The sequence below is a fragment of the Sediminibacterium sp. GW821-FHT12F12 genome, from assembly GCF_058806635.1.
Map to the genome: position 1 here is coordinate 248,443 of NZ_JBXAPW010000004.1, position 57,671 is coordinate 306,113.

Below are 57,671 nucleotides of genomic sequence, written 5' to 3' on the forward strand. Positions count from 1 at the left end.
GTAGTACTGCCTACTGACCACTCACTACTCACTTTGTTATTTTGCGAACACTTTCTTCAAAATCTCCGAAGATCTCGCCAAAGGATCTTTTCTGATATTCTTTTCCTCCTCGGCTACCTGGTGAAAAATACCTCCCAGGGCTTTTTCGGTAACATAGGCGCTCAGGTCGGGGTTGATCTTTTTGCCGAGGATATTGATCTTGTTATAAGAACTGATCAGGGTATTCCAGTATTTGGTGGCATTCACTTTTTCCAGCGATTGGGTTATCACGGGGCGGAAGGCATTGGTTAGTTCGGTGCTGGTTTTACCGCGCAGGTAACCGGTGGCAGCCGTATCGCCGCCTTTCAGAATACCCAGCGCATCCTGAAAACTCATCTGTTTGATGGCATTGCCGAAAATAGGGGCGGCACTTTTACAGGCATCTTCTGCGGCGCGGTTCATACTCAGGATAGCATCATCTACCTGTTTACCCAAACCTACTTTGCGTAAGGTACTTTCTACTTTCTCGGCTTCCGGCGGAAGCAGGATCTTAAGGGCGGCATTGGCAAAAAAGCCATCTACCTGCGAGAGGCTGTTGGCCCCTTTCTGCGATCCCACGGCCAGGGCCTCTTTTAAGCCGGCCACTATATCATCATTACTTAAAGAAACGGATTTGCCGCTGATGGCATCTTTGGCTTTATTGAGCAGACCCTTTAACTGGGCATCTGCATCGGTTTGCACAACTGATAAAAGAATAAAGAGGGTAAGGATCTGTTTCATGATTTTAACTGATAGGTACTTGAATCTGTTCTGCCCGCAGGCCCACCAATCAAAGATAAACCGTATGCGGCAGTAGAGTTGTGAAGGATTTGCTATATTCCCTTTCTTTACACCAGCGGTTCACGCCTGCGGGCGTAACACAGTAACTTCATGCATAAAACCATTATATGAAAAAATATGCTGCCTTATTGGTCATCGGTCTCGGCCTTGGCTTTGGCGCTTTTGCACAAACCAGTACCTATATCCTTCTCCGCCATGCGGAAAAAGATACCAGTACCGCCGGATCTGCCATGATGAAAGCCGACCCACCACTTACACAACAGGGAAGGGAACGGGCAGAGAAACTGCTCACAGTACTGGCGGCCTATAGTCCGGATGCGATCTATTCAACCAACTATACCAGAACAAAATCTACCGTAACGCCATTGGCAAAAAAGTTCAATAAAGAGATACAAGTATATGAACCTAAAGATCTTGTAAGTTTTTCGGAGAAACTGTTACAGGAGAAAGGCAAAACCATCATTGTTGCCGGACATTCCAATACCACCCCGCAATTGGTAAACCTGCTGATCAAAGAAAAGAAATATGCCAACCTGGACGAGAGCGTGTATAACCAGTTTTGGATTGTGACGGTGAGGGAGGGGAAGGGGGAAGTGAGGGTGGTGGAGTATTAGTAATGAGTGAATGAGTGAATGAATGAGTGAATGAATGATAGAATGATAGAATGATAGGATGATAGTATGATAGAATAATTGGATGGACGTAGTTTTTCGGGGTAATCGTATTGACAATTGCCCATTCACCACTCCCTATCCTTACCTTTGCCGCCGTTATGAAGTTTGAGAAAGAAATCAACAGGCGGAAGACCTTCGCCATTATCTCCCACCCGGATGCGGGTAAGACCACTTTAACCGAGAAATTACTGCTTTTCGGAGGTGCGATTCAGGTGGCGGGGGCCGTTAAGAGTAATAAGATCAAGAAACACGCTACCAGCGATTTCATGGAAATTGAGCGCCAGAGAGGAATCTCGGTGGCTACTTCCGTGATGACCTTCGAATACCAGAACACCCTGATCAACCTGCTGGATACCCCCGGTCACAAGGATTTTGCAGAAGATACCTACCGTACCCTTACGGCAGTAGACAGCGTAATACTGGTGATCGACAGTGTAAACGGGGTAGAGGCCCAGACGCGGCGCCTGATGGAAGTGTGCCGGATGCGGGATACCCCGGTGATCGTTTTCGTGAATAAGATGGACCGCGACGGTAAAAACCGCTTTGACCTGCTGGAGGAAATCGAGAACGAACTCCATATTTCACTGCATCCTATGACCTGGCCCATTAATAGCGGAAAGGAGTTTAAGGGAGTGTATAATATTGATAATAAGAGTCTTAGACTGTTTACTGCAAGTACAAAAGCAGATGACGATGACGTAATTGCCATCAGCGATCTGTCTGATAAGCTGCTGGATTCAAAGGTAGGCGACCGTGATGCCGCCCAACTGCGGGAAGATGTAGAACTGCTGGATGGGGTATATGGCGAACTGAATGTGAACGACTACCTCTCCGGCAAAATTGCCCCGGTATTCTTTGGTAGTGCGGTGAATAACTTTGGGGTAAAAGAGATGCTGGATACTTTTATCCGGATAGCGCCGGTGCCCCGTAGCCGCGAAACGTCTGTTCGTACGGTAGAAGTGGGAGAGGATAAGTTTAGTGGCTTCATCTTTAAGATCCATGCCAACCTCGACCCCAAACACCGCGACCGCATCGCCTTCATGCGGGTATGCAGTGGTAAGTTTGAACGTAACAAGTACTACCACCATGTGCGCCTGGATAAAGACGTCCGCTTCAGCAATCCCTATAGTTTTATGGCCCGGAGTAAAGACATTATTGAAGATGCCTATGCCGGAGATGTGGTGGGGTTGTTTGATACGGGTAACTTCAAGATCGGCGATACGCTGACCGAGGGGGAGAACTTCTATTTTGTAGGAATTCCTACTTTTTCACCTGAAATTTTTAAAGAATTAGTGAATAAAGATCCTATGAAAACCAAACAGTTAGAAAAAGGAATTAGCCAGTTAACGGATGAGGGTGTGGCCCAGCTCTTTACCCAGTTTGGTGGTAATAAAAAGATCATCGGTTGTGTGGGAGAGCTGCAGTTTGAAGTGATCCAGTACCGTTTGCTACAGGAATACGGGGCGGCTTGCGAGTTCCGCTCTCTGCCTTTTTACAAAGCCTGCTGGTTAACCAGCAAAGATGAAAACAAGCTGGCCGACTTTCTCCGGTTCAAACAGCAGAACTCGGCGGCGGATAAAGACGGTCATCCGGTTTACCTGGCCCAGAGCGAATGGTTCCTGAACACGGAGATCACCAATAATCCTGATATTAGTTTCCACTTTTCGAGTGAGATTCACAAGTAATAGCGGCGGGTTGTTTAATTTTGTTAGTGTATTATGAAGATCAGTATTCTTGGTTTCCTGTTTCTGTTTACCGGCCTTGCTGTCTGGAAGTTATTACCCGCTGTAAAAGGCGGTTATGCTACCAGCAAACCTCATTCCTATATCGCTTTTGATTTCAAATAACAAACTCTCTACCATGTTCTCAACTGCTTACGACGTTATTATTATCGGTTCCGGTCCTATCGGACTCGCCTGTGGTTTACATGCCAAAGCCAATGGCCTGCGCTACCTGATCATCGAAAGGGGCTGTCTCGTAAACTCCCTGTTCAACTATCCTGCCAATATGACTTTTTTCTCCACGGCCGACAGGCTGGAGATCGGCGGAATCCCCTTTATGAGCCGCCACGCCAAACCCACCCGCGATGAGGCGTTGGAATATTACCGCAAAGTAGCCGTATCCTCCGGTCTGAATATTCACCTGTTCGAAGGAGTGGAAACGATAGACAGGGCAGAGGAACTGTTTACCGTAAATACCTCTAAAAGACATTATAAGACAAAGAATATTATCGTTTCCACTGGTTTCTATGGCAAGCCTTACATGATGAATGTAAAAGGGGAAGAACTGTCCAAAGTGACCCATTACTACGACGATCCGCATTTTTATGCTTTCCAGAAAGTGGTGGTGGTAGGAGCCAATAACTCGGCGGTAGATGCGGCCCTCGAAACCTGGCACAAAGGAGCCCAGGTTACCATGGTGATCCGCGGCAGCGAATTGGGAGAACATGTGAAATACTGGATCAAACCCGATATCGAAAACCGGATCAAAGAAGGATCGATTAAGGTCTATTTCAACTCCACAGTAGCCGAGATCCGCGAGCATGAAGTGGATATTAAAACACCGGATGGTATGGTAACGATAGAGAACGACAAGGTAATTGCCATGACCGGTTATAAGCCGGATCTGACTTTCCTCGAAAACATGGGTATCGAATTGGCCGATGATGAGGTTTGTAAGCCCAATTACGACGAGAGTACCCATGAAACCAATATCAAGGGAATTTACCTGGCCGGCGTGATCTGTGGTGGGTTTAATACACATAGCCTCTTTATTGAGAACTCAAGAGATCATGCAGAAAAGATTGTCAAGCATATCAGCTCGCAGGTGCATGCCACACAGCAGGCTTAATAGTAAGTAGGATAAACGATTACAAGAAACCCCGGCTCAAGTCGGGGTTTTCTATTTTATTTATTATTTAATTAAATGTAATTTTCGCACTGATAATCAATGTTTTTTGCCTTTTAAGTAACTTAAAATTTGATGTAACGCCAGAAGGTTTTTGACTGAGATTTCTTTGATAGTACGACCATGATCATGCAGTTTTTCCAGGTCTGTTTCCTGAATGATCTGGGTAGAGAGTTGGCTGAACTGTTCAAAAGGCAACTGTACATTGTGAGAAAGTAGCTGGATGGTATCCTTTTTCTCATCCAGTAACTGGTTCTGTTGTTCCAGTGTTCGCTGTAATTGTTTCAGCAGGATGCCTGCTTCATCTTCAAACCGGGTGGGTAGGTTGGGAAGTTCCTGGTGGGTCAGGTATCTTTCCAGTGCTGTTTTGGCTTTGTGCAGGGGCCATAATAGCTGGTTCAGGAAGTACAAAGTAAGGGCCGATGCGGCCAATGTGGCCACCAGGCAGGCAATAAGCATGGTTTCTTTGGTAAAAGAAAAAATTTCGGTAACTGTTATTAAAACTATTATAATCAGTGGAATATGAATTCCGATAAATGCTACAAATAAAAATTTTCCGGAATAATGCATCCGCAGAAATGGTAGCTTTGACAGCTTGCCGTAGAGATGTGACATAATAAAATTTTTCAAGGTTGATCAATAACTTACGGCAAGAAACAGCCAGCGGATTGCCGATAAACGATTTTCATGGATTTATTTACCACTAACAGAACCCGGGTAAGAAGGTTTACCCACCTCGACAAGGAATCCTTTTACCGCATCAACGGAGATCCCAGAGTGATGGAGTTTATCAGGCCCGCCAAATCCCGGGAAGACTGTGACATCTTTTTTTTAGAGAACCTGTTTTTTTACCGCGAGGGTTCCCTGCTGGGCCGGTATGCGGTGGAGGAGAAAGCGGGTGGCCGGTTCCTCGGCACTTTTTCCTTTTTATACCTGTCGGGCGAAGCTGACTATCATATCGGCTATGCCCTGTTGCCGGAATGCTGGGGACAGGGTTATGCCACCGAACTGGTACAGGAAGGGATCAGGTATTTCTTTGACCATACCCAGCACCCCCGATTATTTGCCATCACCCGGACCAATCACCTGCTTTCGCAGAAAGTACTGGAAAGGTCGGGTTTCGGGTACCAGGGGGGCAAAGAAGAGAACGGGGAACAGTTGGCCCTGTTTTACATAGATCGTCCGGCAGCCGCTTCTGCCAAATAGTGGCCGATTATTGGTAGTTTTGCCACCGCATGAAAGCAAGAACATTACGAAAAGACAAGGTAAATATCATCACCCTCGGTTGCAGCAAGAACCTGGTAGATAGTGAAGTATTGAGCGGCCAGCTGGCAGCCAACGATATAACCGTGGTACATGAGAATACCAAACTGGACCATAATATATCCGTGGTAAACACCTGCGGCTTCATAGATAAAGCCAAAGAAGAAAGTATCAACACCATCCTGGACCAGCTGGAGCTGAAGCGGCGGGGCAAACTGGACAAGGTATATGTAACCGGTTGCCTGAGCGAACGCTACCGGGAAGACCTGGAAAAGGAAATGCCCGAAGTGGATGCCTGGTTCGGCACCATGGAGCTGCCCCTGATGCTGAAACAGTTTGATGCCGACTACAAAAGCGAATTACTGGGCGAACGTTTGCTGAGTACCCCCCGCCACTACGCCTATCTGAAGATCAGCGAAGGCTGTAACCGTACCTGTTCTTTCTGCGCTATTCCGCTGATGCGGGGGCAGCATATCAGCAGACCGATTGAAGAGCTGGTGGCTGAGGCGGAAAGCCTGGTGAAGAAAGGAGTGAAAGAGATTATGCTGATTGCCCAGGAGCTGACTTATTATGGGCTGGATATCTATAAAAAACGCGACCTGCCCCGTTTATTGAATGCGTTGGCAGATGTGAAAGGACTGGAATGGATCCGATTGCATTATGCCTATCCCAGCAAATTCCCGTTGGAGATCCTGGATGTGATGCGCGAGCGCGATAATATCTGCAAATACCTCGATATGCCGCTGCAGCATGCCAGCAATAACATGCTAAAAGCCATGCGCCGCAATATTACCCGCGAAGAAATGGGTGAGCTGATCAGTGCCATCCGCGAAAAAGTACCCGGCATCTGTTTACGCACCACCCTGATTGCTGGTTTTCCGGGCGAAACGGAAGAAGACGTGGAAGAGCTGAAAGACTTCCTCCGCGAACACCGTTTTGACCGTGTGGGCATTTTCCAGTACAGCCATGAAGAAAATACTTCTGCCTACGACCTGGCAGATGATGTGCCGGCAGACCTCAAAGCAGAACGCGCCCAGGAGATCATGGAAGTGCAGCAGGAGATCAGTTACGAAAAGAACCAGGAGAAGATAGGCCAGGTATTCAAAGTACTCATCGACAAAAAAGAAGCCGGCCGCTACCTCGGCCGTACCGAATTTGATAGCGTGGAAGTAGACAATGAAGTGGTCATCCACTCCACCAAAAAACTCCCCATCGGGGAATTTGTGCAGGTAAAGATCACCAAAGCGTATGATTATGATCTGGAGGGGGAGGTGGTTGATTAATGATAGAATGATAGGATGATAGGATGATAGAATGATAGGATGGTAGCATGATTTTCTTGTGATTCCGGAAGATCTATTCATACAATAAGAAATACGTATTCTAAATATTCTATCATTCTATCATACTATCATTCCATCATTGCCCTATCTTAGCCCTACCTAAACAAAACCTATGGCTATCGACTGGAAGGGCGTGTTTCCCGCTGTTACCACTAAGTTTACCAGTACTGATCAACTGGATCTTCCTTTGTTTGAAAAGAACCTGAATGCCCAGCTGGATGCGGGTGTGAATGGGATCATCCTCGGCGGAACATTGGGGGAAGCCAGTGTGTTAAGCACGGACGAAAAAGAAACCCTCGTAAAATTTACCATTGAAAAAGTAGCGGGTAGGGTACCCGTAGTGTTGAATATTGCCGAAGGCAGCACCCGCGAAGCCTTACAGCAGGCGACCTATGCCAAAGCCTGGGGGGCGCAGGGACTGATGTTATTGCCACCGATGCGTTACAAGTCTGACCACCGCGAAACGGTGACCTATTTCACCACCGTAGCCAATGCCACGGATCTGCCTATCATGATCTATAATAACCCGGTAGATTATAAAATAGATGTAACGCCGGATATGTTTGAAGACCTGACTGCCTGCAGTAATATCCAGGCCATCAAAGAATCTACGCGGGATGTAACCAATGTAACCCGGCTGATCAATCGTTTTGGCGGGCGTTACCGGATCCTTTGCGGGGTAGATACACTGGCCATGGAAGAAATGGTGCTGGGGGCAGATGGTTGGGTAGCCGGGCTGGTATGTGCTTTTCCAAGAGAGACCGTGGCCATTTACCGCCTGGTAAAAGCGGGTCATATTGCTGAAGCCACTGCCATTTACCGTTGGTTCATGCCTTTGCTGGAGCTCGATATTCATCCCAAACTGGTTCAATACATCAAACTGGCCGAAACACAGGCTGGTATTGGTTCTGAATATGTGCGTGCACCCCGTTTAACCCTGGTGGGTGAGGAACGCAAACAGGTACTGGCCACCATTGACAAAGGAATCGCCGGCAGACCTGTATTACCTGAATATTTACAACTGAGCGTATAATGATGACAAATACCCCACACTCGCCGGCGCAGATCGATAGTGTGATGCAGCAGGCCGCTGCCGCTTTTGTGGCCTATCAAAAAACATCGCCTGTACAAAAAGCGGTGTTTCTCGAAACCATTGCCGCCAACATAGAAGCGCTGGGTGATGCCTTGATCAGCAAAGCTTCCGAAGAAACCCATTTACCCACCGCCCGTTTAAGTGGTGAGCGGGGAAGAACCACGATGCAGTTACGCATGTTTGCCCAGATGCTGCGCGAAGGCAGTTGGGTGGAAGCTACGGTGGATACCGCCATCCCGGATAAAACACCTCCCAGGCCGGATATCCGTAAAATGCTGGTACCGATGGGTACCGTGGTGGTATTTGGAGCCAGTAATTTTCCTTTTGCCTATTCTACTGCGGGTGGCGATACGGCCAGTGCCTTGGCTGCCGGTTGTCCGGTAGTGGTCAAAGCCCATCCGGCGCATTTACAAACCTCTATTCTCGTGGCCGATGCCATTGCTGCTGCTATAACAGCCACCGGTATGCCGGAACATTGTTTTCAGCATGTAACTGATGCGTCTTTTGAAGCGGGTAAAGCATTGGTGCAGCACCCGCATACAGCGGCCGTGGGTTTTACCGGGTCGTATACCGGCGGCAGAGCTTTATATGATTATGCCGCAGCGAGAAAAAGCCCGATACCTGTTTTTGCCGAAATGGGAAGTGTCAATCCTGTGATCTTATTGCCGGATACACTCTCTAAAAATGCAGAGAGCCTGGCCAAACAATATGCAGGTTCCATTACACTGGGCATGGGGCAGTTCTGCACTAATCCCGGCATTCTGCTGGGGATTGCCAGTGAAGGCTTGCAAGCGTTTCTGCAGGCATTGGCAAAAGAGATCAGTACCATCGCGCCAGCCAAAATGCTGCATGCAGGGATACACAAAGCTTATTTTGAAAAAATGAAGACTGCCCTGCAGCAGAAGGGAGTAAAACTGCTCTCGCAAACCATCACGGCTCCCGGCGAACTGGAAGCCCAGCCCGTGATTGCAACGGTGGATGGGGCCGCTTTTTTGCTGGATCCGCTGTTGCAGGAAGAAGTGTTTGGTCCCTATTCGCTGGTAGTGATTTGTGATACGGAAGCGGAACTGACAGCCGTTTGGCGCTCATTGACCGGGCAACTAACCACTACTTTAATGGGCACCGATGCAGATTTTGCGGCACATGCTTCCTTACTGGAGATCGCACCTTCTATTGCCGGCCGGATCGTATTCAACGGTGTTCCTACCGGTGTGGAAGTATGTGCAGGCATGGTGCATGGTGGTCCTTTTCCGGCATCTACCGATAGCCGTTTTACAGCAGTAGGCGTACATGCTGTTAAACGCTGGGTACGACCTGTCTGTTACCAGAACTGTCCGGATACCTTATTACCCGAAGCCTTACAGGCAGCCAATCCGCTGGGCATCTGGCGTATGGTGAATAATGAATGGGTGAAGGCTTGATAGTTTCATAAATTATCTGTTTAGTAGAAAGGGCTGGTAGAGATAACTACCGGCCCTTTGTTATATAAATAGGTTTACAGGTTGCCGGATCTGTATCAGGCCGGAATGCTGATGTTTCGGGGCTCTGCGAAAGAAAAATAAAAAGCAGCTGCCGCAGAGAGCAGAAAGTAAACAATGAACACAAGATTCAGATCTCCCACATATTGTGAGATACCAAACCAATCTTTGTAATAATAGAGGATACCGATACCAAAAGCAGAACCTGCCAACTGCCATAACCAGGCATAGGCTGCCTTATCCATTAACTCTGTGTACGCATATACATGAAAGAAAACAAATGCGCCATACACAAACATGGCCGGTGAGCCTATCTGTGCAATATGGGCAAAGAAATAACTGATCAGTAACAGCGTAACGGTTAGCTGTACCCAGGCCCAGGCTACAAAGGCTTTGGATCCTTCTGTGTCATATTTTTCAAAATGATACACATTTTCGATCTTGTAAACGGGGTATTTCTCCGCCACATCAGCGGGGCGCCAGCCGGTGGGCATAAACCAGATGCGGAATTTATCTTCCAGTTTTTTAGTCCGCCAGGCATCTTTGATCAACAGCCATACATGCATGAAATTGATCTTGATGGGGTTCCAGGTTCGCACCGGTCTTGTAATTCCATACACCGCTTTTACATCAGGTAATTCTTCCTGGAATGTGCCGAAGAGTTTATCCCAGAAAATAAAGATCTGTCCATAATTTTTATCCAAATATTCCCGATTGATGGCATGGTGAACGCGGTGATGGGAGGGGGTAACAATGATCTTTTCCAGGAAGCCCATCTTATTGATATGCTGCGTATGATACCAGAACTGGGCAAACAAATGCAAAGGCGCCACCACGGCTATCACAGAACCGGGAACACCGAGTAAGGCTGCCGGCAATAAAAAGATAGTAAACACCCGGAAGATGGTTGAAATACTTTGCCGCAAGGCGCAGGCCAGGTTATACTCTTCGCTGCTGTGGTGGATGATATGTGCGTTCCAGAAAAAATTGTATTCATGGTCCAGCCGGTGCACCCAGTAGCCGGCAAGATCAAGCGAAAAGAAAGCAACGATATAGAGAAGAATAGAAGAATCCAGGTGTACTATCGCCAGGTGTTTCTCCATCCAGCCGTAACTGATGATGGCGATGCTCAGTCCGAGTACATCTTTTACCGTATTGGTGATGCCCGAACTCAGACTGGAGATCATATCAAGGTGGCGAACCGTATCATTCCCTTTTCGCCAGCCCCACCATTTTTCAAATAAAACCAGTACCAGAAAAGCGGGTGTGGCAATCAATAATATTTTTCCGTAAGTTTCCATATAGCAATCGAATAATGAATATAAAAAAAACTGCTGAACAACAGTTGTTTATGCAATTAAATTCCTTTTAAAAACACATGTTAACTCATCCCATTCCCTATAGCCCTGCCGTGCCGGGCCATCTTGGCGGCGCCGTTTTTTCCTGTATTGATGCGCATACCTGCGGTAACCCGGTAAGGGTAGTGGCCGCGGGCGGTCCTGCACTGGAAGGCAACACCATGAGCGAAAAACGCCAGCATTTTCTGCGCGAGTACGACTGGATCCGTAAAGGGCTCATGTTTGAACCACGGGGCCATGATATGATGAGTGGCAGTATCCTCTATTCACCCCATGATCCGGCCAATGATGTGGCCGTATTGTTCATAGAAACCAGTGGTTGTTTACCCATGTGTGGTCATGGAACCATTGGCACCATTACGATTGCGATAGAGGAAGGATTGATACAACCCAAAACGCCCGGTGTGGTGCTGATGGAAGCGCCGGCCGGACTGGTAAAGATCGCTTACCGGCAGGAGGGTAAAAAAGTGACAGCCGTTAAACTCACCAACGTGCCCGCTTACCTGGCCGCAGAAGGTATCACCGTAGATTGCCCGGAGCTGGGCGAACTGGTGATAGATGTATCGTATGGGGGTAATTTTTATGCCATCGTGGATGTACAGCCCAATTTTGCCGGACTGGAGCATTACCCCGCAGACAAACTGATAGCCTGGGCCCGGGAACTGCGGAAGAGGATCAATGAAAAGTATTCGTTTATACATCCTGATAATCCTACTATTAATGGGTGCTCACATATTTTATGGACAGGTGCCGTGCTGGATCCCACTTCCACGGCACGTAATGCGGTTTTTTATGGCGATAAAGCCATTGACCGTTCTCCCTGCGGTACCGGCACATCGGCCCGGATGGCCCAATGGTATGCCAAGGGTAAACTGAAGGAAGGAGATGTTTTCATCCATGAAAGTATCATCGGCTCTAAATTTACCGGCAGAATAGAACAGCTGACCACTGTAGGCGACAAACCTGCTATTGTTCCGAGTGTAGAAGGCTGGGCAAGGATTTATGGGTATAATACGATTTCCATAGATAGAGATGATGATCCTTATGCGTGCGGGTTTCAGGTGTTGTAGGATAATGATAGAATGATAGCATGATAGAATGATAGAATGAAAAAAAATAATATGGGTACTTATCGGGTGAAGCAAAATCAAAACATTCTATCATTCTATCATTCTATCATTCACTCATTCTATCACACTATCATTTAATTTTGAGAATTAAACAGAACGGATATGAAAGTAGTAGTCATTGGAGGAGGGATCGTAGGTTTGAGCAGTGCTTATTACCTGCAGCAGAGCGGACATGAAGTAACGGTGATTGATAAAACGGATATGTCATCTAATTGCTCTTATGGTAATGCGGGATATGTTTGTCCGAGTCATTTTGTGCCATTGGCTACACCGGGCATTGTAAAACAAGGATTGAAATGGATGTGGAATTCACGCAGTCCTTTTTATGTTCAACCACGTTTAAGCTGGAGCCTGATAGACTGGGGGATGAAGTTCATGAAAGCAGCTACGCCGGAACATGTGGAACGTTCAGCGATACCGCTGCGTGATATCGCGATCATCAGTAAAAAAATGTATGAAGAGTGGACGGCCTTGCCACAATTCCGTTTTGCGTATGAGCGGAAAGGGTTGCTTGAGATTTTTCAGACCGATACGGGTGGCGATCATGCCAAACACATGTTGGAGAAAGCCCATGAACTGGGTTTAACAGATACGGTATTACTTTCAAAAGAACAGCTGGATGCACTGGAACCCCAGACCCGCATACTGGCCAAAGGGGCTGTGCATTTTCAGTGCGATGCACACCTGTATCCGAACAAACTGATGCAGCAATTGTTAGCAGATCTGCGGCAGAAAGGTGTTCGATTGCTGGGCAATGAGGAAGTAACCGGTTTTGAGAACAGTGAGGGCCGGATTACGAAAGTGCAAACAGCCAAAGCAGTGTATGATGCGGATGCCATTGTTTTATCGTCTGGATCATGGAGCCGGGAGATTGCTGCTAAAATGGATATTAAAATACCATTGGTAGGTGGAAGGGGTTATTCTGTTACACTGGAAGATTCTCCTTACAAACTGAATCACCCGGCGGTACTGATCGAGGGACGTGTGGCGCTGACCCCAATGGATGGGAATAAGATCCGCTTTGGAGGAACCATGGAGATCACTTCAACCAATACTCCACCAAGGATGAGCCGTGTAAAAGGGGTATTGGAAGCAGTGGAACGGTTTTTCCCGGATTTTACTATCCCCATGCCAACCATGGACAAAGTATGGTACGGTTTCCGCCCCTGTTCGGCGGATGGATTACCTTACCTGGGCCGCACTGCTAAGTGGAAAAATGTAGTGGTGGCAACGGGTCATGCGATGGTAGGATTGAGCCTAGGCGCCGGAACCGGGAAAATCGTAAGCGAAATCCTGAATGAAGAGAAACTCAGCATGGATATTGCACCTTTCAATCCCGACAGGTTTCGTTAAAACGGCGTAGCCGGAATGTGAAAATGATGAACGGATGCTGCAGTATCCAGTAAATTGTACTTTTATCCCTTATTATGGATCAGACAGTTACCTACTTACCATACGAAAGCACCGGCTATTTTTCCAAGATCGTTTCTGATTACCTGTCGCAATCCGGTACCCTGCAACCTTTTTACCAACATACACCTGATCTGGCGGGTATACAAGATGCCATCGCCGCCAGGCAAGCCTTCAATACTCCCAGGAAACTATTGGCAGATGTGTTATGGGAGCAGTATACTTCTTTACCGGTAACGGATAAAGTAACCAAGAATATCGAATCACTTTCTTTGGATAATACTTTTACCGTAACAACGGCCCATCAGCCGAATATTTTCAGCGGACCACTCTATTTTATCTATAAAATTCTTCACGCAGTTAAACTGGCCGATGAACTGAACCAACAGCAACCCGGTTTACATTTTGTACCTGTTTATTACATGGGAAGCGAAGATGCTGATCTGGATGAACTGGGCTATGTAACTGTTGGCGGACAAAAACTGGTTTGGGAAACCAAACAAACCGGTGCTGTGGGCAGGATGAAAGTGGATAAGGGGCTCAGTAAACTGATTCATGCCATTCATGGCCAGGCAGGTGTATTGCCCTTTGGTAGTGAACTGACTGAACTGTTACAACGATGTTATACCGAAGGCAAAACCATACAGCAGGCTACGCTGGAACTGGTGAATGAGTTGTTTGGCGAATTTGGATTGGTGGTACTGATTCCGGATAGCGCAAAACTAAAAACAGCTTTCCGGTCTGTAGTAGAGAAAGAGTTAACAGAAGGTTTCTCACATACTATTGTAGCTGATACGATTGCAGCGCTGGAGAAAAATTATAAAGTACAGGCAGGAGGCAGAGAGCTGAATCTTTTTTACCTGATCAATGATAAACGCGAACGGATAGAATTGCAGCATGACACCTACGAAGTGAAGAGTTTGGGATTGTCGTTTTCGAAAGAAGCGATTTTGCAGGAACTCGACCAGCATCCGGAACGTTTCAGTGCCAATGTAATTTTGAGAGGTGCTTTTCAGGAAACAGTACTGCCGAATATTGCTTTTATTGGCGGGGGAGGAGAACTGGCTTACTGGCTGGAACTGAAAAATGTATTTGAAGCAGTAAACATTCCCTATCCTGTATTGCTGCTGCGAAATTCATTTCTCCTGATCACCAAAGAACAGCATACAAAATGGCAGAAGCTGGGCTTCGCAGATACCGATCTGTTTAAACAGGAACTGGATCTGCTGAATACACTGGTGAAAAGAGAAACTGATAACCAGGTAAGCCTTACCGCAGAATTGCAACAGGCACAGGCGTTTTACAGTCATCTGCGTACCATTACAGATGGCGTAGATAGTACACTGTCTGAACACCTTCTGGCACTTGAAAAACAGGCACTCAAAAAATTAACGGCGCTCGAGAAAAAAATACTTCGTGCAGAACGTTTAAAATATGCAGTGCAGCAGCAACAGATCGCTGTGATTAAACAACATCTCTTCCCAAATAATAGTCTGCAGGAACGGGTAGATAATTTCTCACTTTACTATGCCACTTACGGCAAAACCTGGTTACAAAATATTTACAAAGCTTCTACCGGACTGAACAAGGGGTTTGGGGTGGTTAGTTATGCAGGAAAATAATGGGGACGATATGCCACAAGCCACAACCCGAACTAACTTATTATTAATCAGTTATAGAATATATTATTGAAATGTTGCTATTCTGCAAATTTGCCATATTTTTAAATTCCCACATTTTAATAATCCCATGTTATTTTTTAACTGATAGATATTTAAACATATGGCTGAGGAGCAAACACGTGATAATCAACAAGCTAATTCACAACCTGATATCACAACGCATAGTGAAACTCCAAAGCCCCAAAATAGCATTAACGATTCGCCAAATATCATACAACCTGCAAACAGCAGCACCAAAAATGCAACCTCCGAAGATGAAAGAATAGCCGTAAAAGATGAACTCCACAATGCAAAGTGGAGTAGGGCAGATAAGATAGCCACTTGGAGTGTAATTGTAAATGTTATAATGGCGGCGGTCACTATAGGGGCTGTTTTGATTGCACTGGACGCAAGCAAATCGGGTGATATTAATTTTGCTAAAGCACTATCAGAAGGTAAGAAATCTGCTGATGCATCAGTAAAAGCTGCGAATGCTGCTGAAAATAGTCTTAGTGTAACTAAAAATGCAATCAAATCTTCTAATGAAAATTTCTTAAAATCTTTGGAAGAGTATAAAAAAATAGGGGAAGCTGCAAAAAGATCGACAGATATCTCGGAAAAACAATTTGATTTGACAAAAGCTTATTCCAAAAAATCTGATAGTAATTTTTTAAAGTCAATAAGCATTGCAAACAATTCGCTTATGACTGCCCAACAGTCACTCATCGCAGCTCAGAATAATTTTGCGATACAAAATAGGGCCTACATTATGCTTAGTACGGTTAATGTTGATTCTATTAAACCATTTGTACATGAATCTGGAACTGTTGGCTTGAAGAATTTCGGAAAAACACCCGCTCTGCTTCTTAATAGTGTAATTGGGTTTTATATAGATACAGCTATTCGAAAAGATAGAATTTATCAAAGTGCTGATATTAAATACATAAATCTTTATTTGCCGGAAAATAATGAATATTTAATGCCTTTTAAGTTTCAACCTATGGATAGTCTTCTTTGTAACCTTGTTTTGACTAATAGAATTTTCTTCGTAATTTATGGCGAAGTACTTTTTCAAGATATAGTTACATCAAAATTGTATACATATATTTTTTCTTTCAGAATTATGCAGAATGGAAGATTTGCACCAACTCCCATTAATAATTCAGGGAATGAAATTCCAAGTATTGATAAATGGTTGAATAAGATTAAATAGTAAGTGTTATTCATTCTATATGCTCATTTTATCTCATTTCCACCCTATATAAGTTTCATCTACTTCAATCTTACTGGCCGAATTTAGGAGAAGCTTACAACTGAACAAAGAATATTCTCTTGTTTTATTTTTTACAGGAGTTGTCCTTCATTAGGCTCATACCTCCCGACATGTTTTTCACTTTACTGAATCCATTTTTCCCCAGCAGATAAGCGGCACGCGGACTTCGGTGACTGTGCGAACAGAAAACAATGATCTCTTTTTCTTTGAGTGACGAAAGGGAGGGTATTCTTTTTTCCAGTTCCTGAACGGGAATATTGATGGAATTGGCCAATCCGCCAAAATCAGGATCGGCTTTACCTTCAAATTCTTCTTTGGTACGCACATCAATCAACACTACTGATGGATGTGTTCGGATATATTGGCAGATAGCTGCTGGTGATATATTTCCAAAACGGATAGTGGATTTATTCACCAATTCCATTCCACAGAAGGAGCATTGGCCGGGTGTAGGATAGTCTTTGTTATCGCATTCCTGTCCGCAGGGCAAACATCGATAGGTAATAGCTTGCTTACTTATTTTTGGAGAAAATTGCGAAATCCCGCTCTGTTGCAGTAACAGATAAAGTGTAAGCAACAGTAATAGTCTGATTCGCATAAAATATTTTGAAGGATATAAAGAGAATAGCAATCCGTTGTTATTCATCAAATCCGTTGGGCCAGTCTTTTTTCAGTTTAGCGATTTTACCGCTTACTTCATGACTCATTTCTTTTTTATAATGGGCCATGGCAGCAGAGATATTGGCATCGGAACAACCCAGGATCTGTGCGGCAAGGATGCCGGCATTTTTAGCGGCATTCAAGGCTACTGTTGCTACCGGAACGCCATTGGGCATTTGCAAAATCGATAAAACAGAATCCCAGCCATCAATAGAATTGGAAGATTTGATCGGGACACCAATCACCGGCAATGTGGTAATAGAAGCCACCATACCCGGTAAGTGCGCTGCGCCACCGGCGCCGGCAATGATCACTTTGATACCCCGTTCTTTAGCGGTAGTGGCATAATCAACCATGCGCAAAGGTGTTCTGTGGGCAGATACGACGGTCAGCTCAAATTCGATCTTGAATTGCTTCAGGATATCGGCTGCTGCCTGCATAATATTCAGGTCGCTATCGCTTCCCATGATAATGCCTACGAGTGGAGTGGGTGTTGACATAATTGGTATTTGCTTACTGCAAGATACTTGATTTTCTGTATGTAGGATTTGAATCCCGTAACGATAAAAAAACTGCGCCTCTGCGCCTTTGCAGGAAAGTTTCCCGCAAAGGCGCAGAGGCGCAGTAAGGAAGCGGGTATTTTTTAGTTTACATCTTTGCCATCTTTTAACTGTTGGATCATTTTGGTCATGCTGTCTGTATTCAGTTGGTTGGGCGAGAGCGGTAAGGCTTTTTCTGCATATTCCAGTGCCTTCCGGTAATCACCAACAGCAGAATAGCCACGCACCAATCCGGCTAAAGTGGTGAACTGGTTAGGGAATTTTTCATAATTGGATTTAAAAACTTCCAGTGCTTCTTTGCTACGTTTCTGGGTAAGTAGTGTTTTACCATACTGGTGTACCTGACTGATGGTTCCCAGTGGTGTAGCTTCTTTCATGATTGCCGTAGATTCTGCAGTCCTGTTTAATTTTTCCAGAATCTGTGCCTTGGTAGCGAGTGTGGTAAAATTTTTCTCGCCCAGTACACCAGGATTGGTGGCAGTATCGGCCCAACGCAGCGCTTCTTCGAGATTCGTGTTCCTGTCCAGGCACCACTGCGCCGCCTGTTGCCAGGGCAACCAATAAAATCCCTTGTCTGTACGCAATTCTGTGCGGAACGATTCCACCTGAGTTTTATTCAGATCCACTTCCACTGTAAAAGGAAAACTCAGTTTCTCCCATTGCAGGCTGATCGTGGCGGCGGTTTCGGTCTGGTTGGTGAATTCGTATTTCAGCCATTCAACGGAACGGTCTGTGGTAACGGGGTTCACGTTTACCCGAAGTACATCATCTTTGGGATCATAATAATAACTGCCCCAGTTGGTAGTGGCTTTAGAAAAGATGAGTGTAGACTGTGCAGGATCATAGGCGATGAAAAAGCCATATTTACCTTTGGCCAGCGGTTGTCCTTGTATCGTTACATCCGTACTGAATTCGATCGTTGTGCTTTCATTGGCACCGGCCCGCCAGGGTGAGGCATTTCTGGTTCCAAACTGCAGGTCGGTATATCCTACAGGCACCAACTGCCCCCAGATCTTACCTTCCCTGCCTTTTACAGCCGGACGGTCATAGCGGATGGTCACATCTGTAATCCCTATGCGTTCTGTAACGGAAGCTTTTTTATTACCTCCGCTGGGCGGAGTGGTTAACAGGCGTTGTGCCTGCAAAGTAGTAACAGCCAGCAACAAAGCCGACAGTAAAATGCGTTTCATGTTGTATGGTTTTAGTGATACAAACTACTCATATCAATAGTTTCAGACATCGGTTAAATGATTAAACCGTGAAGGAAGCTGACCAAAGCATGAAATAGAGGATAAGCGGAGGACTTCAAATTTGCCTTTGTGAGTAAATAGAAAGAGGGGAACTATTGAAACAGGCACCCCGTTTCAATAGTTCCTCACCTGTTGCTTTGAGTGATTATTTAACCTGGTAGGCCGAGATGGATCTCAGTACCGGTGCTGCTTTGGCCTCTTGTATGGTTATTCTGAGTTGATCCGTTTCCTGCGGCGAAAAACTGGCGATCTTTTTTCTGCCGATAGTAGTACCGGTAAAAACGGTCTGGAAAGCCTGTCCATCAAACGCTTCAATGGTGAAAGCACTTACCCTTTGTCCGTACGCGATCATTTCTTCCAGTACCAGGGTATTGAGGATTGTTTTTACCGGCAGTTTCACTAACAGGCTGCTGTTCTGCTGTTGTGGCGATACCCAGTAGGTATGTATATTATGATCGTTCAATACCGGGATCTTTTTGCCGGGAGTTGCTATGCTGCTGATACTGGCATTTTGTAACAAGTCTTTTGAAAAAGCAGTTGTTCTTAGTTTACCAAAACCTACCAGTGCAGCTGAATCTGCGGGATGAATACGTCCCGTTCTGTCGGGCGGTACATTTAACAAGAAGTTACCGCCATTACCCACTGACCGGAGAAAAAGATTAAATAATGTTTCGGGAGATTTTACTTTGCTGTCTTCTTTGGCATGATAGAACCATCCCGGTCTGATAGACACATCTGCCTCAGCTGGAATCCAGTGTTTGCCATTTACATTGCCGCAGTTTAAGGTGTCGGTAGGCGGACCTCCATGACCTCTTTTAAAACCAGCGGTATCCAGCAGGTTCCAGTTGGTATGGTTGATCGTACCATTCTCGTTGCCGCACCAACGGGCACCGGGACCGATATCGCTGAAGATCACCAGTTGTTTTTGCCATTTAAAAGCAGAGTCTTCGAAACGTTTAAAATCGTATACCTGTTTTTTTCCGTTAGGACCTTCACCATTGGCGCCATCCCACCATAGTTCAAAGAATTTGCCGTATTGGGTTAGCAGTTCTTTCATGCTGGCAATATAAACATCATTATAAGCAGGGGTGCCGTATTGCGGGTGGTTTCTGTCCCAGGGAGAAATATAAACGCCCATTTCCAATCCGGTTTTCTTACAGGCATCAGACAGTGCTTTTACCACATCGCCTTTGCCATTCATCCATTTGCTTTCTCGTACGGTATGGGTACTTTGTTTGCTGGGCCATAAACAGAATCCATCGTGGTGTTTGGCGGTTAGTATAATGCCTTTAGCGCCGGCTTGTTTGGCAATTCGTGTCCACTGTTCACAATCCAATGCCGAAGGATTAAATACAGAAGGATCTTCATTTCCCTCGCCCCATTCTTTATCGGTAAAAGTATTCGGGCCAAAATGGATGAACAGGTAAAACTCTTTTTCATGCCAGGCCAGTTGTTCTTTGGTAGGGAGCGGGTATACCGGTTTAACAGGCTGCGCCAACAGAATATTACCCAATAAACAACCCACCAGCAGTAAATAATTTTTCATATCGAGTATTGAAGAATCAATTTACGATAATGATAGATGCGAAAGTAAAATTCAGGATTGTGGAATGGGGAGAAGAACAGACGAACAGACGAACAGACGAACAGACGAATGGCGATAGGGGGAGTGACTATTTTTCCGTTCATCTGTTCCTTGCTCCTCTGTTCGTCTGTTCGTCTGTTCGTCTCACTTCAGCTGCCGCTGATATAGCTGCACCGCATTCTCATACCCCAGGTAAATGGCATCACATACCAGTGCATGGCCTATGCTTACCTCGTCGAGGAAGGGGATCTGTTGCGCAAAGAATTGCAGGTTGTGCAGGTCAAGATCGTGGCCGGCATTGAGACCCATTCTCAGTTCTTTGGCTTTGCTGGCAGCGGCGAGATAGGGGGCAATGGCAGCAGCAGCGTTGCCGGCTGCAAAATCACGGGCATAAGCTTCTGTATATAGTTCGATGCGGTCGGTTCCGGTTTGTGCGGCACCTTCTACCATTTCCAGTACAGGGTCTACAAAAATGGATACTCGGATACCTGCTTTCTGAAAAATACCAATGAGGTTGATAAGGTAGTCTTTATGCCTGATCGTATCCCAGCCATGATCGCTGGTCAGCTGCCCCAGCGCATCGGGTACCAGGGTTACCTGATGTGGGCGGGTTTCGAGTACCAGGTCTACAAATCTCTGTTCGGTGGGGTTTCCTTCAATATTAAATTCTGTGGTGATGATCTTTCTGATCTGTCGCACATCTTCATAACGGATATGCCGTTCATCCGGACGTGGATGCACCGTAACGCCATCGGCTCCAAAACGCTGTGCATCAATGGCTGCCTGCACCACATCCGGGTTATTGCCACCGCGGCTGTTACGCAGGGTGGCGAATTTGTTGATATTCACACTGAGCTTTGTCATGGTACAAAAATACGAACTAAGTCTATAGCCTGTAGACATTGTACCCAAAGCAGGGTTATTTGCACAGGTTGGCGTAGCTTAGAGGTACAAAAAAAAGATATGCCGGTACTATTGGTCAGTATACTCTGGTTGGCCCTGATCATTTACACGATCAAAGGCATTTTTGAGCGGCGGGAACTGGAGCGGAATACACAGTTATTATGGACCATCCTGATTGTAGTGGCCCCTGTTTTCGGCCTGCTGATCTATTATATTTTTGGCACGGAAAGAAAAGATTGATGTCAACTTTTATATCAATAATCTGTTAGTATTACATGAGTTATTTTTCCTTAGAAGATTGTTTAACCGACCTTGAAAAGAACGGCCATCTGGTTCGTATCAAAGAAGAAGTTGACCCTTACCTTGAAATGGCTGCCATACACCTGCGTGTATACGATGCAGGTGGCCCGGCACTATTATTTGAGAACGTAAAAGGCTCCCGCTACCGGGCGGCTTCCAATATTTTCGGTACCATCGAAAGAAGCAAATTCATCTTCCGCGATACGTTTGCACAGGTACAGAAACTCATTGCCCTGAAAGGCGATCCGATCAAGGCGCTGAAACATCCGATCGATAACCTGCAGACAGGTTTGGCAGCCATGAAAGCCTTGCCATTAAAAAATCCTCTTTCCAAACCGGTCATGTATGAAGAAATTCAAATTTCCGATCTGCCCCTGATTCAACACTGGCCCAAAGATGGAGGTGCATTTGTAACACTGCCACAGGTATATAGCGAAGATGTGGACAGTCCGGGTATTATGAAAGCCAATCTGGGCATGTACCGGATCCAGCTTAGCGGTAACCAATATGAACTGAATAAAGAGATCGGGCTGCATTACCAGCTGCATCGTGGTATTGGTGTACACCAGACAAAAGCCAATGCCAGGGGGCAGGCATTGAAAGTGAGTTGTTTTGTAGGAGGTCCGCCATCGCACAGTGTGGCAGCGGTAATGCCTTTGCCCGAGGGAATGAGCGAAATGACTTTTGCCGGATTACTGGGGGGCAGAAGATTCCGTTATACCTACCAGGATGGATTCTGCATAAGCACCGATGCCGATTTTGTGATTACCGGCGAAGTTTACCCCGGGGAGAATAAACCGGAAGGTCCTTTCGGAGATCACCTTGGTTATTATAGTCTGACCCATGACTTTCCGTTAATGCGCGTCCATAAAGTTTACGCAAAGAAAAATGCTATCTGGGCATTTACCGTGGTAGGCAGGCCACCGCAGGAAGATACCAGTTTTGGTGAACTGATTCATGAACTCACGGGTGCTGCCATGCCACAGGAAATCCCTGGTCTGCAGGAAGTACATGCAGTAGATGCCGCCGGTGTTCACCCTTTATTACTCGCTATCGGCAGTGAACGGTACACACCGTATACGCCTGCCAAACAGCCGGCAGAATTATTGACCATCGCCAATCATGTATTGGGCACAGGACAGTTAAGTCTTGCTAAATTCCTATTCATAACAGCCGATGATACCAGACAACTGCGCACGCACCACGTACAGGTCTTTATGGAGTATATGCTGGAGCGGATCGATCTTACCCGCGATATACATTTTTATACGCACACCACTATAGATACGCTGGATTATTCCGGTACCGGATTGAACAGCGGCAGTAAAGTAGTGCTGGCTGCCTACGGAGAAGTAAAACGGACATTGTGTAAAGAAGTGCCGGGGATACTGAAAGAACTCCGCCTATTCCGCAAAGCCAGTCTTGCAATGCCGGGTGTGGTGATACTGGAAGCTGCTAAATTTGAATCCTACGAACTGGCGCAGGTAGAAATGGAAGTACTGAATCAGCAACTGGTGTATCAACTGGAACAGCTAACTGGCGTAGCTATGATTATTGTAGCGGATGATGCACTTTTTACTGCTGAAAATATCCGGAATTATGTTTGGGTTACCTATACCCGTTGCAACCCTTCGCATGACATGTATGGCATCGACTCCTTCACCGAAAACAAACACTGGGGCTGCCGCGGTCCACTGGTGATCGATGCACGTATCAAACCTCACCATGCGCCACCGCTCGAAAAAGATCCTGCTGTTGAAAAAAGAATCGACAGATTATTTGAGAAGGGAGGCAGCCTGCAGGGGTAATTAAAAATTAAAAATTAGCAATTAACAATTGGGGCAGTTACATGCTACAATGCATTTTTAATTGCTAATTTACTTCCACCCATGTGTGGTCTGCCAGTAATCTTACAGAGGAAATGAATTCTTTGAAAGGTCCGGCACCGCCCCATTCCCCGGGGCCTACCAGCGATAACAGGTGGCTTCCGTCTTTTCGTTCGTAGAGATGATAAGTGTGTCCGATCTGGGGTTTAAAACTCAGTTTGGCTTCATAGATCATCAAGCTGAGTTCTTTCCGTTTGCGGATCTCCTGTGCCTGCCTGGCCAGTAATTCGATTTGCTGTTTGATCTGGTCTAGCTGCATATTGGTCTGCTCTTCCATGGCAGAGAGAGCTTTGTGTTTGATCACCCCTTCTTTGGTAGGTCGGATGGCCACACTGCCCACCGAAGAAGCATAGGGCAGTACACTCAGCTGTTTGTGATAAATCTCAGTATTAGTAAAATCTATCTTCTCTTTGGTCTTTCCTTTCTGGGTTACTTTCATATAACCATTGGGAAGGATCTCGTTGGTTACTTCCAGAAGGGGTGTTTCGTTTTTGATGAACCTTGTTTGTATGGTAGAGGCATTCAGAATGGTGGCCTGTATACTGTCGGCCATTTCCTGGTTCTCAAACGGACGTATCTCTCCGTCGGGGATTATTTCGTATTGTGTGTAAAAAGCCTCATTATCCAGGCTTACCCAGTTGATACTGATAGCCAGTGCATGTCCGTTGCGGATGCTCTCCACTTTGTAATTCCCGCTTTTGGGTATAAGACCCTCCTGAAATTCACATTTCTCAGGAAACAACTGCCAGCTGGCTAAAAAATTATAGGCTTGTACCATGATAGATCCTCTTCACTTTTACTGCACTTATTACAAAATACGTCAGCAAAGGTTCTTATTTACCGTAAAATAAAAAGGGCCGAAGCTATCAGCTTCGGCCTTTTGCGGTATGAATGCTACTTATTTAACGGTAAAGTTCAGATCCAGGGTACCCCAAACCAGAGATACTTTACCTGCTTTACTGATGGTATAAGTCAGTCTTTCCTGTGGTGTAGCTGATTTGCCGGGTGATACGTTAACACGCAGTGCATCATTCGACTGCTCATAACCATCTGCACCCCAGAGGTCTGATTTTTTGTTGAAAATGAGGGTCCAGTCTTTATCCCCGGACAATACATAGAAACCGTATTTGCCGGCAGGCAAAGTTTTTCCTTCTACTGTGATGTTCTTGCTGGTAGCAAAAACGGTGGCTTCATTAGCACCGGCACGCCATACTTCTCCTTTTTTGGGCTCCACATCTTTGCCGATGGTACGGCCTTTCAGGGCGGGAGAACTATAATCGATAGTGATGACAGCACCACTGGCAAGCGTTTGGGTGGCTTTGGCCGGAGGACTGGGGCGTTTTGCCTTATCATCCTGCGCAGAGGCAGTAACAGAAGTAAATAAAAGGGCAGACAAACTTGTCAGCAGGAAAAATCTTTTCATAAGGTTTTTATTTTAGAACGGAAAGTAACAGCAAAAGGTTCAGTATAGGGAAAGAATTTTTCAAAAAAATGTTAATTCACCACCGCAAAATCCGGCCGCCGGATCAGCTGGCTGACATACCGGAAGCGCAGGTCCGTGTTAAATGTAATGTTCCATTGGCTCATGGTGCCGGTAATGCGGGGATAATAATAGGCTTTCAGTTCCATGGTGCCGAATACAAGGTTCTCATTCCGGGTTCTTACCCCTCCACCTACGGCAGAATAGATATCCCCACTTTCTACATACTGTCCAATAGCTCTCAGGTAAGAGATATTGGTAAAGGCAAAAGGAGCAAAACTAAAACCCACGAATTTCCAGGTATTGTAAAAAACGGATTCTCCATTAAAAGTAATCCTTGTAGCGGCCCGTAAAGTAGGATCGGTTAGCGGAGGAATCCCATACTCACTGTTCAGTCTCAGCGGATCATTTAATCGGGTTCTTACCAATTGTGTGGCACTGCCACTCAGGAAATGCCTGAGAAACCATTTACTGTTACCCAGTTTTCTGAGTTTGGTGAAGTATTCAAGACTGCTGAGAAAACTAACATCTTCCAGATTCTTTTCACGGTAATAACCTCCCAGCCGCAGGGTAAAATTCAGGTAGTTTTTACGGTTGGAGAAGTAGCTTCTTTTGTATTCAAAACCGAAATAAGGCCGTTCTACCTGGTTACGGTTGGTCCATCCACCAATAAACGAAATGCTGAAACCTTCCGGAACGTCTTCATTTCTTCCGAAGCCATACAGGAATTTGGTATGGTAATAATCCTGCTCAAAAATGGTGTAGGATGCCAATACACTGGATATATCGGAGTACCCGAAATTATAAATGGTCTTGTACAGGTTAGGGATATCCTGGAATTTTCGGTGCACCCCCCTGATAGAGATCATCTTTTTAAACCTGGATTTGAAATTCTGCTGTAATTGTCTCCTCGCCCCCAGGTTATAACCGACCCATCCATCAAAAACACGGTAACGGTATTTGAAATCAGATTGATATACCGAATCTCTGTAATAGCCATTCTGCGTATAATGATCCGCCAGTTCAAAAGCACCGGTCCAAACATGGTATGGACTCACCAGGGGTAATTCTCCCTGCAGAAACAGGGTTTTCTCATCACGTCTTCCGCTGTTAAAAGAAGGGGCTTCTGTTCGGTAGCCTGCTGCCAGGTTAATAAAACTGCCCATGATATTTCTTTTCAGCAATTCAAAACCTATACCGTAACCGGGGTTGCGGTCTTTATCAAACAGGTGTCTGATCTGAATACGGTTGCCCCTGCCAAAAACATTGTCATCATTTACTTCAAAGCTGGCCATTTTTTCAGAACCTGCATCCATGCTGCCGCCTATCGGGAACACGTCTTTACAGATCACAATTACATCTACCGAATCATCGCTGCCGGTATTAGGGTTAATGGTGATCTGTGCATCCTGCAGATAGGTAAGTTCGCGCAGAAACCTTTCATTGTCTGCCATCAGGTAAGGGTAGAGGGAATCTCCACTGGTAAAGAAGAGATTGTTCAGGATCACTTTTCTGCGGGTACTGCTGTGTAACGCATTACCGATATCGTTAAAAATATTCCGCACCACTTTGGTTGTATCACTTACATACCGTTCAAAGCCAATCTTTTTTATTTCGATATGCCGGATGATCTTACCGCGGTAAGGATTAAAAGCGAGTTCATTTTTCACCGCTCCTTCCGAAGGAAGCGCCGGATCGGGATTATTCACTGATAAACTTTTGCCGAGTTTACCCAATAATCCTTTTTTATTAGCGAGAAAAAAAACGGAATCGGTAACAGGTTTATCCTGTGCATACAAAGCCGTATGACAGATACAGAGCAGCAGCAGCCAGCTTGTTTTTTTCCATATCAGAACCGAAGACATTGGCATTTGAGAACAGACGCGATTTGATAGCTATTGGAAGTTACTTAATCCGGTGGTAAATGCAAGAACTGTATCTGTTTTACACCCAAGCATCATCAAAGAAGTTGTTTTTCAAGCACAATAAATTCAAGCGATTGCTTAGGCAACCCAAATTTTGGGTCGGTAGGAAATGGGGCCGTTTCTCCGGTGGCCGCATAGCCATGGCGTTCGTACCAGGCAATAAGTTCTTTTCTGACAGAGATGACAGTCATCTGAATGGTATTACAGGAGAGGTGTTTTGCCATGCTTTCTGCAGCGGCCAGTAATTGTTTCCCGATCCCCTTAGTCTGCAGCTCGGGCGAAACGGTTAACATGCCCAGATATAATTTGCCGGTCTTTTTTTTCAGGTAAACACAACCCTGCAGCAATCCTTCCTCACTGGTATATTTCAGAATTACCGCATCCGGTTCTGCTATCATCTCCCGTATGCCGGCTTCGTTGGTACGTTGTCCGCCCAACAGATCCGCTTCTGTGGTCCATCCTTTTTTGGAGCTGTCGCCCCGGTAAGCACTATTCACCAGCCGTTCCAGTTCGCCTGCATCTGCAGTACCTGCCACGGTAATAAAAGGAGCCGAAAATGTTTTCATTTGATCCCGATTGCTTGTCACCGAATGTATTAAAATAATTGAAAGTGAAAAAGCAGTGCATAAAAAAGCCCGCCGAAAAGCGGGCTTTGGGTAACAATGGGGGACTTAAAAAGCTGGATCTGCAGGCGTATTCGGATTGCTGTCCCTTTCACGGAAAGGATAAGGGAACAGGTTCCGTTTGCGCTCTGTATTCGGACGTCCGAACCGGCGCATATCTTCCAGTTTTAAACCGGAATGATACAATTCGATACAACGGTTTTTATAGATCTCATTCAGCAGATCTGCCGTGGTCACTGGTGCTACCGGCGCCAGGTCGGCGCCAACACCCAATGGATCGGCTGCGGCTTTTTTGGTAACTACTTTATTCAGTTCAATTAAAGCATTCACCAGATCAGGTACTGTCTGACGTGCATAACATTCTGCTTTGATCAATGTGATCTCACCAGATAAATAATGCGGTATAGGGGTTGTGGCTGCAATCCAGAATCCGTTCAGGCGGAACCTTGGCAGGATGGTTGGATTGATCAGCGTGTAAAACGGAATACGCTTGTCACCTGCAGTGGGTGCCAAAGCTACGGGCAGTCCCAGGGTAGAATCTACTGGCTGGTACAAGTTGTTGGTAGAAGTAGCCGTGTTGTAGATCGGGTTAGGATTGGCTGCTTCAAAATTCAGCGTTGATTTTTTGGTAAGATCAACGGCATTGGCTGCTGCCAGTGCTGCTGCGTAATTTCCTGCAAACAGGGAATAACGGGCCTTTAAAGCATTCAATGTATTCACAATATCAACACCTGCAGGAATGTCAGACAGGAAAGAAGCACTGATCGGACTGGCTGTAATGGCTGCCAGGGCTTTATCAATAGCTGCAATGGCGCGTGCAAAACCTACGGTTCTGTCGGAAAAAGTAGTGGTACTGGTTCCAACGGTGTCGGGTACTTTTTCCCAGAAACTGGAAACAGCGCCTAAGGATAATGCTTTATAAATAGTGGCATAACCGATCAGGCCGCTCGCATAGCCTTTGTCGGCCAATGCAGCAGCACCATTGATCACGTTATTGGCATCATAGATCACTTTGTGTGCCGTACTCCACACATTACCCAGCAGGGCATTGGTTCCATCAACGGCATTGCCACCATTGGAGAACTGGAACTCAGAAGTATTACCTGCATTCATCAGGATGGTTTCGCCGGTGATGAGGCCATTGGCATCAGCAACACCATTGGCAACATTGTTGGCATAGGTACGCTGTAAACCCACAGCCACACCCGCCAATCCCTTTGCGGTAGAGAGTACCTGCGCAGAAGTAGCGGCGGTAGGGTTGTTAAAATCTTTCTTACAGCCCGAAGTGGTTAACAGCACCGCAACCAGGCTGGTATAAGCGATTGATTGAAATATTCTTTTCATAAAAATCAGTTTTTTGTTGAATTAAAATTTAGCCTGGATTCCGAAACTGAAAGTTCTTGGAATAGGAACTGCACCAAAATCGATACCACGAAGAATAGTGCTCTGTCCTCCGGCATTTACTTCCGGATCATATCCGTTGTAATTATCCCAGCTGATCAGGTTACGTCCGCTGAAACTTACACTCAGATCGCTGAAGCCTTTCAGTTTTCCAATGTTATAGGTTAATGATAATTCACGCAGTTTGGTAAAAGAACCATCATCTATGCGCCATTGTTCAATGGCATAGATGCCGGAAATATAACCACGGGGTAATTGTCCGCGCTGCTCCTGTTCGGCAACTTTACCGTTACCTACGCCCTGACGGGTACGGAAATCGGCATTGAATACATTACCACCTCTTACCGCATCAATCTGCACACGCAGACTCAGTTTTTTGTAGGTAATCTCATTCACCAGACTGGCGGTATAATCAGGATTGGGATTTCCGATGATCCGGCGTAATGTGCTTCCGCTGGGTAAACCTGTTGTTGTATTTCTTCCGGGAGTATATACCAGGGCACTGTTCTGTACACCCGCTTCCAGTTGTGGAATACCGGCCGCATTTTTCAAAAGGTTACCATTGGCATCCGTAGCAAAGAACGTTCCATAGAACACACCGATGGGCTGTCCTTCAATGATCGCAACCGGCGCACCTGCATTGGTACTTAACAGTGTCAATGCCTGGCCGATACTTACGGCTTTGTTGCGGTTATGGTTATAGATTCCGGTTACTTCCCATTTCAGGTTTTTGGTAGCAACAGGGCTACCGGTTAATACTACTTCATACCCTTTGTTCTCTAAGGAACCATAGTTATCGAGCAGACTGGAGAAACCGCTGGTTGGCGCAATAAAGCGGTTGATCAGCAGGTCTTTTACTTTTTTGTTGTAAACGTTCACCGTTAATCCCAAACGGTTGTTCAGGAAAGCCAGGTCAAAGCCATATTCCAGTTCCTGCTGTCTTTCGGGTTTCACATTCTCGTTGGCCAGTGTTCCGCTGGAGTTCAGGGCAGTTCTGCCGAGGTAAGAAGAAGAACTATACGTGTTGAATCTTGAGTAAGCACCAATACCGGTCAGGTTTCCGCTCTCACCATATGCCACACGTACTTTAAACAGATCCCACCATTTGGATACACCCATTTTACTCCAGAAATCTGCTCCGGAGATCACGTAACTACCGCTGGCTTTGTAATAGGTCTGGTTACGCTGGTTTTTACCAAATACAGAAGAACCATCCACACGCACTGCACCGGTTACAAAGAACTGGTTACGGTATTTGAAGTTCTGCTGTACATAGGTACCTGATACGGAGATCTCACTTCTGTCATCTACACCAGGTAAAATAGTGCTGGCTCCGTTCACGGTTTGTACAAAGGGTGCCAGACCACGACCCTGCAACAAGGCGTAATTGTTTTTCTCATATTGCTGAGAGAAACCCACCTGTGTTACAGAATTGATATTGCTGGTGATGTCGATATTGTAAGTAGCATTTACATCATGGTTGATGGCGAAGAAACTATTGCTTGCGGTACTCGAATAACCATTCTGGGTTGGATCCAGACCTGCACCACCACCAAAGAAAGCTGTACTTACGTTATAAGCGAACGGTGGAATATAGGTAGTACCATTCTGCGAATAGTTATCAATACCCATGGTATAATCAACCGTCAGACGTTTGATAGGACGCAGTTTCAGTCCCATGTTGGCGATCACACGGTTGGTGGTTTGTTTTTGTTTAATGTCCTCGATCACAGATACCGGATTGGCACGGCCTCTTTCACCTATGGCCTGGATATTTCCCAGCGCATCACGCTGCCAGATATTGTGGAAGTTACCAATGATGGTAACACTGTTCATAGGAGAGAAGAAGGAGTTACCATCGGGTTTCTCATTGGCAGTACTGTTTACATAGTTCAGACCCAGGTTAAAACTGGCCCATTTGTTCAGCACCTGGTCAATATTACTGCGGAAGCTGAAACGCTGGAAATCTGTATTGGGAATGATACCCTGGTTATACAGGTAAGAGCCTGAGAGATAATATTTGGTTTTATCGGTACCGCCGCTGATCGACAGGTTATTGTCGGTTCCATTGGCGTTACGGAAAATATAATCCTGGTAATCGTAACGGGTAACGGCAGTAGTGGTGGTTACGGCAGGAGAAAGAATATCCTGTGTAAATGCACCCGGTCCGTCTGTAGGTCCGCCGAATTTGGTTGGCGACTGGTTCACATCCAGTTTCTTGCGCAGTTTACTGGTAGTGTAGTTGGTGGAGAAGCTGATAGAAGGCGCACCGCTTTTACCTTTTTTGGTAAAGATCTGCACCACACCGGCGTTGGCACGGCTACCATAAATGGCAGCGGCAGCAGCACCGTTCAATACTTCCACTCTTTCAATATCGTTGGGGTTGATATCCACCAAACGGCTTTGGCCGATATTACCTACAAAACTTCCGCCATCATAGTTGCCGGATGTATTGGTAACACGGTTGGTACCGTTGTTTACGATCACCCCGTCAATGATATACAGTGGTTCGGAAGAAGAAGAAATAGAACTGATACCACGCAGTCTTACAGAAATGCCACCGGCAGGATCTCCGGAGTTCTGTGAAATCTGTGCACCGGCCGTTTTACCCTGTAAAGCCGCCAGCACGTTCCCGGTAGCACCTTTGTTCAGATCTTCTGCTTTCACGGAGCTGATATAACTACCCAGTTGTCTGCGGGTAGTTCCGGCTGAGGTACCGGTAACCACTACTTCATCCAGTTTGGATACTTTTTCGCTCATCACCGCATCAACGGTATAGCTTTTGTCGGTACCTACAGTCAGCGCTGTTTCCTGTTGCTGAAATCCTACGCCCGCAAATACCAGGGTATATTTTCCGGCAGCAAGCGGGGCCGTAAAGCTGTATAAGCCGTTGTTATCGGCCAATCCACCAAACTTGGTCCCTTTTACGGTTACCGCCACCGATTCAACAGCGGCACCGGTGGTACTGGTGATTTTTCCTGATATGCATACCTGCCCATAGGAGTAGGCGGTAAGCAGGGTGATGGCCAGCAGTAAACAGAGTTGTCTCCATTTACCTGTGGCTTTCTTAACACTTGTGTTCATAGCGCAGTTTTTATTTGTGATAAATCAAAGAATGGTTAAACTGTTTATCCTGAACGGGTCCAGCACTTTATCGGTTGGATTCAGCTCAGTGATGAGAATATCTATATCATCAACCCCGCATACACGGATGCGTTGATGGGAATTTAATTTTTCAGAGATCGACATGACCACGGTTTTTGCCGAAGATTCGATCATCGCATTTTTCAACTGTGCGATATCCCAGTCGTTATCAGTGATGCCATGATCCCTGTCAATTGCATTGATCCCCAGAAAGCAGAGATCCGCTTTAATGTGTTTGATCTTGGTAATGGCTTCGCCCCCGATGGCGATCTGTGATTTCTTGGAGATTTTGTCGCCAATAAAGATCACATCGATATTCGGGTGCTGTGCATATTCATAGGCAGCCGGGATACTCCCCGTTAAAAAAGTGGCTTTCAGATTCTCCGGTAACAAACGCGCCATTTCTATTACCGTGGTTCCACCGCCGGTTAATACAAACATGCCATCCTGTATCAGGGAAACGGCTTTTTCGGCTATCACTTTTTTACTGTCTACATTATAGACATCAGAACGCAGGTAAAAGCTGTTAAAAGATTTAGATAAAGCGCCTCCATGTACTTTGATAACTTTGCCACTTTCGGCCAGTTCATTCAGGTCGCGGCGGATCGTGTCTTCAGACACATTGATGGAGCTGCTCAGGTCGGCAGACAAAACACTGTTGTGCAAACTAACCTGGTGTAAAATATAGGCCTGTCGTTCTTTCTTAAGCATTTTCGTTAGGGTATTGCGTTGCTAAAAATGAACAAATTTTTTTATAATACAAATAAAAAGCTGCAAATTGTTGCATACTTCCCTCTGAGAATCAACAGAAACCTGCAAAAATGAATAAAAACTTAAACAAATTATGCGGTATTGCGGCAAAGCCGACCCGCCTGATTATTGGGTTAATGAGCGGAACCTCACTGGACGGGTTAGACGTGGCACTTTGCCGGTTTACCGGCAGCGGACCGGAAACGCGGATCGAATTGATGCAGTTTGAGACCTATCCGTATGAAACACGCTTTAAAGAGGAGATCCGCTCGGTTTTCTCCAAAAAAACGGTTGACCTGGAGAAACTCTGCCTTCTGAATGGCTGGGTGGCCCAGCAGCATGCCGCTATTATTCTCGGTTTTTTGCAGAAATGGAAAGTAAGTCCCGAAGAAGTAGACCTACTGGCCAGTCATGGACAAACCGTCTACCACGCTCCTAAACTACAGCACCAGCTGCCCGGTTTCGGAAACGCTACTTTACAAATCGGGGATGGCGACCAGCTGGCTGTATCTACCGGAATCATTACCCTCAGTGATTTCAGACAAAAACATATTGCTGCAGGGGGAGAAGGAGCGCCGCTGGCAGTGTATGGCGACTATTTTATTTTCAGTAAAAAAGGAGAGAACCGGATTATGCTGAACATTGGCGGAATTGCCAATTTCACCTATTTACCCGCCGACCTGGATGCGGCCAAAATCTTCAGCACCGATACCGGCCCCGGCAATACCCTGATGGATTCCTATGTGCAGCAGCATTTTCAGCTGCCCTTTGATAAAGATGCCGCCGTGGCAAAAAAAGGAACCGTACATGAAGCCTTACTGGCTGAACTCCTGAAAAACGCGTTTTTCGACAAAGGGTTCCCCAAAACAACCGGTCCGGAACTGTTTAATCTCACCTATCTCGAAAAAGCCATTATACAAGCAGGTATTGCAAAGATCTCACACCCCGATGTAATGGCTACCCTGAACCGCTTCAGCGCTGTAACCATTGTAGCAGCCATGAAAAGAACCCTGGATGCGGCTGACTCCTTCACGATCTATACCAGCGGTGGCGGCATGCACAACCCTTTGTTGATGCAACATATACAGGAACTGTTACCGGGCTATACTTTTTATACCACAGATGCGCTGCAGATCAACCCGGATGCCAAAGAAGCCCTGCTCTTTGCCGTACTGGCCAATGAATCTGTGGCAGGCGGCAATACAGCTATTGGTAACGGCACCAGCGATATTCCTTCGGTTAGTATGGGAAAGATCAGTTTACCGGGGTAGAAGCAAAATGATAGAATGAGTGAATGAGTGATTGAGTGAATGGGGGAAATAAAAAAGTCCCGCGCAAGAACGTGGGACTTTGGAGATATATATGGAGTATAGAATGCCTTACTTTTTGTTACGGGCAAACACGCTTACCATTCCACCTTTGGTGATTTCCAATACCAGGGTTTCATTTTTCTTTTCCATAGAAACATAGAAGTTTGTCTCTTTAGAATCGGAGGTAAACTCGATACAGTCTTTTAACTGGTACTCGGGATACTGGTACTTGCTGGTGATATTCTCCAGGGCAGATTTGGGCAGTTTGTCAAAAGCCATGGTCTTGCTGGTACCGATCAGTTCTCCGTTTACATCATAGAAAGCATCTACTTTCTCATTATTGAGAATGAAGCTTACTTTGTCAAACCTGTCGCTGGATTTCCAGGAAACATTTTTGGCTTTGCTGAATGATGCAGCAAAATGGTCATTTACTTTGGTACTGATGGCTGAAGGACCGGCAAAAGCGCTGGTTCCGATGGCGATGGCTGCTAAGGCGGTGATGAATAACTTTTTCATGGTGTGTTCTTTAAATTTTATTAAGAATGTTGTTTTTGTTTGTTTCAATTTGATATGTCAAAAGTAGAAACAGCTGCTAAGTAGACGAAGCAGATTGTGATTAGTTACATTCCTGTGACGGGCGTTATTATGAGTGGTGTTAACACAAATGTTAACGCAGGCTAATGTTGCCCTGTAATGCAATGATAGCAAGGGTTACGGCCGATTTCTTAATGCTTTCTTAAAGGCCCTTTTGGCGGGATGAATGAACTGTATCGACTGTCCGGTTTAGGACGAACGGTTGTTAGTGCTGGCGAAAACGGCCCTATTGTCGGTCAAGTGTGAGCCCGTGGTTACGGATTAGCAGCTTCGGGACAAGAATTTCAATAAAAAAGCCTCCTTTTTTTTAAAAAGAGGCTTTTTTATTGACCAGGGTTGGATCAGATCTCTATTTCTGCTGAACAGAAGGGTAGTGATCCAGTGTTTCAAATACGATCCTTTTATCCTGCTTTAATAAAGAAATGAACTTCTTTAAAGAATCTGCATATTGTTTTTTCTCGAATAAACGGTCGTGAGAAAGAATGACCAGTGCATTCTGCTGGTTGGTGGTGCCATCGTCAAATTTCTGGTTCACACGCTGTATCATTTCATCTACACTTTCTTTGGGTGCTTTGGCTTTGGCCTGTTGGGTCCACTCCAGGTCCCAGCCAATGATCTTATACCCCAGCGAATCCAGTTTCTTTACCAATGGGGTATTGGCTTTTTGTCCGTGCAGATCGCCATTGGCGGCCCAGCCGTTATTACCCGGTAAACGGATAATTTTTACAGGGATGTTCAGTTCCTTTTCATTGCGCAGGAAATCATTGAGGGCGCTGTCTGTCATGGCAGGAGAGTAGAATGTGCCGTATTTATCCTTAAATCCATGACTGAAACTGTGATTGGCCAGCAGAAACTGCGGGTAAGCATTCCGGATAGAATCGATCAGGCGCTTTTTAAAAGGGCCCACCTGGTTAAAACCCACCGAGAAAAAAGTGGCTTTGATACCCTCTTCTACAAAAACGGCTTTGGAGTTAACGGTTCCGGGAGGCTGGGGAGAATCGTCCCAGGTAAGGTAAATATATCGTTTGGTATTGTCTAACTGGATCGGCGTACCCGGTACCATTTTCGCGGTCTCCGTTTTGACAGTATCTGCCCCTTTATTTTCGGCAGCGCCTTTGTTTTTACAGCTACTCACAGTTACTAAGGCTATTACAGCCATAGTAGGAAGGTTCATTTTACAAAGATTCATAATTACAGCTTTAATTCTTTTCCAAAGATAGTCAAGCCAAAGTTGGCCCCCATTCCTTACTTATCCTCACATGTGAACAGGTCTATCCACCTGCCCGCATTTTCCACATTCTATCATTCTATCATTCTATCATCCACTCATTCACTCATTCACTCATTGTATTACCTAAACCTCTCCGACACCGTATAACAAACCTTATCATTGATCCGGTGAAAAATATCATCATTGATCTTCCGCAGTTTCCGTTGCCGCCGGGTAGATAAAAGCCTTCCCTGCTCATCAAAATACTGTGGCTGCGAATAAAAAGTGAGGATATAATATTTCTCATTAAGGAAAGGCAAATGGAATGCCAGTTTGCGGATAGAGAGAAATACCAGTGATCTTTTCTGGTTATTACTGTAATAATCCAGGTTATTGACCCATATACACTGGATGGATTTCATTTTGTTGATCAGGTCAACAATACCCTGTACCGGCAGATCGAATTTTTTGAGTGTATCCAGGAAACGCGGTTCATTGATGCTGAACTCATGAATGTATTTGATGGAGTCGGTAAAGATCTCCAGTGAAATATCATTAAAAGAACGGTCGGTAAAACCCACGGAAAAACGGTTCTGTTCGTATAGTTTTTTATACGACTGTTCAATCTCCGACAGGGTTTTTTCATGTTGGTTATAGTAATCCGTAGAGAATACCTTGCTGGAAGTGCAGGAAGCCAGTAGCAAGAGCAGGCAAAGGACCGATATCGTATATACAGCTTTACCGTGCATCTGCTGTTTTTTTGGCGGCGTGTGATACGCCGAAAAGAATCTTCTTAAAAAATCGTTCAGTGATCATCATCCGGGTTCTGCCACCATAATCCCAGTAAGTGATAGCGATCTTATTGTCTACTTCTTCTACTGCAAGTAAAATAACAAAATGGGTAGGCACTCCGAATTTCAGACGCGTCTGGTTCCTTTTATACAGGTTCACATTATTCACAAACAGGGTAACGATGCCGGTAGCCAGTTTGTCTGCCAGGTATTCATACATATCCCTGATGCCGGGTTTAAACAGGTCTGACCCAACAGCCGTTACCTCATAATTGAATAATTTTCTGACCATCCGGTTGTATTTGGCAAAATTGACAGCGGCCCAAAGCCGGTTCTCGTCGCCGGGATTGTATTGTTTGTCAAAAAAATTCAGGTAACCTTTAAAATGATCGGCCAGCAGCATAAACCATAACTGGTCGGCGGGTCTGATATCGAGTTCCCCTTTAAAAGTGAGGGTGCCAGCTGCCAGTTTTACTTCTTTACTGGGTTCGAAATATTCCTTGCCATAAATGGCTTTTCCCTCTTTGTATATTGTAAGCATGAACTTAATAAAACCCAAAGGATCATCGTGAAGCGGAATATAAGAGAGGGCCGCATAGGCGCAGAAATTGGTACTTTTTCCTTCGTGTATGCTGAGCGGATCTTCCAGGTTGTTACGAAGATTCTGGATAAAAATCACCGGATTCACATTGGGCCAGAAATTACTGGGCCGCAGGTCTGCCTGTTTTTCGAGAAAGTTGATGGCTTGTTTACGGGTAGATAAAGGTGTAGTATCTATACGGCTCCCATCCCCGGCTGTGGCAGTGTTACTACCGCACAGCAACAGCAGAACCAGTAACAATGGACATTTTTGGCCGATATTTTTTTGTTGTCTGTTCAAATTATAACCTCCATACACATCATCCTGCAGATGAAAATAACCATTTACCGTAATGTAACGGTAAAATCACAGTCGCTATTGCGAATTTTTACTTTTGTCTTACAGATGGTTTGGATACAGAAAAGAAAGGACTCTTTCTGTTCGGTACGCGGCATAAAAAGCCCGCTTCACAGAAGCGGGCTCTATAACGTAAAATCAATTGTCTGAAAACCGGGGTATTAATACCTGTACAGATCAGCCTTGAACGGACCTGCTTTCGGAATACCGAGGTATTCAGCCTGAGCGTCGGTCAGTACATCCAGTACGGCACCAACTTTTGCCAGGTGTAAACGGGCTACTTTCTCGTCCAGGTGTTTAGGTAATACATATACTTTGTTCTCGTAGTTCTTGAAATTGGTCCACAATTCAATCTGGGCCAACGTCTGGTTAGAGAATGAGTTACTCATTACAAAACTTGGGTGACCGGTGGCACAACCTAAGTTCACCAGGCGGCCTTCCGCCAGAACGATCACATCTTTTCCTTCGATATTGTACAGATCTACCTGTGGTTTGATGGTGTCTTTGGTATGACCATAGTTTTTGTTCAACCATGCCATATCAATTTCAATATCAAAGTGACCGATATTACAAACGATCGCTTTGTCTTTCATCAAACGGAAATGTTTTTCAGTGATCAGATCTCGGCAACCCGAAGCGGTAACAATAATGTCAGCTTCTTTCACAGCTTCGATCATAGGTTTCACTTCAAAACCTTCCATCGCAGCCTGTAAAGCACAGATCGGGTCGATTTCGGTAACGATTACGCGGCAACCGGCACCTTTCAGCGACAGGGCAGAACCTTTACCTACATCACCATAACCACCTACTACGGCAATCTTACCAGCCATCATCACATCAGTGGCACGACGGATCGCATCCACCAGTGATTCCTGACAACCGTATTTATTGTCGAATTTAGATTTGGTAACAGAGTCGTTAACGTTGATCGCAGGAATCGGTAAAGTACCTTTTGCCATGCGCTCGTATAAACGGTGTACACCGGTAGTGGTTTCTTCAGATAAACCTTTGATGTTGGCCACCAGTTCAGGATACACATCAAATACCATATTGGTCAGATCACCACCATCGTCCAGGATCATGTTCAGCGGACGGTCTGCACCACCAAAGAACAAAGTCTGCTCAATACACCAATCAGCTTCTTCCTGTGTCTGACCCTTCCAGGCAAATACGCCCACACCGGCAGCAGCAATAGCAGCAGCAGCCTGGTCCTGGGTAGAGAAGATATTACAAGAACTCCATTTTACTTCGGCACCCAATGCCACCAGTGTTTCAATCAACACAGCGGTCTGGATGGTCATGTGCAGACAACCTGCAATACGCGCCCCTTTCAAAGGCTGGCTCGGGCCGTATTCGGCACGGATAGACATAAGACCGGGCATTTCTGCTTCTGCGAGACGGATCTCTTTGCGGCCCCAATCGGCTAAACTCATATCAGCTACTTTGTAAGGCAGGCTGAAATCGATGTTTTTTAATGACATATAGTATGATTTATGTGCACAAATGTATATTGATAGAATAAAATACTATAATTATTATTTTATTTGGAATAAATAAGCTGTTTTGATAGCTTTATGGAGAATAAAAGATGTTTTTACCATGCCAAAAGCCACGCTAAAAGTAGATTCCACTAACAACGGTTTTTCGCTGGATGAAAAGGATATGGCCATCCTGCGCGAACTGCAGCAGAATGCCCGGGCAACCGTGAAAGAGATTTCGGATAAAGTGCACCTGAGTACCACACCGGTTCACGAGCGGATCAAACGGATGGAAGAATCGGGTGTGATCAGGCAATATGCCACTCTGGTAGACCATTCCAAGGTGAAAAAAGGACTGATGGTGATCTGTTACGTATCCCTCAAACAGCATAACCGGAATGCCGGCGCCAAATTCATCAAAAGTATCCAGGAAATGAACGAAGTAATTGAATGCTATAATATTTCCGGTGAATTCGATTTTATGCTGAAAGTGGTAGCCGAAAGCATGGACGACTATTATGATTTTCACGTAAACAAACTAAGCCAGGCAGAGAACCTGGGCCATGTGCAGAGTGTGTTTGTGATGGGCGTGATTAAACAGACACATGTGCTGGTGCATTAGAATAGGACCGGGGTTATTCGTTTAGCAGGTTAATAACGAATAGCAACCACCATGATAAACCCTGCAACCAGTAACCTGCAACCAGTAACCAGTAACTCCTACCGCAAAATCACTTTCTTCTTTCTCCCCACTAATAATTTCTGCTGTAACCAATGACTGGCATACGCACCGGCAATACCCACGGCTGCGCCGGCGAGTACATCTGATGGATAATGCTCTCCCTGGTATAACCTCGAATACCCTACGCCAGCTGCCCACAGAAAAGCAGGTGCCGTTACATACCATTTTTTATACACCAGCGCCAGTGAAGTAGCGGTGGCAAAAGACAGGGAAACATGTGCCGAAGGAAAAGATTTGCCACTTTCAGATCCATCGTAAGGAAATACTTCTAAGGGATATTTGCGGTAAGGTCTGTCTCTGTTAATAACAATTTTGATGGCTTCAGTGGCAACGGTGGTTAATACCACACTGCCAACCAGTTCTATCGATTGGCGGGTAAGCGCAGTGTCTTTATTCAATAATGACACTGCCAGCATCACGCCGGGAATGCCCACGGAAAGCGGTTTGGCAGAAGATGAAAATCCTTTCCACACGCTGCTATTGGGCTGGGAAGGGTTGATTTGTTTCAGCAAATTAATATCCCAGTTCTGCGCCTTACTATCTACAAAAATCAAACAGCCCACACTGATGCTGATCATGATCAGCCAACCTTTCACGAATGTTGTCATAATAGATTTTGTAAGCTGTCCTGAATGGTTCTGATACGGGCTTCTGCATCTGCCTGTTTTTTCTGTTCGAGGGCTACTACTTCCGGTTTGGCATTCTGTACAAAACGCTCATTGCTGAGTTTTTTGATCACGCTTTCGAGAAATTTCTGCTGGTGTTCCAGGTCTTTCAGCAGTTCCGCTTTCAGGTTGCCTGCATCCAGTTGTTTCTCCGTTTCAATAAAGAATTTATCTTTCTCAACAGCTACCACAATGGTATTGGCTATTGTGCTAGCTGTATAACCGATGCTTTCTGCATTTACCTGTTTGAGCAGGATATTTTCAATAGCACGGTAACCGGCATCTTCACTGGTTTGTATGAACAGTTTAATGGGATCTTTGGGTTTTAGCTGATTTTTGTTCCTGGCATCCCGCAGGGCAGAAATCACCTGTTTCAGCAGCTCGCCGGAAGTCAGCACCTGTTTGTCAAATGGCTGCAGGGGCGCTGCCTGTTTTACGCAGAGATCTGCTGTCTGCTCCTTCAGTAAATGATAGATTTCTTCGGTAATAAATGGCATAAACGGATGCAGTAACTCCATCAACTCTTCAAAATAACCAATGGTTTGATCGTATACTCCTTTTTCAATCGGTTGCTCAAAACCAGGTTTGATCCATTCCAGGTACCAACTGCAGAAGTCGTCCCAGATCAGTGAATAAATGGTTTTCAGTGCTTCGCTTAAACGGAATTGCTTCATCAGCCCATCTACTTCCCATTTTACTTCATTCAATCGCTGGCCGAACCAGTTTACGGCAAAATTGTGGGTGGTGAGTGGTGAGTGTTGAGTGAGGGCCAATGACTCACTACTCACTGCTGACGACTGACGCCCTTCCCACATTTTGATCAGCTTCAGCGCATTCCAGAGTTTGTTGTTGAAGTTCCGTCCCTGCTCCAGCGCCGATTCATCAAAGAGGATATCATTGCCTGCCGGAGATGCTATCAGAATTCCGAATCGTACAGCATCGGCACCAAATTGATCGATCAATCCCAATAAGTCAGGTGAATTACCCAGGCTCTTGCTCATTTTTCTTCCCTGTTTATCGCGTACGATACCGGTAAAGTAAACGTCGCGAAAAGGGATCTTCCCCATGTATTCTTCCCCGGCCATGATCATCCTCGCTACCCAGAAAAAAATGATTTCCGGCGCAGTAACCAATGTATGGGTGGGGTAGTAATAGTTAACTTCCGCATTACCCGGATCAGACAGTCCTTTAAATACTTCAAAAGGCCAGATCCAGCTCGAGAACCAGGTATCCAGGCAGTCATCATCCTGCCGCAGATCCTCAATATTTAATTGCTCATTTTTAATTTTTAATTGCGTATAAGCTTCTTCTTTGGTAGCAGCCACCGCAAATGTGCCATCAGGTGCATAGTAAGCCGGGATCCGGTGCCCCCACCAGAGTTGCCGGCTGATACACCAGTCTTTGATATTCTCCATCCAGTGGCGGTAGAGATTTTTAAATTTAGCAGGATGGAAATGGATGTCTTCCTCCATCACTACTTTCAGAGCGGGTTCCGCCAGTTGCTTCATGCTTACCCACCATTGTAAACTCAGCCGGGGCTCTACCACCGCATCGGTTCTTTCGCTGTAACCTACTTCGCTGGTATACTCTTCTGTTTTTACGAGGTATCCTTCTTCTTCTAACTGTTTTACGATCTTTTTTCTTGCGTCAAAGCGATCCAGTCCCACATAAATCTGCGCCGCTTCACTTAAAGTGCCGTTATCATTCAATATGTCAATCACTTCCAGACCATGTTTCTGGCCTAGCAGGTTATCGTTCATATCGTGTGCAGGTGTTACTTTCAGGGCCCCGGTTCCGAAATCCATCGTTACATATTCATCTGTAATGATGGGGATCTGCCGGTTGATCAATGGAACGATCGCAAATTTTCCATGCAGGTGCTGGTACCGTTTATCATTGGGATGCACACAGATGGCCGTATCGCCCATGATGGTTTCAGGTCTAACGGTTGCTATCACCAGACTATCATTCAGAGCGGAACCATCGGCATTAACCAGTTTATATTGCAGGTGATATAGTTTCTGTTGGGTTTCTTTCCGGATCACTTCTTCATCACTCAGCGCAGTTAATGCTTTTACGTCCCAGTTGATCATGCGTTTACCGCGATAGATCAGGCCCTTATTGTACAGGTCAATAAAAACCTTCATGACTGATTGGTAATAATCCGGGTCCATGGTAAAGGAAGTCCGGTTCCAATCCAGACTGCAACCCATTTTTTTCAGCTGCTGTAAAATGATGCCGCCGTATTTCTCTTTCCATTCCCAGGCATATTGCAAAAATTCATCGCGGTTGAGAGAAGATTTAGTGATCCCTCTTTCGCGCAGCATAGCCACTACTTTGGCTTCTGTAGCAATGGATGCATGATCAGTTCCCGGAACCCAGCAGGCATTTTTGCCCTGCATGCGCGCACGGCGTACCAGAATATCCTGTATGGTATTGTTGAGGCAATGCCCCATATGCAGCACACCGGTTACGTTGGGAGGGGGAATCACCACGGTATAGGGTTCCCTGCCATCCGGCAGGCTGCTGAAATAATCTTTGTTGAGCCAGTGCTGGTACCACCTGGTTTCTACTTCGTTCGGGCTAAAATTCTTGCTCAGTTCCATTGTATACGCTTAATGCTGAATGCTTAACGCAGAACGCTTCATGCAGAACCTTGTGTATGCGTTAAGGGTTAACCTTGTTTGCAGCGTTCTGCTTTACACATTCAGCGTTTTCAGGTTTGCAAAAGTAAGGAAAAGGACGCTAGGCGGCGGTGAAAACAGGCAGTTACACTACCAGGTAGGAACCAATTGGTTCATCTTCTCAAAAACGGCTGAGGGGAACGGGGCCGGTTTGGCGGGTTCTGAAACGGGGGTACCTGTAGTTTGCCCACTGGTAAGCGCCGTGCAGCATTTGCTCACTTTCTTGCCGATACCATTTACGGCATACCCTACCGGGCTGCTGCAGCCAGACAGTAGGAAAGCCATCACAAGAAAAGAAAGCAGGTATCTCATAAAAGTTGCGTACGGTTCGGTAAAAGTAGCCGGTTGTTTCCTTTTTACAGGTTAACCATTGTTAATAAAGGCAAACGTATGGTTAATGAAAAAGTTACAGTAGTTGCTACCTTTTTATTGGTAGCCTAAAAGACCAGAATCTTACAGGCAGGCGGGTGTTAGGGCACAAATAATTTCCATCTATCCGCTGGCGGATAGTCAGGCAAAGCGAAATAAGGGTAAGTACTAGTAAATTCTTCTTCCTGTCCATTCAAAATAAGCGATCACCACTATCACCACCAGGATGATAATGCCGCCAATGGTCAGGATTTTTTTTTCGTTTACTGGTGACTCATGTTCAAATTGCTCCATAGCAATCGTTTTTAACGGGTAAAACGGTCATCGGAAATGGGTTCAATAACGGTGCCTTTGCTGTGCGAAAGACGTTCTGGAGAATAATGCCTTGTTCAGGACAGAGGATTTCAAAAAATATAGTGTTAAGTTAAGCCGTAAATCCCGAATTTGCAAGGCTAATTTGTGCACATGCTGTTTGCAGTTGTTGATATTGAGACTACCGGGGGCTTTCCCCAGCAACACGGGATCACCGAGATCGCCATTGTGTTGCATAATGGCTCGGAAGTGGAGGGCAGGTATGAAACCCTGGTCAATCCGCACCAGCCCATTCCGCCTTTTATCGCCAATATGACCGGGATTTCCGATGCTATGGTGGCGGTGGCGCCTTCTTTTGAAGAAGTGGCCCCCTATATTTTTAACCTGTTGAAAGACAGGGTATTTGTGGCACATAATGTGAACTTCGACTTTTCCTTTGTGAAACACCACCTGCAGGAAGCCGGTTTTCACCTGCAAACGCCCAAACTCTGTACCATCCGGCTTAGCCGGAAAGTATTTCCCGGTTACCGCAAATACGGGCTGGGACATTTATGCCGCGAACTGGGGATTGAGATCGAGAACCGCCACCGTGCCGGGGGCGATGCGCTGGCTACGGCCCAGGTGCTGGATATGGTGCTGCGTAACAATGGGGGTATGCTGATCAGGGAAATGCTGAAAAAGGAGAACAAAGGACAGTTATTGCCGCCCAATCTGCCAGAATCCTATGTGCTGAACCTGCCCGAACAACCCGGCGTATATTATTTCCACGATGCAAAAGGAAAAGTGGTGTATGTGGGTAAGGCCAAACAGATCAAAAAAAGGGTGATCAGCCATTTTACCGGACTGGATACCTCCAAAAAACGGCAGGATTTTCTGCGGAGTATATATTCGATCACCTATACGGTTTGTCCGACCGAATTTATTGCCTGTTTGCTTGAAAGTGTGGAGATCAAACGTTTGTGGCCGGCTTTCAATAAAAGCCAGAAACGGTTTGAGCAGTTATGGGGGATCTATCATTTTGAAGACAACCGGGGTTACCGGCGTCTGGCAATTGATAAAAAGCAAAAACATACCACACCGGTAGCGAGTTTTTCGATGCTGGTAGATGCACACCGGTTGTTGTGGAAACTGGTGAAGGACTTTGAACTGCACCCGGTACTTTGTTTTCTCGACAATACAGGCGCGAAGGAGTTACCGGAGATGGAAACCTATAACCAGTCTGTACAGCAGGCGCTGGATTGGATGGAGGCACAGAAGGAAACTTTCCTGATCCGGGACAAAGAAGGTTGTGTGCTGGTAGAAGAGGGAAAATTTTATGGGATGGGACAGATAGAAAAAGATACAGACATCACCCGGCTGGAACAGATCAAACCACAGCTGGTGGCCTATCCCGAAAACGAAGTGCTGCGTTCCATGATCCGAAATTTTGCGGAGCGATACCCGCATAAAGTAGTCAAAATTGCCTGAGTAAACAACCGGTGGTCCGGTGTATAATTTTTCTTTTTTTCTTTCAAACGCACCGCATACATTCGCCCTCCCAAAAACATTTTTACCCGCCCCGGCGGGTTTTATTTAACACAAATTCCATTATCAGAGAATGTCTTCTTTCGCATCGTTAATCGCTACCAAGCTCAATATCAGAACCACGCAGGCTGAAGTTGTATTAGAATTATTTGCCGAAGGCGCTACCATTCCATTTATAGCCCGTTACCGGAAAGACCGGACAGGCGGACTGGATGAAGTACAGATCCTGCAGATACAGGATGAAGCTAAGTTTCTGAAAGAATTCACGGAGCGGAAAGCGTTTATCGAAAAATCGATCACCGAGCAGGGTAAGATGACAGAATACCTGCAGGGGAAAATTGATGCGGCCACTACGCTGGTAGAACTGGAAGATATTTATCTCCCATACAAATCCAAACGGAAAACCAAGGCACAAACGGCGCGGGAGAATGGGTTGGAGCCATTGGCTTTGCTGATGCTGGAACAGACTACGGCCGACCTGGATGCGGAAGCGGAAAAGTATATCGGAGAAAAAATAAAAACGAAAGAAGAAGCCCTGCAGGGAGCCCGCGATATTATTGCGGAAACAATCAATGAAGATGTGAACCTGCGAGCCAAACTGCGTAAACTGTTTGAAGATACGGCCACACTGCAGAGTAAAGTGCTGACGGATAAAGAAACAGAAGGCATTAAATACAAAGACTATTTTGATTTTTCGGAACCCATTTCCCGCGTACCCTCTCACCGCATACTGGCGGTCCTGCGCGGATTCATGGAAGGTTTTTTACGGATGTCGATAGCACCGCTGGAAGAAGATGCACTGACGTTGCTGGAAAAAGATCATGTAAAAGCATTAACACCTGCTACCGAACATGTGAAAAAAGCTATTCGGGATGCTTACAGAAGATTGATGCAGCCCAGCCTCGAAACCGAATTCAGAACAGCTTTGAAACAGAAGGCAGATGAGGAAGCGATCAATGTATTTGCGGAGAACCTGCGCCAGTTATTGCTGAGTGCACCGCTGGGCAGTAAACGGATCCTCGCGATAGATCCGGGTTACCGTACGGGTTGTAAAGTGGTATGCCTGGATGAAAAAGGAGAGTTGCAGAAAACAGATCTGATCTATGTACATGAACCCAACCGCATTTACGACAGCGAATACAAGATCAAAGAGCTGGTAGCGAAATATAAGATCGACTGTTTTGCCATTGGCGATGGAACTGCGGGAAGAGAAACGGAACAGTTTATCAAAAACATGAACCTGGGGTTACCGGTATTTCTGGTAAATGAAGATGGGGCCTCGGTGTATTCCGCTTCTGAAACCGCGAGAGAGGAATTTCCTGATCAGGATGTAACGGTACGGGGTTCGGTGAGTATTGGACGCCGTTTAATGGACCCATTGGCCGAGCTGGTGAAGATCGACCCCAAAAGTATCGGGGTAGGGCAGTACCAGCATGATGTAAATCCGTTCCGTTTAAAAGAGCGACTGGATCAGACAGTGGTAAGTTGCGTAAACAGTGTAGGCGTGAACCTGAATACCGCGAGCAAACACCTGCTGGGTTATGTGAGCGGGATCGGTAGTACACTGGCAGATAATATTGTCAAGTATCGGAATGAGATCGGACGTTTTACCAGTAGGGAGCAATTATTACAAGTACCCAGGTTAGGCGGAAAAGCCTACGAACAATGTGCAGGATTTTTGCGGATCAAAGACGGCGAGAACCCACTGGATGCCAGTGCGGTGCACCCGGAAACCTATCCGCTGGTAAAAGCGATTGCTGCGGATGCAGGGGTGGAAATGAAAAGTATCATCGGTAATGAAACAGTATTAAAACAGATCGATGTTAAAAAATATGTAACCGAACAGTTCGGTGAACTGACGATCCGTGATATCCTGAAAGAATTACAGAAACCCGGGCTTGATCCACGCAGTGAGCTGGAACAATTTTCCTTCGCCAATATTTATAAAATGGAAGATGTGCAGGTGGGTATGATCGTACCCGGCAGTGTTACCAATCTTACGCGTTTTGGCGCTTTTGTAGATATCGGTGTGAAACAGGACGGACTGGTGCACGTAAGTGAGATCGCACATAAATATATCTCCGACCCCTCAGAAGCGCTGAAGCTGGGCCAGAAAGTACAGGTAAAAGTGCTGGAAGTGGATATGGTAAGAAAGCGGATCGCACTCTCTATCAAACAGACAGAAGAAATGCCGCAGCGAACCCAACGGTCCGGCCCGCGCCCATCGCATGACAGACCCGCACAAAAGCCCGTTGAAGAGTTGAGTGTAGCAGATGCATTGAGTCTACTGAAAAAGAAATTCGGAAAATAACAGCTGTTGAAGATTGGAAACGGGAACTGTGTTAGGACTAAAATCCTTACCTTGTTTACCTAATATACAACTACATGAAACAGTTTTTCGGGGTACTCCTGCTTTTAACAATCTGTTTGGGTGCTGAGGCACAGACCAAAGTAAATCCGGTAATTAAGAAATTTGGTACCGTTACCGAAGTGCCGTTTTCAGTAGAGAATCCGGATCTTAAAATGGATTACAAAGTAGTGGTGGAAGTAAGTTCTGATAATCCCAAACCTGAAAACGTTCACGAGTTTTTTGAAAAAGTAGGTGCCGTGGTAAACCTGCATGCGCTGGGTGGTGTTACGGCTAAAAAACTGCATGTGGTGATGGTGATCCATGGCCCCGCCGCACAGTACGTAGTGAACAACGAAGAGTACCAGAAAAAATTCCATACAGATAATCCCAATATTCCCCTGTTTAAAGAACTGGTTGCGGCTGGTGTAAAGATCTTTGTCTGCGGACAATCCCTCAACAAAAGACAGGTATCACCCGCTTCTGTAACACCAGAAGTAAAGCCTGCTTTATCAGCTATTACAACTTTGACTACATATCAGTTGAAGGGATATGCGTTCCTGAAGTACTAATGAGTGGATGAGTGAATGAGTGATTGAGTGAATGCCAAAATGTGCTCAGGTAATGAAACATTCACTCATCCACTCATTCACTCAATCACTCATTGCCACCTGCCTGATCTCTTTGTTCTCGTATACCTGCTGTGTAGCACTTCCCCATCCCAGTTTTACCATCGCGGTTGCCAATTGCAAAGAAGTGAGTCCTATATTGGGATATACTTTGCTGAGGAAGGGTTTGTAGAGGAGCCTGGAAAGCCGGTAAAAGAAATTCGGTTCTTTTCGGGGTGTTACCGGGTAAATATAGCCGGGCCTGACAATGATGAGTTGTTTGAAGGCCAGTTTCTCCAGTATATTTTCCGCGATCCCTTTGTCCTGCGCAAACATGAGTTTACTTTTTCCGGTACGGTCGGCACCCTGTCCGCTGAGGAAACAGAACACAACTTCCGGACTCATCTGTTTCAACGTTTCGGCGAAAACGCGGGTGTAGTCAACCGTAATGTTCCTGAATTCTTCTCTGGATACCGTACCGGTATAAACGCCAATGCAGTAAAAACAAATATCCTGGTTGCTGAGATGATCACGGATAGCAGATAGATCCATAAAATCATGATGAATAACTTCCCGCAGTTTGGGATGCACCATACCCAATGGTTTGCGGGTAATGGATGTGACGGAGGCTACATCTATTCTTTGTAAACAGAGTTCAAGTATCAGTTGCCCGATCATGCCGTTGGTACCGGTAATTAAAACACGTTTCATAGTAGGAGGATTGGCGGATTTGCGGATGGCGGATTTGCGAATTGATGGAGAAAAAAAAGAATCCGTTAATCCGTCATCCGCAAATCCGCGAATATTACACAAGGCTGATCCGTTGACCGGTTTTTGCGGCTTCATAGATCGCCATGAGGATGCGCATATCGCGCAGCCCTTCTTCCCCAGACGTATGAGCGGGGATTTTATTGTTTTCTATCAACTCCTTACACATGCCCTGCAACATGACGGTCTGGTGATGAACAACGAGCAGGTTCATTTCTCCACGGCTGGTGCGGCCTCTGAGTGGGCCATAACCGTAGGCCGGACCTAACTGTGCCCAGCCATTGCTGGCAGATACATAGAGCTGTTCTATATTGGATTTGTAAGAGGTAAATCCATTCACCATGATACCATCGGGGAATTCCATTTGCCAGGATACGGATTCTTCTACGGTAGCAAATCGAACTTTATCTGTAACTGGGCCGAATTGTGCAGTAACCCAAAGCGGTTCCTTTCCGGTTGCATAACGCGAAGCCTGCACGCAGTAAATACCTACATCCATTAAGGGACCGCCGCCCGCCAATTCTTTTTTCAACCGCCATTGCGTAGGGTCGCCGATGCTGAAACCGAAATTGGTTTGTACAAAACGGATATCACCCAGTACTTTCTCTCTGCCGATCCGGATGATCTCCTGTGTATAGGGTTCAAAATGCAGACGGTAGCCAATGCCCAGCTGTACACCGGCATCTTTACAGGCTTTCACCATTTCTTCGGCTTCTTTAACCGATACGGCCATAGGCTTTTCACAAATCACATGTTTACCTGCTTTGGCGGCACGTAATACGTATTCGTGGTGCATGGAGTTGGGGAGAACGATGTAAATGATATCAATGTCTTTATTGGAAGCGATCGAATCGAAATTCTGGTAATTGTAAATATTCTGTGGCGGAATATTGTATTTGTTCCGCCATTCTTCTGCTTTGGCAGGGGTACCTGTTACAATGCCTGCCAGGTAACAATTTTCTGTTTTCTCCAGTGCCACGGCCAGTTGATTTTTGGCATAACTGCCCAGACCCACCAATGCGATCCCCAGTTTTTTACCTGTATAAGGTTTTACCGGGTTGGCCAGGCTGCTGATACCGGGTAGTACCGATGCCAGTACCGTAGTTCCAAAACCTACACCAAGTGTTTGTAGAAAGGAGCGGCGGGATGGGTTGGTTGACATATTGGGTGGGTTTAATAGCCTTAAAATACAAAAGCTTTACAGAAATCCTATCATTCTGTAAAGCTTATTGTAGTAATTAACTTTTGGAAAGTTTTAAAACTTTCCAAAAGTTCCTGCTAATATTCCGGGTTCACGCCCACATAATTATGGGGTGTAATGGCTTTCAGTTCTTTTTTGATAGCTGCACTTACTTTCAGCTTGCCGATAAAATCATGCATCGCTTTTTTATCGATTTTGTGGTTACCGCGGGTAAGGTCTTTCAGGGCCTCGTAAGGATTGGGGTAATTTTCTCTCCGTAAAATGGTTTGTATGGCTTCTGCTACAACTGCCCAGTTATTCTCGAGGTCTTCTTTCAGTTTGGCCTCGTTCAACACCAGTTTGTTCAGTCCTTTTTCCAGCGATTTGAGCGCAATAGCCACATGACCAACCGGTACGCCGATATTACGCAGCACGGTAGAATCGGTAAGGTCGCGTTGCAGGCGGCTGATCGGAAGTTTGGCGGATAAGTGTTCCAGCAGGGCATTGGCTATACCCAGATTACCTTCTGCATTTTCAAAATCAATAGGGTTTACTTTATGCGGCATGGCCGAAGAGCCCACTTCGCCTTTTTTGGTTTTCTGTTTGAAATAATCCACACTGATATAGGTCCAGATGTCGCGGCAAAGATCCAGCAGGATATTGTTGATGCGTTTGATGGCATCAAAATGTGCCGCCAGACTATCGTAATGTTCGATCTGTGTGGTAAACTGCATGCGTTGCAAGCCTAAAGTATCTTCTACAAAAGCGTTGCCCAATACCACCCATTTCTTTTTAGGGAATGCTACCTGGTGCGCATTAAAGTTACCCGTGGCACCACCAAATTTGGCCGCGTATGGAATACTACTGAAGAGTTCGATCTGGTTATTGAGTCTTTCTACAAAAACCATGATCTCTTTACCCAGGCGGGTAGGAGATGCGGCTTGTCCATGTGTTCTGGCCAGTAACGGAATATTTTTCCACTGTGCCGCCAGCTGGTACAGGTGGTTCTGCAGATTGATCACAGCCGGCAGGTATTCGTATTCCATGCAGTGTTTCCAGCTTAAGGGGATGGCCGTATTATTGATATCCTGCGAAGTCAGACCAAAATGGACCCACTCTTTCAGCGCTGGGATACCTGCTTTATCGAGCTGTTCTTTCAGAAAGTATTCTACGGCTTTTACATCGTGGTTGGTAACAGATTCGATTTGTTTGATCTGTTGTGCATTGTCGAGGCTGAATTCGTCCAGCACTTTTTTCAAAGCGGTTCTTGCTTTGATCGGCAGTTTGAAGAATTTCTGATCGGCCAGAAAAAAGAAGTATTCCACTTCTACGAGCACCCGGTATTTGATCAGGGCATATTCAGAAAAATACTCGTCGAGGTGCTGTACCTGTTTACGGTAGCGACCATCGATAGGGGAAACAGCGGTAAGGGAAGAAAGCTCCATTGTAATTAATAATTAGTAATTAATAATTAGTAATTGGGGTTACTAATTGTGTGAAAAGACCTTTTTTAGCAATTAATTCGTCACTAATTAAGTTTCTTTGTGGCAAAATTAGCCGAATTGGACAAGAGAATACGCATTGGAGCGGTAAGTTATTTAAATACCAGGCCATTATTGTTCGGGTTGAAGCGTTCGGGACTGATGGACCGGGTGGAAGTGGTAGAAGCCTATCCGGCCCGGGTAGCTTCGCTGTTGCTGAACGATGAGATAGATGTAGGGTTGGTTCCGGTAGCCATTATTCCAAATTTGAAGGAGTCTCATATTATTACGGATTATTGTATCGGTACTGAAGGGGAAGTGGCTTCTGTAGCCATTTTCAGCGAAGTTCCGCTGGAACAGACAGACAAAATTTTACTCGATTACCAGAGCCGCACATCGGTGAATCTGGCAAAAATATTACTGAAGGAATATTGGAGACTTACCCCTGTATTGGAAGATGCCAGGGAAGATTTCCGGGTGCATATCAGCGACACCACGGCGGGTGTGGTGATCGGCGACAGGGCGCTGGAACAGCGAAAGATCTCCCGTTACTGTTACGATCTGGGTACTGCCTGGAAAGAACATACCGGTTATCCCTTTGTATTTGCTGCCTGGGTAGCGAACAAAGTATTACCCGAAGATTTCCAGGACGCATTTAACCGTGCCAATGCTTACGGGATCTCACATATAGCAGAAGTAATCGCTGCGGAAAAGCCCTACCCAACCTATGATCTGACCGATTATTATACCCGTAATATCAGTTACCGGTTGGATACAAATAAAAGAAAAGGGTTGGCTTTGTTTTTAGATAAATTGCAGCAACTTTAAATCCCGGAACCACTTCTTCCTGGGTTATATATATTCAATATGGCTTCTGTTAAAGACGTCCTCAATGTTTGCAGGTACATAGTTAGTGTGATAGTAGGGGTTATTCCTGTTTTTTTGCAGGCACAGTTTCAGCTTCCCGATACGGTATGTGTTAACGCGCCGGTTACAATCAATAACACGATAACGAATGCCTCTACTTATTACTGGCGGTTTTGTCAGGCAGATCTGAATACGGTTCCTGCAGGTAAGAGTTTTGGTAACATCAACAATACACTGGCCGTTCCGGCTGCAATCGACTATGGATATGAGAATGGGAGGTATTACGGGATTCTTGTTAATAATTCGCCGGGAGGACTTGTCAGGCTAGATTTTGGCAATAGCCTGCTCAATACGCCAACTGCCACTTCGCTGGGTAATTTTTCCGGCAGAATACCTGATGGAGCGGAAGGGGTGCAGGTTGTAAAGGAGAACAATAATTGGTATGCCATTATTGTAGGTGGCGATCCCGGGGCGCTGAGTACCCCCAGAATTCTAAAGGCTGATTTTGGTGCTTCGCTTATGAACATGCCAGTGGTTACTAATTGGGGAAACCTGGGTAATATGGCTTATCCGCATGATATCTATGTTTTTAAAGATGCCGGTAACTGGTATGGTTTTGTTGCCAATTACCGGAACAATACCATCACCCGCTTTAGTTTCGGTACAGATTTCAGTAATGTACCTCTTGCAACCAATCTTGGCAACCTCGGTAGCTTGTCTGGTCCTACCGGACTATGCCCCATCAATGATAACGGTATATGGAGACTGTTTGTTACCAACTTTACAGGGAACACGATTTCGCGGATCGATTTTGGAAATAGTTTGCTGAACGCGCCAACCGCATCGGTTAACTTCGGTAATCTGGGTAATTCATTTTTTAATCCGAGAGATATTATGATCCTTAGCGATTGTTCCCAGTCGGTAGCATTTGTGGGGAACGATAACAGTGATGTTGTCCGGTTGAATTTCAGCTCTTTAAGTGCTCTCCCAACGTATCAGAATATAGGTAAGATCGGCGGCCCCGGTAATATTCACTCTATTTCCAGATTATTCAGGGAAGGGGCCGATGCTTTTGTATTTATGCCGAATTCATATTCAAATAACCTTACTCGTTTGCAGTTTACGCAGTGTGTGGAATCCAGCATAGCCGGGTCTGTTTTGCAGACACCTCCTGTCTTTTCTTATAGTTCACCTGGGATCTATAATGTGGGCCTTACTACCGATGAGGGCTTGTTTACACAGAACAGTTACTGTAAGCAAATAGTAGTGGTGGCTAAAAAAAGCATATCTGTTTCTCCGGATACGTCAGTTTGTATGGGCAGTGCTGTTAACCTGCTGGCTACCGGCGGAGATTCATATGAATGGCTGAATACAGCTGAAATCCCGTCTTCTGCACTTGCATCAGCAACGGTTACACCACAACAGAATACAAGTTACCGGGTTGTTATCCGGAATAATACCTGTCATATCAATGATACCCTGACGAGTACCGTAAAAGTAAACCCGTTGCCGGTAGTTAGTATCAGCAAATCCAATGATATAAACTGTTCTTTTAATGCTGCACGTTTATCTGCTTCAGGAGCGGCTACCTATCAATGGTTACCTGTTACCGGACTATCTGATCCGGGCATTGCAGATCCGGTTGTGAATATCCAGCAATCCACTAAATATTATCTTACAGCCACCAGTAATGCCGGGTGTGTGCGAAAAGATTCTGTGGAAGTGCTGGTTACATCACTTAGCAACACACTAGAAAATTACCTGGTGCCAACGGCATTTACACCCAATGGCGATGGGGTGAATGATTGTTTTGGTATTAAACAATGGGGTAACCTCACTAATATCTCTTTCAGTATTTATAATCGATGGGGAGAACGTATCTTTTATTCAAATACCACTGCCAGATGCTGGGATGGAAGATATAAAAGTATCCCGCAGGCTTCTGGTACCTATGTTTACCATATTACTTTCCAGAGTTTCTGTGGTGCGGTGGATAGAAAGGGAACTGTTGTATTAATCCGGTAATTTTGTCATAATTATTCATTGATGAGCAGCCTGTCAGTTATAACCATCTGTTTTAATAATCTTGCTGAATTACAGAAAACCTGTTCTTCAGTAGACGGACAAACCCGTTTGCCGGAAGAGCACTGGATTATCAATGGTTCTTCCACCCAAGAGATCGCAGACTGGCTGGAACAGACCCCTCAGCCACCGTACCGTAAATGGATCAATGAGCGAGACAAAGGGATTTCGGACGCTTTCAACAAGGGCATTGGTAAAGCCAATAGCGAAATCACACATTTACTCAATTCCGGAGATAGCTATGCTTCGGCCGATGTGATTGCAGCGGTGATGGAAGTGTTTGAAAAAAATCCTGCCGTTCAATGGATCAGTGGTAATATTCACATGACAAGGGCTGGTAAACCCGTACTGGTGGGCAAAGCTTTTGCAAAAGATAAACTTTACCGGGGCATGCGCAGCGTATCACATCCTACCTGGTTTGTGAAAAAAGCGGTTTATGACAGAGCCGGTTTATATAACGGTGCTTATAAAATAGCGATGGACTATGACATGATGTGCCGGATAGCGGATGAACCCTATTCGTACCTGAATAAACCCATTGCCGTTTTTGATGATACAGGTGTGAGTAATACCCAATACCTGCAATCTTTGCGGGAGAACCGGGAGGTATATGAATCCCATTTCGGATCTTCTGCCAAACTGGTGGCCTGGCAAATACGCTTAAAAACCCTGCACCATCTGCTGCAGACGGGTTTTGGTAAATGGCTATTCGGACTAAAACAGAAAGCCGGCCTGGAAAATATGTAATCTTTCTATCAGGGTTTTATCGCCGAGCGGCCCGTATCATCAATCCTGTTCAGCAATAATGAAAGATGATGGGCTGCCATATATTCATCTACTGCCTTGCGCGACCCCTTCCAATAGCCATAATCATCAATAATCAATACACCTGAACTGATCAGTTTGGGATAAAGATGAACCATCTCATGACGGGTAGATTCATACCAGTCTGTATCCAGTCGTAGCAAAGCAATCTGGCCAGGATCATTTGCAGGTATGGTTTGTAAAACATCTCCTTCAATGTAATGAATATTGGCTGCAGGGTACGCCACCTGGCTGATGTTGGCTTTTACTTCTGCCAGATTTGAATAAGCCCATACCACACTTTCTTCTTTTACATCGGATTCTTTTTGCAGCATGGAGGCGGCAGTTTCTTCGCTATAGTTTTTATCTTCCTCAGTAGGAGGGGGCATGCCGGCAAAAGTGTCGTATAAATATAATTGCCTGTCGGTAACTTGTAATTGACGCAGTGTTTCAGCGATGGCCATCATGCTGCCTCCTTTCCATACACCACATTCCACAAAACTGCCGGGGATATTGTTCGTAACTACATATTTCACGGCTTCTATCAGTGCAAACAACCTTTCCGGACTGGTCATTGTGTAAGGCCTGACTTTCCGGATGATGTCAATATGAAATACATCAAAGTCTGGTGGAAAAGCAATGTCTGCCGTCTTTTTCCCGAGCAGCGTATTTATGAAACGGATGGGTTTGAAAGCCATAATAGTGCTATTGATGATAATGTTGTTTGATCTGTTGTATCAGCTTTTCGGGCAACACATGGCTATAAGCCAGTTTCACCACGTATTCGTATTTTTCTTTTACCAGCTGCGGATCACGGATCTCTTTTTCTACTTCGTCTGGATAGACTGCATAAAAGTTATCAGCGGTTTCTTTCGGATAAGGAGCAAAGCGTCCGTATTGCGATCCGTTGAAAACACCAAAAACCGTACATCCCACTGCGGCGGCCAAATGTACTGAACCTGTGTCTACTGATAAAAGGCATTCGGCATTTTGTAAAACAGACATCAGTTCAGGTAAAGAGGTTTTTGCAGTAAGATCAACTGCCGGGTGCCGATAACCTGTAAGGAAAGCTGCTGAAAAAACGGTATCGCCCGGGCCGCCACAAACCATAGCTGTCCAGCCAAATGTATCATACAGGTAATTGGCCGCGGCTATAAAAAATGCTGCGGGCCAGATCCTGGCGGCACTTCTGGATCCCGGGAATACAACAAAATAAGACTTTTGTAAAGTAAAGGGGGGGGCGGGCAGCAGCGTAGTATTGATGCGGGTATTTTTTATAAGGGACGATTTGCGGATGATAAATTCTGTAAATAACCGGTTCCGGTAAAATTCGAACAAGGGTTTTTCAGGATGGTCGAAAAGCTCATCATACAATCCTTTATCATAACCTGATTGATAAGTTCGTACATTCTCCAGGTTACTGACCATTCCTATATTGAGAGGTGCTTTTGCAGCCTGTACAATGGCATCATCAAATGTTTTATCGCGCGAGAACTGCAGATTGATGACACAGGAATAGTTTTCCCGGAAGAGGCTGTGCAGGAAACGATACCGGTATCGCATATCCCTCTTAAATACAGGTTTCTGCAGCCAGTAGGTATTGGTAACAGCCCCTTTGTGAAAACAGTCAAAAAGGCTTTTCCAGCCACTATTACCGCAGAAATGGATCTCGTGATTGGTAAACCGGTCTGCCGCAATCAATTCATCCAGAAAATTATGCCAGAGCATAAAGTCGCCGATTTCATCCGTTTTTACCAGCAGTACCTTTGGGGCCGGGTTGGATCTTTTCCCGAAGCGGGCCATGATGCCGATGCAGTCGTATAAAAATCCTTTCATCCGGTTCAACATATGCTAAAACAATTTAACTTGCCCGGGTAACGATTCTTCTCCGAGTATGGTTCCAAAAGATTATAACCCGCCTGTTTCGCATCCATTATACTATATCCGTAAAGGGTTATATAACAAAATTAGTCTTTACAGCCGAGAATTAAATGGCAGACTGATGGATTTTGGATGTGGATCTAAACCATACCAATCGCTTT

At 45.5% G+C, this 57,671-nt stretch carries 52 protein-coding genes (1 of these 52 running past the window's edge); 23 read left to right on the top strand and 29 right to left on the bottom strand.

What is annotated here, in order from left to right; genetic code table 11:
- Positions 1-36: 36 nt before the first annotated feature.
- Positions 37-759, bottom strand: a complete 723-nt coding sequence (locus AC1RNB_RS08640) for a DUF4197 domain-containing protein (RefSeq protein WP_493082270.1) — start codon at positions 757-759, stop codon at positions 37-39.
- 167 nt (positions 760-926) lie between these two features.
- On the opposite strand from AC1RNB_RS08640, the gene AC1RNB_RS08645 reads away from it, so the two are divergent.
- The 4 genes from AC1RNB_RS08645 (at position 927) to AC1RNB_RS08660 (ending at position 4,343) form a co-directional block, all read left to right on the top strand.
- A complete protein-coding gene (locus tag AC1RNB_RS08645) occupies positions 927-1,433 on the top strand; it encodes a SixA phosphatase family protein (protein WP_493082271.1) in 507 nt (168 codons plus the stop codon).
- Positions 1,434-1,591: 158 nt separating this feature from the next.
- The gene (locus tag AC1RNB_RS08650; RefSeq protein ID WP_493082272.1) at positions 1,592-3,178 is read left to right on the top strand and encodes a peptide chain release factor 3; all 1,587 of its coding nucleotides are present in this window, start codon (positions 1,592-1,594) and stop codon (positions 3,176-3,178) included.
- Positions 3,179-3,211: 33 nt separating this feature from the next.
- Positions 3,212-3,340, top strand: coding sequence for a hypothetical protein (locus AC1RNB_RS08655; protein ID WP_493082273.1), 129 nt, complete (start codon positions 3,212-3,214; stop codon positions 3,338-3,340).
- A gap of 13 nt (positions 3,341-3,353) precedes the next feature.
- Positions 3,354-4,343, top strand: coding sequence for a YpdA family putative bacillithiol disulfide reductase (locus tag AC1RNB_RS08660; RefSeq protein ID WP_493082274.1), 990 nt, complete (start codon positions 3,354-3,356; stop codon positions 4,341-4,343).
- A 96-nt stretch (positions 4,344-4,439) separates the two neighbouring features.
- On the opposite strand, the gene AC1RNB_RS08665 is transcribed toward AC1RNB_RS08660, so the two are convergent.
- Positions 4,440-5,015, bottom strand: coding sequence for a hypothetical protein (locus AC1RNB_RS08665; protein WP_493082275.1), 576 nt, complete (start codon positions 5,013-5,015; stop codon positions 4,440-4,442).
- Positions 5,016-5,087: 72 nt separating this feature from the next.
- Between AC1RNB_RS08665 and AC1RNB_RS08670 the strand changes: the two genes are divergently transcribed.
- From AC1RNB_RS08670 to AC1RNB_RS08685, 4 genes are all read left to right on the top strand, one after another.
- The gene (locus AC1RNB_RS08670; protein ID WP_493082276.1) at positions 5,088-5,606 is read left to right on the top strand and encodes a GNAT family N-acetyltransferase; all 519 of its coding nucleotides are present in this window, start codon (positions 5,088-5,090) and stop codon (positions 5,604-5,606) included.
- Positions 5,607-5,635: 29 nt separating this feature from the next.
- Positions 5,636-6,946 carry a 30S ribosomal protein S12 methylthiotransferase RimO gene (gene rimO / locus AC1RNB_RS08675; protein ID WP_493082277.1) on the top strand — a complete coding sequence of 437 codons (1,311 nt, stop codon included), beginning with the start codon at positions 5,636-5,638 and terminating at the stop codon, positions 6,944-6,946.
- Between the two features lie 172 nt (positions 6,947-7,118).
- Complete coding sequence (locus AC1RNB_RS08680; RefSeq protein WP_493082278.1) at positions 7,119-8,039, top strand: dihydrodipicolinate synthase family protein; 921 nt, start codon at positions 7,119-7,121, stop codon at positions 8,037-8,039.
- Positions 8,039-9,520: an aldehyde dehydrogenase (NADP(+)) gene (locus AC1RNB_RS08685; protein ID WP_493082279.1), complete on the top strand. Its 1,482-nt coding sequence runs from the start codon at positions 8,039-8,041 to the stop codon at positions 9,518-9,520. The genes AC1RNB_RS08680 and AC1RNB_RS08685 overlap by 1 nt, the downstream gene beginning before the upstream one ends.
- 95 nt (positions 9,521-9,615) lie before the next feature.
- Here AC1RNB_RS08685 and AC1RNB_RS08690 read toward each other — a convergent pair whose 3' ends face one another.
- Positions 9,616-10,878: a sterol desaturase family protein gene (locus AC1RNB_RS08690; protein ID WP_493082280.1), complete on the bottom strand. Its 1,263-nt coding sequence runs from the start codon at positions 10,876-10,878 to the stop codon at positions 9,616-9,618.
- Between the two features lie 77 nt (positions 10,879-10,955).
- Here AC1RNB_RS08690 and AC1RNB_RS08695 point away from each other — a divergent pair, with 77 nt between their 5' ends.
- The 4 genes from AC1RNB_RS08695 to AC1RNB_RS08710 all read left to right on the top strand — a co-directional run bounded on the left by AC1RNB_RS08695 (position 10,956) and on the right by AC1RNB_RS08710 (position 16,349).
- A complete protein-coding gene (locus AC1RNB_RS08695) occupies positions 10,956-12,005 on the top strand; it encodes a 4-hydroxyproline epimerase (RefSeq protein WP_493082281.1) in 1,050 nt (349 codons plus the stop codon).
- A 162-nt stretch (positions 12,006-12,167) separates the two neighbouring features.
- Positions 12,168-13,418: an NAD(P)/FAD-dependent oxidoreductase gene (locus tag AC1RNB_RS08700; protein WP_493082282.1), complete on the top strand. Its 1,251-nt coding sequence runs from the start codon at positions 12,168-12,170 to the stop codon at positions 13,416-13,418.
- 74 nt (positions 13,419-13,492) lie between these two features.
- Positions 13,493-15,097, top strand: coding sequence for a bacillithiol biosynthesis cysteine-adding enzyme BshC (gene bshC / locus AC1RNB_RS08705; protein ID WP_493082283.1), 1,605 nt, complete (start codon positions 13,493-13,495; stop codon positions 15,095-15,097).
- A 160-nt stretch (positions 15,098-15,257) separates the two neighbouring features.
- On the top strand, positions 15,258-16,349 hold the full coding sequence (locus AC1RNB_RS08710; protein ID WP_493082284.1) for a hypothetical protein: 1,092 nt from the start codon (positions 15,258-15,260) through the stop codon (positions 16,347-16,349).
- Between the two features lie 124 nt (positions 16,350-16,473).
- Here the strand turns inward: AC1RNB_RS08710 and AC1RNB_RS08715 are convergent, their stop codons facing one another.
- The 5 genes from AC1RNB_RS08715 to AC1RNB_RS08735 form a co-directional block, all read right to left on the bottom strand.
- Positions 16,474-17,007: a rhodanese-like domain-containing protein gene (locus AC1RNB_RS08715; RefSeq protein ID WP_493082285.1), complete on the bottom strand. Its 534-nt coding sequence runs from the start codon at positions 17,005-17,007 to the stop codon at positions 16,474-16,476.
- Between the two features lie 40 nt (positions 17,008-17,047).
- On the bottom strand, positions 17,048-17,569 hold the full coding sequence (gene purE / locus AC1RNB_RS08720) for a 5-(carboxyamino)imidazole ribonucleotide mutase (protein WP_493082286.1): 522 nt from the start codon (positions 17,567-17,569) through the stop codon (positions 17,048-17,050).
- Positions 17,570-17,712: 143 nt separating this feature from the next.
- Complete coding sequence (locus AC1RNB_RS08725; RefSeq protein WP_493082287.1) at positions 17,713-18,819, bottom strand: DUF2911 domain-containing protein; 1,107 nt, start codon at positions 18,817-18,819, stop codon at positions 17,713-17,715.
- A gap of 205 nt (positions 18,820-19,024) precedes the next feature.
- Complete coding sequence (locus tag AC1RNB_RS08730) at positions 19,025-20,425, bottom strand: alpha-L-fucosidase (protein WP_493082288.1); 1,401 nt, start codon at positions 20,423-20,425, stop codon at positions 19,025-19,027.
- Positions 20,426-20,608: 183 nt separating this feature from the next.
- Positions 20,609-21,328: a pyridoxine 5'-phosphate synthase gene (locus AC1RNB_RS08735; RefSeq protein ID WP_493082289.1), complete on the bottom strand. Its 720-nt coding sequence runs from the start codon at positions 21,326-21,328 to the stop codon at positions 20,609-20,611.
- Between the two features lie 99 nt (positions 21,329-21,427).
- Between AC1RNB_RS08735 and AC1RNB_RS08740 the strand changes: the two genes are divergently transcribed.
- Positions 21,428-21,607: a PLDc N-terminal domain-containing protein gene (locus tag AC1RNB_RS08740; RefSeq protein WP_493082290.1), complete on the top strand. Its 180-nt coding sequence runs from the start codon at positions 21,428-21,430 to the stop codon at positions 21,605-21,607.
- A gap of 35 nt (positions 21,608-21,642) precedes the next feature.
- A complete protein-coding gene (locus tag AC1RNB_RS08745) occupies positions 21,643-23,475 on the top strand; it encodes a UbiD family decarboxylase (protein WP_493082291.1) in 1,833 nt (610 codons plus the stop codon).
- A 64-nt stretch (positions 23,476-23,539) separates the two neighbouring features.
- On the opposite strand, the gene AC1RNB_RS08750 is transcribed toward AC1RNB_RS08745, so the two are convergent.
- The 7 genes from AC1RNB_RS08750 to AC1RNB_RS08780 form a co-directional block, all read right to left on the bottom strand.
- Entirely contained in the window at positions 23,540-24,331 is a 792-nt protein-coding gene (locus AC1RNB_RS08750) for a DUF2452 domain-containing protein (protein WP_493082292.1), read from the bottom strand.
- A gap of 120 nt (positions 24,332-24,451) precedes the next feature.
- Positions 24,452-24,976, bottom strand: a complete 525-nt coding sequence (locus AC1RNB_RS08755) for a DUF2911 domain-containing protein (protein WP_493082293.1) — start codon at positions 24,974-24,976, stop codon at positions 24,452-24,454.
- Positions 24,977-25,047: 71 nt separating this feature from the next.
- Entirely contained in the window at positions 25,048-26,898 is a 1,851-nt protein-coding gene (locus tag AC1RNB_RS08760) for a hypothetical protein (RefSeq protein WP_493082294.1), read from the bottom strand.
- Between the two features lie 95 nt (positions 26,899-26,993).
- A complete protein-coding gene (locus tag AC1RNB_RS08765) occupies positions 26,994-27,524 on the bottom strand; it encodes a GNAT family N-acetyltransferase (protein WP_493082295.1) in 531 nt (176 codons plus the stop codon).
- A 105-nt stretch (positions 27,525-27,629) separates the two neighbouring features.
- Positions 27,630-28,925 (bottom strand): RagB/SusD family nutrient uptake outer membrane protein, encoded by a 1,296-nt coding sequence (locus AC1RNB_RS08770; protein WP_493082296.1) that lies wholly within the window; start codon positions 28,923-28,925, stop codon positions 27,630-27,632.
- Between the two features lie 21 nt (positions 28,926-28,946).
- Entirely contained in the window at positions 28,947-32,066 is a 3,120-nt protein-coding gene (locus AC1RNB_RS08775) for a SusC/RagA family TonB-linked outer membrane protein (RefSeq protein WP_493082297.1), read from the bottom strand.
- Between the two features lie 24 nt (positions 32,067-32,090).
- Positions 32,091-32,837 (bottom strand): DeoR/GlpR family DNA-binding transcription regulator, encoded by a 747-nt coding sequence (locus AC1RNB_RS08780; RefSeq protein ID WP_493082298.1) that lies wholly within the window; start codon positions 32,835-32,837, stop codon positions 32,091-32,093.
- 110 nt (positions 32,838-32,947) lie between these two features.
- Here AC1RNB_RS08780 and AC1RNB_RS08785 point away from each other — a divergent pair, with 110 nt between their 5' ends.
- Complete coding sequence (locus AC1RNB_RS08785; protein WP_493082299.1) at positions 32,948-34,147, top strand: anhydro-N-acetylmuramic acid kinase; 1,200 nt, start codon at positions 32,948-32,950, stop codon at positions 34,145-34,147.
- A gap of 108 nt (positions 34,148-34,255) precedes the next feature.
- Here the strand turns inward: AC1RNB_RS08785 and AC1RNB_RS08790 are convergent, their stop codons facing one another.
- The 5 genes from AC1RNB_RS08790 to ahcY all read right to left on the bottom strand — a co-directional run bounded on the left by AC1RNB_RS08790 (position 34,256) and on the right by ahcY (position 39,199).
- Positions 34,256-34,702 carry a hypothetical protein gene (locus tag AC1RNB_RS08790; RefSeq protein WP_493082300.1) on the bottom strand — a complete coding sequence of 149 codons (447 nt, stop codon included), beginning with the start codon at positions 34,700-34,702 and terminating at the stop codon, positions 34,256-34,258.
- Between the two features lie 427 nt (positions 34,703-35,129).
- Positions 35,130-35,939 carry a polysaccharide deacetylase family protein gene (locus tag AC1RNB_RS08795; protein WP_493082301.1) on the bottom strand — a complete coding sequence of 270 codons (810 nt, stop codon included), beginning with the start codon at positions 35,937-35,939 and terminating at the stop codon, positions 35,130-35,132.
- A gap of 191 nt (positions 35,940-36,130) precedes the next feature.
- Positions 36,131-36,739: a hypothetical protein gene (locus AC1RNB_RS08800; RefSeq protein ID WP_493082302.1), complete on the bottom strand. Its 609-nt coding sequence runs from the start codon at positions 36,737-36,739 to the stop codon at positions 36,131-36,133.
- Complete coding sequence (locus tag AC1RNB_RS08805; RefSeq protein ID WP_493082303.1) at positions 36,729-37,622, bottom strand: hypothetical protein; 894 nt, start codon at positions 37,620-37,622, stop codon at positions 36,729-36,731. The genes AC1RNB_RS08800 and AC1RNB_RS08805 overlap by 11 nt, the downstream gene beginning before the upstream one ends.
- A 257-nt stretch (positions 37,623-37,879) precedes the next feature.
- On the bottom strand, positions 37,880-39,199 hold the full coding sequence (gene ahcY / locus AC1RNB_RS08810) for an adenosylhomocysteinase (RefSeq protein WP_493082304.1): 1,320 nt from the start codon (positions 39,197-39,199) through the stop codon (positions 37,880-37,882).
- 118 nt (positions 39,200-39,317) lie between these two features.
- Here ahcY and AC1RNB_RS08815 point away from each other — a divergent pair, with 118 nt between their 5' ends.
- Entirely contained in the window at positions 39,318-39,818 is a 501-nt protein-coding gene (locus AC1RNB_RS08815; RefSeq protein ID WP_493082305.1) for an Lrp/AsnC family transcriptional regulator, read from the top strand.
- Positions 39,819-39,916: 98 nt separating this feature from the next.
- On the opposite strand, the gene AC1RNB_RS08820 is transcribed toward AC1RNB_RS08815, so the two are convergent.
- The 4 genes from AC1RNB_RS08820 to AC1RNB_RS08835 form a co-directional block, all read right to left on the bottom strand.
- Positions 39,917-40,546, bottom strand: a complete 630-nt coding sequence (locus AC1RNB_RS08820) for a phosphatase PAP2 family protein (protein WP_493082306.1) — start codon at positions 40,544-40,546, stop codon at positions 39,917-39,919.
- Entirely contained in the window at positions 40,543-43,209 is a 2,667-nt protein-coding gene (locus AC1RNB_RS08825) for a valine--tRNA ligase (protein ID WP_493082307.1), read from the bottom strand. Before AC1RNB_RS08825 ends, AC1RNB_RS08820 begins: the two co-directional genes overlap by 4 nt.
- A gap of 168 nt (positions 43,210-43,377) precedes the next feature.
- Positions 43,378-43,599 carry a hypothetical protein gene (locus AC1RNB_RS08830; RefSeq protein ID WP_493082308.1) on the bottom strand — a complete coding sequence of 74 codons (222 nt, stop codon included), beginning with the start codon at positions 43,597-43,599 and terminating at the stop codon, positions 43,378-43,380.
- Between the two features lie 225 nt (positions 43,600-43,824).
- Positions 43,825-43,950, bottom strand: a complete 126-nt coding sequence (locus tag AC1RNB_RS08835; protein ID WP_493082309.1) for a hypothetical protein — start codon at positions 43,948-43,950, stop codon at positions 43,825-43,827.
- Between the two features lie 171 nt (positions 43,951-44,121).
- Here AC1RNB_RS08835 and AC1RNB_RS08840 point away from each other — a divergent pair, with 171 nt between their 5' ends.
- The 3 genes from AC1RNB_RS08840 to AC1RNB_RS08850 all read left to right on the top strand — a co-directional run bounded on the left by AC1RNB_RS08840 (position 44,122) and on the right by AC1RNB_RS08850 (position 48,411).
- Entirely contained in the window at positions 44,122-45,435 is a 1,314-nt protein-coding gene (locus tag AC1RNB_RS08840; protein WP_493082310.1) for an exonuclease domain-containing protein, read from the top strand.
- Positions 45,436-45,565: 130 nt separating this feature from the next.
- Complete coding sequence (locus AC1RNB_RS08845; RefSeq protein WP_493082311.1) at positions 45,566-47,803, top strand: Tex family protein; 2,238 nt, start codon at positions 45,566-45,568, stop codon at positions 47,801-47,803.
- Positions 47,804-47,877: 74 nt separating this feature from the next.
- Positions 47,878-48,411: a DsrE family protein gene (locus tag AC1RNB_RS08850; protein ID WP_493082312.1), complete on the top strand. Its 534-nt coding sequence runs from the start codon at positions 47,878-47,880 to the stop codon at positions 48,409-48,411.
- 81 nt (positions 48,412-48,492) lie between these two features.
- Here the strand turns inward: AC1RNB_RS08850 and AC1RNB_RS08855 are convergent, their stop codons facing one another.
- From AC1RNB_RS08855 to purB, 3 genes are all read right to left on the bottom strand, one after another.
- On the bottom strand, positions 48,493-49,158 hold the full coding sequence (locus AC1RNB_RS08855; protein ID WP_493082313.1) for an NAD-dependent epimerase/dehydratase family protein: 666 nt from the start codon (positions 49,156-49,158) through the stop codon (positions 48,493-48,495).
- 94 nt (positions 49,159-49,252) lie between these two features.
- Positions 49,253-50,377 (bottom strand): Gfo/Idh/MocA family protein, encoded by a 1,125-nt coding sequence (locus AC1RNB_RS08860; protein WP_493082314.1) that lies wholly within the window; start codon positions 50,375-50,377, stop codon positions 49,253-49,255.
- Positions 50,378-50,493: 116 nt separating this feature from the next.
- Entirely contained in the window at positions 50,494-51,840 is a 1,347-nt protein-coding gene (gene purB, locus AC1RNB_RS08865) for an adenylosuccinate lyase (protein WP_493082315.1), read from the bottom strand.
- Positions 51,841-51,957: 117 nt separating this feature from the next.
- Between purB and AC1RNB_RS08870 the strand changes: the two genes are divergently transcribed.
- From AC1RNB_RS08870 to AC1RNB_RS08880, 3 genes are read left to right on the top strand one after another with little or no spacing between them, the layout of a single operon-like run.
- Positions 51,958-52,704, top strand: coding sequence for a menaquinone biosynthetic enzyme MqnA/MqnD family protein (locus tag AC1RNB_RS08870; RefSeq protein WP_493082316.1), 747 nt, complete (start codon positions 51,958-51,960; stop codon positions 52,702-52,704).
- 39 nt (positions 52,705-52,743) lie between these two features.
- Complete coding sequence (locus tag AC1RNB_RS08875; protein ID WP_493082317.1) at positions 52,744-54,768, top strand: T9SS type B sorting domain-containing protein; 2,025 nt, start codon at positions 52,744-52,746, stop codon at positions 54,766-54,768.
- A gap of 21 nt (positions 54,769-54,789) precedes the next feature.
- Positions 54,790-55,572, top strand: coding sequence for a glycosyltransferase (locus AC1RNB_RS08880; RefSeq protein ID WP_493082318.1), 783 nt, complete (start codon positions 54,790-54,792; stop codon positions 55,570-55,572).
- Between the two features lie 8 nt (positions 55,573-55,580).
- On the opposite strand, the gene AC1RNB_RS08885 is transcribed toward AC1RNB_RS08880, so the two are convergent.
- Positions 55,581-56,327 carry a TylF/MycF/NovP-related O-methyltransferase gene (locus AC1RNB_RS08885; RefSeq protein ID WP_493082319.1) on the bottom strand — a complete coding sequence of 249 codons (747 nt, stop codon included), beginning with the start codon at positions 56,325-56,327 and terminating at the stop codon, positions 55,581-55,583.
- Positions 56,328-56,334: 7 nt separating this feature from the next.
- Entirely contained in the window at positions 56,335-57,477 is a 1,143-nt protein-coding gene (locus AC1RNB_RS08890; protein WP_493082320.1) for a glycosyltransferase family 9 protein, read from the bottom strand.
- Positions 57,478-57,523: 46 nt separating this feature from the next.
- Between AC1RNB_RS08890 and AC1RNB_RS08895 the strand changes: the two genes are divergently transcribed.
- Positions 57,524-57,671, top strand: the beginning of a protein-coding gene (locus tag AC1RNB_RS08895; RefSeq protein ID WP_493082321.1) for a class I SAM-dependent methyltransferase. 560 nt of this gene lie beyond the right edge of the window; the window shows 148 of its 708 coding nt (coding positions 1-148); its start codon is at positions 57,524-57,526; the stop codon falls past the right edge of the window.

Bases quoted from the DNA above. Each gene is read 5' to 3' on its own strand.
- rimO (WP_493082277.1), top strand. From the start codon at position 5,636: ATGAAAGCAAGAACATTACGAAAAGACAAGGTAAATATCATCACCCTC.
- AC1RNB_RS08885 (WP_493082319.1), bottom strand. From the start codon at position 56,327: ATGGCTTTCAAACCCATCCGTTTCATAAATACGCTGCTCGGGAAAAAG.
- AC1RNB_RS08725 (WP_493082287.1), bottom strand. From the start codon at position 18,819: ATGAAACGCATTTTACTGTCGGCTTTGTTGCTGGCTGTTACTACTTTG.
- AC1RNB_RS08645 (WP_493082271.1), top strand. From the start codon at position 927: ATGAAAAAATATGCTGCCTTATTGGTCATCGGTCTCGGCCTTGGCTTT.
- AC1RNB_RS08815 (WP_493082305.1), top strand. From the start codon at position 39,318: ATGCCAAAAGCCACGCTAAAAGTAGATTCCACTAACAACGGTTTTTCG.
- AC1RNB_RS08780 (WP_493082298.1), bottom strand. From the start codon at position 32,837: ATGCTTAAGAAAGAACGACAGGCCTATATTTTACACCAGGTTAGTTTG.
- AC1RNB_RS08860 (WP_493082314.1), bottom strand. From the start codon at position 50,377: ATGTCAACCAACCCATCCCGCCGCTCCTTTCTACAAACACTTGGTGTA.
- AC1RNB_RS08700 (WP_493082282.1), top strand. From the start codon at position 12,168: ATGAAAGTAGTAGTCATTGGAGGAGGGATCGTAGGTTTGAGCAGTGCT.
- AC1RNB_RS08830 (WP_493082308.1), bottom strand. From the start codon at position 43,599: ATGAGATACCTGCTTTCTTTTCTTGTGATGGCTTTCCTACTGTCTGGC.
- AC1RNB_RS08875 (WP_493082317.1), top strand. From the start codon at position 52,744: ATGGCTTCTGTTAAAGACGTCCTCAATGTTTGCAGGTACATAGTTAGT.
- bshC (WP_493082283.1), top strand. From the start codon at position 13,493: ATGGATCAGACAGTTACCTACTTACCATACGAAAGCACCGGCTATTTT.
- AC1RNB_RS08690 (WP_493082280.1), bottom strand. From the start codon at position 10,878: ATGGAAACTTACGGAAAAATATTATTGATTGCCACACCCGCTTTTCTG.
- AC1RNB_RS08685 (WP_493082279.1), top strand. From the start codon at position 8,039: ATGATGACAAATACCCCACACTCGCCGGCGCAGATCGATAGTGTGATG.
- AC1RNB_RS08845 (WP_493082311.1), top strand. From the start codon at position 45,566: ATGTCTTCTTTCGCATCGTTAATCGCTACCAAGCTCAATATCAGAACC.
- AC1RNB_RS08665 (WP_493082275.1), bottom strand. From the start codon at position 5,015: ATGTCACATCTCTACGGCAAGCTGTCAAAGCTACCATTTCTGCGGATG.
- purB (WP_493082315.1), bottom strand. From the start codon at position 51,840: ATGGAGCTTTCTTCCCTTACCGCTGTTTCCCCTATCGATGGTCGCTAC.
- AC1RNB_RS08825 (WP_493082307.1), bottom strand. From the start codon at position 43,209: ATGGAACTGAGCAAGAATTTTAGCCCGAACGAAGTAGAAACCAGGTGG.
- AC1RNB_RS08765 (WP_493082295.1), bottom strand. From the start codon at position 27,524: ATGAAAACATTTTCGGCTCCTTTTATTACCGTGGCAGGTACTGCAGAT.
- AC1RNB_RS08770 (WP_493082296.1), bottom strand. From the start codon at position 28,925: ATGAAAAGAATATTTCAATCAATCGCTTATACCAGCCTGGTTGCGGTG.
- purE (WP_493082286.1), bottom strand. From the start codon at position 17,569: ATGTCAACACCCACTCCACTCGTAGGCATTATCATGGGAAGCGATAGC.
- AC1RNB_RS08760 (WP_493082294.1), bottom strand. From the start codon at position 26,898: ATGTCTTCGGTTCTGATATGGAAAAAAACAAGCTGGCTGCTGCTGCTC.
- AC1RNB_RS08835 (WP_493082309.1), bottom strand. From the start codon at position 43,950: ATGGAGCAATTTGAACATGAGTCACCAGTAAACGAAAAAAAAATCCTG.
- AC1RNB_RS08735 (WP_493082289.1), bottom strand. From the start codon at position 21,328: ATGACAAAGCTCAGTGTGAATATCAACAAATTCGCCACCCTGCGTAAC.
- AC1RNB_RS08715 (WP_493082285.1), bottom strand. From the start codon at position 17,007: ATGCGAATCAGACTATTACTGTTGCTTACACTTTATCTGTTACTGCAA.
- AC1RNB_RS08680 (WP_493082278.1), top strand. From the start codon at position 7,119: ATGGCTATCGACTGGAAGGGCGTGTTTCCCGCTGTTACCACTAAGTTT.
- AC1RNB_RS08775 (WP_493082297.1), bottom strand. From the start codon at position 32,066: ATGAACACAAGTGTTAAGAAAGCCACAGGTAAATGGAGACAACTCTGT.
- ahcY (WP_493082304.1), bottom strand. From the start codon at position 39,199: ATGTCATTAAAAAACATCGATTTCAGCCTGCCTTACAAAGTAGCTGAT.
- AC1RNB_RS08850 (WP_493082312.1), top strand. From the start codon at position 47,878: ATGAAACAGTTTTTCGGGGTACTCCTGCTTTTAACAATCTGTTTGGGT.
- AC1RNB_RS08840 (WP_493082310.1), top strand. From the start codon at position 44,122: ATGCTGTTTGCAGTTGTTGATATTGAGACTACCGGGGGCTTTCCCCAG.
- AC1RNB_RS08670 (WP_493082276.1), top strand. From the start codon at position 5,088: ATGGATTTATTTACCACTAACAGAACCCGGGTAAGAAGGTTTACCCAC.
- AC1RNB_RS08755 (WP_493082293.1), bottom strand. From the start codon at position 24,976: ATGAAAAGATTTTTCCTGCTGACAAGTTTGTCTGCCCTTTTATTTACT.
- AC1RNB_RS08745 (WP_493082291.1), top strand. From the start codon at position 21,643: ATGAGTTATTTTTCCTTAGAAGATTGTTTAACCGACCTTGAAAAGAAC.
- AC1RNB_RS08880 (WP_493082318.1), top strand. From the start codon at position 54,790: ATGAGCAGCCTGTCAGTTATAACCATCTGTTTTAATAATCTTGCTGAA.
- AC1RNB_RS08750 (WP_493082292.1), bottom strand. From the start codon at position 24,331: ATGGTACAAGCCTATAATTTTTTAGCCAGCTGGCAGTTGTTTCCTGAG.
- AC1RNB_RS08730 (WP_493082288.1), bottom strand. From the start codon at position 20,425: ATGAAAAATTATTTACTGCTGGTGGGTTGTTTATTGGGTAATATTCTG.
- AC1RNB_RS08820 (WP_493082306.1), bottom strand. From the start codon at position 40,546: ATGACAACATTCGTGAAAGGTTGGCTGATCATGATCAGCATCAGTGTG.
- AC1RNB_RS08640 (WP_493082270.1), bottom strand. From the start codon at position 759: ATGAAACAGATCCTTACCCTCTTTATTCTTTTATCAGTTGTGCAAACC.
- AC1RNB_RS08795 (WP_493082301.1), bottom strand. From the start codon at position 35,939: ATGGCTGTAATAGCCTTAGTAACTGTGAGTAGCTGTAAAAACAAAGGC.
- AC1RNB_RS08785 (WP_493082299.1), top strand. From the start codon at position 32,948: ATGAATAAAAACTTAAACAAATTATGCGGTATTGCGGCAAAGCCGACC.
- AC1RNB_RS08695 (WP_493082281.1), top strand. From the start codon at position 10,956: ATGTTAACTCATCCCATTCCCTATAGCCCTGCCGTGCCGGGCCATCTT.
- AC1RNB_RS08800 (WP_493082302.1), bottom strand. From the start codon at position 36,739: ATGCACGGTAAAGCTGTATATACGATATCGGTCCTTTGCCTGCTCTTG.
- AC1RNB_RS08890 (WP_493082320.1), bottom strand. From the start codon at position 57,477: ATGTTGAACCGGATGAAAGGATTTTTATACGACTGCATCGGCATCATG.
- AC1RNB_RS08790 (WP_493082300.1), bottom strand. From the start codon at position 34,702: ATGAAAAAGTTATTCATCACCGCCTTAGCAGCCATCGCCATCGGAACC.
- AC1RNB_RS08710 (WP_493082284.1), top strand. From the start codon at position 15,258: ATGGCTGAGGAGCAAACACGTGATAATCAACAAGCTAATTCACAACCT.
- AC1RNB_RS08740 (WP_493082290.1), top strand. From the start codon at position 21,428: ATGCCGGTACTATTGGTCAGTATACTCTGGTTGGCCCTGATCATTTAC.
- AC1RNB_RS08660 (WP_493082274.1), top strand. From the start codon at position 3,354: ATGTTCTCAACTGCTTACGACGTTATTATTATCGGTTCCGGTCCTATC.
- AC1RNB_RS08655 (WP_493082273.1), top strand. From the start codon at position 3,212: ATGAAGATCAGTATTCTTGGTTTCCTGTTTCTGTTTACCGGCCTTGCT.
- AC1RNB_RS08855 (WP_493082313.1), bottom strand. From the start codon at position 49,158: ATGAAACGTGTTTTAATTACCGGTACCAACGGCATGATCGGGCAACTG.
- AC1RNB_RS08650 (WP_493082272.1), top strand. From the start codon at position 1,592: ATGAAGTTTGAGAAAGAAATCAACAGGCGGAAGACCTTCGCCATTATC.